Here is a 57,671-nt window from a genome sequence, read left to right as displayed (position 1 = left end):
AGCCGCCGCAGGTACGCGAATCGCTGCGTATCGCCGAGACGCACCTGATCGATAACGAAGACGCGTCGGCAACGGCGTACAAAGGCGTCTACGCTACCGGCGATTACCACATGTATCAGCCGGGCGAGGAAGACGAGTCGCTGGACGACTGAGCACCCCGCGCCCATCAGGCTTCAGGTCGCTCACGCGGCTTGCCTGCGACGGTCAGCGCCGAAGTTAACGCCTAAGCAGCGCCAAAGCACCAAAGGGCGCCGGATTAGATCCGGCGCCCTTTGCGCTTGGTGCGGGCAATGCTGCCATCGCGGGCATCACCCGCGATGTCCTGTCCGCTTATTTATAGCCAGCCCGGTCGAGAATGCGCTGCGCTTCCGGCAGATTTTTGGCGACGGCACCAATGGAGACGTCCTCTGCCTTGAATTCGCCGAGCGAAGCCAGCGCCGGGTTATCGACCTTGATCGTCGTCACGGCCGGCCATTCGTTGTTGCCGTTGGCGAAGTACTGTTGCGCTTCGTCGCTTGCCAGGTACTCCAGGAATTTCACGGCATTGGCGTGGTTCGGCGCATGCTTGGCGATACCGGCACCGGCTACGTTCACGTGCGTGCCCTTGCCTGCCTGATCCGGCCAGATGAAACCGACTTTCGACATCAGCGCCTTGTCTTCCGGCTTGTCCGAACGCGCCATGCGCACGTAATAGTACGAGTTCGCCAGCGCCACGCCGCACTCGCCCGTCGCCACGGCTTTGATCTGGTCGGTATCGCCACCGCGCGGCGCACGCGCGAAGTTCGTCACCATGCCCTCGGCCCATTTCTGCGTCGCCTGGGCGCCGTCACGTGCGATGAGCGCCCCGACCAACGACAACATGTACGGATGCGACCCCGAGCGCGTACAGACCTGCCCCTTGTGCGCCGGATCGGCGAGTGAAGCGTACGTCTGCACGGTCTTCGGGTCGACCTTGTCCTTGTTGTAGACGATCACACGAGCGCGCGTCGAGAAGCCATACCAGTCCGTGCCCACCTTCGTGTTTGCGGCGTGCAGCTTGGCCGGAATACGCGCATCGAGCGTGGCCGACTTCGTCGGTTGGAATAGCCCCGCCTCATCGCCCTTGGCCAGACGTGCCGCATCGACCATCAGGATGACGTCGGCCGGGCTCTTCGCCCCTTCGCTCTTCAGACGCTCCAGCAATGCTGCGTCATCGGCTTCGATGCGGTTGATCTTGATACCCGTCTGCTTGGTGAAGGTGCCGTAAAGCTGCTCATCGGTCTGATAATGACGCGCCGAGTACAGATTCAGCACACCGTTGTCCGCCTGCGCGGCGAATGCCGCCGCCATTGTCGTGCCGAGCACCGTCAGTCGCGCCAGCTTGCCGATCGTCTTCGCCTTCATTAGCCATTCCCCTTGCCGTTGTGGTTTTGCAGAGAGGAACAGGATAATGAAAAATTTCAATCAACACAAACGATTCCCATTCTCATTGGTTCAGATGTTCATTATCGAGAACAGGAAGTGGCGTGGGGAGATGGGGGAGACAACCGAATGCGCCCCAAAGGCGGGATGCCTCGGACAGGCGCCGGGCAGCGGAGTGGCAGGTCACACACGCAGACTTCACACATTGCGTGCGTTGCGGCAAATGAGACGTTCCGCCTCCGGAAAGGTTCCGTGTCAGGTCGCCGCACACTGATGACACCCTCGAAAAGTGAACTGATTTGTGCCTTCACCGCTCCAATCGCCGTAAAATTGCGCGTCGACGCTCGCCGGCCTTCCCATTCCAACGATCTATGGTGCCGCGAGCGTTTGTCCTGCCCTGCCGGAGTTTTCCCTTGTTGTCGTTGATTCGAATCCTGCGTCGCGCTGTCACCCTGACGGCCGCCGATGCCCCCATTGTGTCCGCCACCTCCCCGTCCGCTGCCTCGACGCGCGGCAGCGTGACACGCCGACTCACCTCGTCGCGCACGGCGTTTGCCGCGCTTGGCATGGCCGCCGTGCTCGCAGGTTGTGCGAGCGCCCCGCCGACGAGTCAGACCGCCACGTCGACCACGGCGCAGCCACCCGTCGCACAAACGCCCGTCACGCCGGCGACACCCCTTACGCCGCTTGTGCCGCCCAAGGTCGTCCGCCCGCTGAAGATCGGTCTCGCCCTCGGTGGCGGTGCCGCGCGCGGCTTCGCCCATGTGGGCGTGATCAAGGCACTGGAAGCCCGTGGCATCCACGCGGACATCGTCGTCGGCACGAGTGCAGGCAGCGTCGTCGGCGCGATGTATGCGTCCGGCCTGAACGGCTTCCAGCTCAATCGCCTGGCGTCGACGATGGACGAAGCGTCGATCAGCGACTGGACGATGCCGTTCCGCTCACGCGGCATGTTGCGCGGCGAAGCGCTCCAGTCGTACGTCAACAAGATCCTCAAGGACCGTACGATCGAGCAGATGCCGCGTCAGTTGGGCATCGTCGCCACGGATCTGCAAAGCGGCGCCCCGATTCTGTTCCGCCGCGGCAATACCGGACAGGCCGTACGCGCATCGAGCAGCGTGCCGGGCGTGTTCGAGCCGGTCCATATCGGCAATCGCGATTATGTCGACGGCGGGCTCGTCGCCCCTGTGCCGGCGGAATATGCCCGTCAGATGGGCGCGGACTTCGTGATTGCGGTCGACATCTCCGCCAACCCGACCGCGCAGGCGACACAAGGCCAGTTCGACATCCTCATGCAGACGTTCACGATCATGGGGCAATCGATCAAGCAATACGAGTTGGAGAAGAACGCCGACGTCGTCGTTCGTCCGTCGCTCGCCAAGATGGGCGCCTCGGACTTTCAGGGACGTAACCGCGCGATTCTGGCGGGCGAGGAAGCCGTCGCCAAGATGTGGCCGGAGATTCAGCGCAAACTCGCGGAGGCGCAGTCGGAAGCCACGCGCGGCATGCCACAGGCAGCGCGCTAAGGCGCTCAAGCCAACGATCCCGTCGCACCAAACAAAAATGCCGCCCATCGGGCGGCATTTTCATTGGCACGGAAGCTCGCAACCTTCGCGAGCTTCGGCAACTTACATCGGGTGATCGTTCTTGAAGAGTTGTTCGACGCGCGTGAGTTCTGCGCTGGCCTTGAGCGTCTCGACACGGCGAGCGCCGTTGTAACGCGCCGACCAGTACGATTCGCGCAGGTCTTCCACGCGGATCTTGCCGCCCGTCGCCGGGGCATGCACGAACTTGTCGCCGCCAATATAGATACCGACGTGCGAGAAGCTGCGGCGCATGGTGTTGAAGAACACCAGATCGCCCGGCTTCAGATCGGTCTTGGCGATGCGCTCACCCACCTGGCTCATCTCTTCCGAGCGGCGCGGGAGCATGAAGTTGAGTGTGTCCTGGAACACATAGCGCACGAAGCCGCTGCAATCCAGACCGCTGTCCGGCGTATTGCCACCGTACTTATAGCGAACGCCAATGTAGTTCAGCGCGCCAAGTACGACGTCCGATGCCTTGTCCGTCACGTTCGAGAGCAGCTTCTGTGCACGTTGCACACGCGACTCTTCGACGACCGGCTGTGCGGCATCGGCACTGACCGTGGCGGCGCCAGCGGCGCTTTGGGTGTTCTGGGAAGCGTTGCTCGCCTGGATGGCCGCAGCGGCAGCGCGTGCGGCGGCAGTCGGGCCGTTGTTGTAGTCGTCAGCCTTCGCCGTCAACGAAGCGGTGACGAGGCCAGCGGCAGTGAACGCGAGAAGGAGAGTCTTGCGGGTGCGCTTAGGTTTCGTCTGCATTGGTCGCCGGGTTAGTTGAGTCGGATGGCCGATGAGTAGCTCGTCAGGGTGCAACAGGATGCTGCCGTGTTGAATCCTTCGAGTCACGCCCGGCAGACCCACCGCCGAACTTGTTTCTGAACTGACTTCGGAACTGTTCCGTTATCTGATCGGTTAACTCGTTGAATAATCAACTTAATTGGTACGCGATAGTAATGTGAACGTCACATGATGTCAAAAGGTAATAGAAAAAAACAATCAGTGCAATCGGAAAATTTTCATTAACAATCAAGCCTTTGCGATTTGGGCGACGTTCCGCGACGTTATGTGACGTTTCGCCCCCATGTCACAAACCTACAGCATGGCTGCGGCCACCAGCTCGCGGGTGTAATCGTTTTGCGGATCAAAAAATACTGATTCCGTATCGCCCTGCTCCACCAGCTGGCCGTCCTTGAACACCAGCACCCTGTGCGCCATGGCCCGCATGACCGCCAGATCGTGGCTGATAAAGAGGTAACTCAGGTTGTACTTGATCTGCAATTGCGCGAGCAGATGGAGCACCTGCTGCTGGATCGAGACGTCAAGCGCACTGGTCGGCTCGTCGAGCACGAGGATCTGCGGATCGACGACCAGCGCACGGGCAATCGCAATCCGTTGCCGTTGGCCGCCGGAGAATTCATGCGGATACCGCGACATGGCGCGCGCGTCGATCCCGACCTCGCGCAGCACTTCGGCCACGCGTGTGCGCCGGTCGTCCTCGCTCATCTGCGGACGATGCAACGCCAGCCCCTCGCCCACGATTTCCTCGATGGTCATGCGCGGGGACAGCGAGCCGAACGGATCCTGAAACACGATCTGCATGCGTGAGCGCAGGGTGCGCTGTGCCGCACCGCGATACGACGTGAGCGGCTCGCCCTGAAACTCGATCTGGCCGGCGCTGGCGCGCTGGAGGCCGAGCATCGCCATGGCGAGCGTCGTCTTGCCGGAACCCGATTCGCCCACTACCCCAAGCGTCTCGCCCTGACGCAGCGACAAATCGACCGGATGCACCGCGCGGAAGCGCCCACGCTGGAACCAGCCGCGAACGCCGGGCTGCGCGGTCGCATAGTCCACCGTCACGCCACGCCCTTCAAGCAACACGGGCGCGATGGGCAACACCGGATGAATCTCGCGCTGCGGGCGGCTGTCGATCAGCTTGCGCGTGTACGGATGCTGCGGATTCGTGAACAGCGCCTCGGTCTCGGCGCACTCCACGAGCACGCCCTTTTCCATCACCGCCACACGTTGCGCAAACCGTCGCACGAGATTCAGATCGTGGGTGATGAGCAGTACCGCCATGCCGCGCTTTTCGGCGGCGTCGCGCTGCAATTCGAGGAGCAGCTCGATGATCTGCGCGCGAATGGTGACGTCGAGCGCGGTCGTAGGTTCGTCCGCCAGCAGCAACTTGGGACGGCAGGCCAGCGCCATGGCGATCATGGCGCGTTGACGCTGACCGCCCGACAGTTCGTGCGGGAAGTGCGAGACGCGACGCTCAGGCTCGGGAATGCCAGTGCGTCGCAGCAATTCGATGGCCCGCAACTTGGCGTCCTTCTTCGACAGCCCCTCGTGCAATTCCAGCGCCTCGGCGATCTGCTCGCCGATCGGATACAGCGGATTGAGCGCTGTCATCGGCTCCTGGAAGATCATCGCGATATCGTTACCGCGCAGTCCGCGCATCTCGCGCTCGCTGGCCGATGCCAGATCCTTGCCGTCGAGCAGAATCCGTCCCTGAATCTCGGCGTCCTGCAACAGGCGCAGAATCGCGAGCGCCGTCACACTCTTGCCCGAGCCCGACTCACCGACCAGGGCGACCCGCTCGCCGCGCTCGATGGCGAGGCTCACGTTCTTCACTGCCTCGGTGTCGCCGAAGCGCACCGAAAGATTTTCGATACTGAGCAAAGGAGAGGCCGGCGCGTTCACATCGCCCCCCCGGCCGCAGCCTGCTTGTCCGCGACACGCGTGTCGAGCGCATTACGCAAGGCGTCTCCCATGAACGTCAGCAACAACAGCGTGAGCACGAGCACGACGAAGGTCGCGAGCGAGATCCACCACGCGTCGAGATTCGCCTTGCCCTGATTGAGAAGCTCGCCGAGGCTCGGCGTCGGCGGCGGCACACCGAGCCCGAGAAAGTCGAGACTCGTGAGCGCCAGAATCGCCCCGCTCATGCGAAACGGCAGGAACGTGATGACCGGCGTCATGCTGTTGGGCAACACGTGACGACGAATGATCTGCCAGTTCGACAGCCCCATCGCCCGCGCCGCGCGCACGTAATCCAGTTGCCGGTTGCGCAGAAACTCGGCACGCACATAGTCGGACAAGCCGATCCAGCCGAATAACGACAGCAGTACGAAGAGCAGCCACAGATGCGGCTCGAAGATCGACGCGAAGATGATCAGCAGATACAGCTCCGGTAACGATCCCCAGATTTCGATGAGACGTTGCAACGTCAGGTCGATCCGTCCGCCGTAGAAGCCCTGTATCGCCCCCGCGAGCACGCCGAGCAACGTGCCGGAGACCGTGAGCGCCAGCGCAAAGATCACAGACAGCCGAAAGCCGTAGAGCAATCGCGCGAAGACATCGCGGCCGCGATCGTCCGTCCCGAGCCAGTTCTCAGAGGACGGCGGCGCCGGATTCGGCACCTTCGCGAAGTAGTTGATGGTGGCGTAGCTGTAACGCACCGGCGGATAGATCGCGAAATTGTCGCCCGAGCGGATACGGTCTTCGATGAACGGGTCGAGGTAATCCGTGGGCGTCGGGAAGTCGCCGCCGAAGGTCGATTCCGGGTAGGTCTTCACGAGCGGGAAATACCACTGCCCCTCGTAGCGCACGACCCACGGCTTGTCGTTGGCGATGACTTCGGCAAAGAGGCTGACGCCGAACAGCACCACGAACGCAATCAGGCTCCAGTAGCCCAGCCGATGACTACGAAAGCGCCGCCAGACGCGCCAGCGCGGCGAGCGCGCGGGCGAGGCGAAATAAGACGACGGTGAGGACGGGCGTGGCGATGGCGTGGCGGATCGGGTCACGTCAGTGCTCCACTCGATCGAATTGAATACGCGGGTCGACCAGCACGTAGCAGAGGTCGGAGATGAGTTTGGTCACGAGGCCGATGAGCGTGAACAGATACAGCGAGCCGAGCACGACCGGATAATCGCGGCGCTGTACCGATTCGTACGACAACCGCCCCAGACCGTCGAGCGAGAACAGCGTCTCGATCAGCAGACTGCCCGCGAAGAACGCACCGATAAACGCGGCGGGAAAACCGGTAATGAGCGGGATCAGCGCATTGCGAAAGACATGCTTGAACAACACCTTGCGCTCAGACAGCCCCTTCGCGCGCGCCGTCAGCACGTACTGCCGGCGAATCTCGTCGAGGAACGCGTTCTTCGTCAGCATGGTGATGACGGCAAAACTGCCGACCACCGACGCCGTCACCGGCAACGTGATGTGCCACAGATAATCGGTAATTTTGGCCGACCACGACAGATCGCTCCAGTTATCCGACACGAGCTCGCGCAGCGGGAACAACTGCCAGAACGTGCCGCCGCCGAACAGCACCAGCAGCAACACGCCGAGCACGAACCCCGGAATGGCATATCCCACGAGCACGACCAGACTCGTCAGCGTGTCGAAACGCGAGCCGTTGCGCACCGCCTTGGCGATGCCCAGCGGCACCGATATCAGGTAGGTGAGGAAGAACGTCCATAGCCCCAGCGAGATCGACACCGGCAACTTCGAGACGATCAGCGACCAGACACTCTGGTGATGGAAATAGCTCTGCCCGAGATCGAAGCGTGCGAAGCGTTTGAGCATCAGCCAGTAGCGCTCCATCGGGGTCTTGTCGAAGCCGTAGAGCGCCTTGATCTGGGCGAGTTGTTGCGCGTCGATGCCGCGACGTCCGCGATAGTCGCTGCCGCCCCCGCCACCGCTGGCCTCACCGCCGCCACCGCGCCCCTTGAGTTCGAGCATCACCTGCTCGACCGGCCCGCCCGGCACGAACTGGATGACCGCAAAGGTCAGCGTGATCACGCCGAGCAGCGTCGGGATCATGATCAGCAATCGTTTGAGAATGTAGGCCCACATGATTAACGATCGACTCCAGTCGGGGCTGCCACCGGCGACGGTGCATTGCCCGTGCGGTCCGAGCGTGAATCCCACCACATCGAGACCAGCCAGCCTTCTGCGGTGAAGTACAGCGGTAACTTTTCGGGGTAACGCAAACTCTGTTTGTACGCCATGCGATGCGTCGACGAGAACCAGTGCGGCACGATGTAATAGCCGTGCATCAGCACCCGGTCCAGCGCGCGGGCCGCGGCCACCAGATCCTCATAGGTATGGGCACGCACCAGGTTGCCGAGCAGCGAGTCGACGGCCGGGTCCTTCAGACCGATCACGTTGTCCGAGCCTTCAACGCCGGCCGACTGGCTACCGAAACGGTCGAGCAGTTCGGTACCGGGAATCTGCGAATCGGGATAGCGCAGCGAAATCATGTCGAAGTCGAACGTCTCGATACGCTTCTGATACAGCGCAAAATCGCTCGTACGGAAATTCAGCGTGATGCCGAGCTTCGCCAGATTTCGTGCGTATGCGGACGCCACCGGCCCCATCGACCCGCCGTCATCCAGAAACTCGAAGACGAACGGTTCGCCCTTCGCGTTACGCAACGCCCCATCGCGATAAGTCCAGCCCGCCTGCTCCAGCAGTTCACGCGCTTCGCGCAGGTTGTCGCGCAGGCTGGCGGGCGGTGTCGTCGTGGGCTGCACCACCATCGGGCCGAACACCGCCGGGTCCAGCTTCTTTCGCAACGGCTCCAGCAGCTTGAGCTCCGCGTCGCTGGGCATGCCGCGCGCGGCCAGATCGCTGTTGGTGAAGTAACTGTAGATACGCTGGTACTGGTTGTAGAACAGTTGGCGATTGAGCCACTGATAATCGAGCGCGAGGTCCAGCGCTTTGCGCACGCGAACATCGCGGAACAGATCGCGGCGCGTATTCAGGATGAAGCCCTGCATGCCTGCCGCGTTGTGATGCGCAAATTCGCGCTTGATCAGTTCGCCGTCCTTGAATCGCTTACCGACGTAGCTGCGCACCCAACTACGCGCGCGGTATTCGGTGATGGCATCGAACTCGCCAGCCTTGAAGCCTTCCAGGCGCACGATGTCGTCGGAGTACAGCTTGTAGACGATGCGCTCGAAGTTGTACGTGCCGCGTCGCACCGGCAGGTCGTTGCCCCAGTACTTCGGGTCACGCTGGAAAGTGATGCGACGCCCGCCGTCGTAGGACTCGATCCGATAGGGGCCGCTCGCCACGGGCGGCTCGAATGTCAGTGCGTCGAACGCTTTGCGCTTGCCGTCTGCCCCCACGGCCCACTTGGGCGAGAACACGGGCACCGACGACACCAGTAGCGGCAGATCGGGGCTCACTCGCCGGAAATCGAAGCGCACGCGAGACTTGTCGATCACCGTAACGCCCTTCACGTCAGCCAGCATCACCTTGAAGCCGGGTGCCGACTGCGGGCTCATGAGCGTGTCGAACGAATATTTGACGTCTTGCGCCGTGACCGGATCGCCGTTGTTGAAGCGAGCCGCCGGGTTGATGTGGAACGTGACCGAGGCCCCGTCGGGCGCGACGGCGATGTCGTCCGCCAGCAAGCCGTAGACAGTGGCCGGTTCATCGGCACTGCCAATGCCGAGCGTCTCGAACATCAGCCCCGACACGCCCGGCGCAGAGGTGCCCCGCAAGGTGAACGGATTGAATTTGTCGAAGCTGGTGCGACGGTCGGGGTTCGCTAGCGTCAACGTGCCGCCGCGAGGCGCATCGGGATTGACGTAGTCGAAGTGCGTGAACCCCTGGGGATATTTCGGCTCGCCGTACTGGGCGATGGCGTACTTGGCGTGCGCCGCCGGTGCCGGGAGCATGCCGGCCGCCAGCAGCGTGGCGACGGGCGCCATGCCGGCGAGCGTCAGCACTCGTGAAATGCGACGAAAGCCGAAGCGGACCGCGCGGACGGAGGAGACGGCGAGATCGGCGCGCGGTGCCGGGATGGCCGATGACGCCAGCGAGGTCACAAAAGTGCGAATAGTGCCTCTGGCCGTGTGTGGATGCCCTGATGTGCGCGCGTTCATGCGTCTCCTGTGTTGGTCGGCGAGCGCCAGCCTGCTCGGGGTCCGGACGCATCCAGCCCCACCCCTTCGATCCGTACGAAACATCTCGTAACCCATCGCTCACGCACATTTCCCGCATGAGACTTGGCGGCGCGGCCGGACCGCGCGACAATTGTACCCAAAAGCCCGGCGTTCACCGCACTGAAAGACACATCCCCGCCGGCCCGGTTCCCCCATCCCACCCTGGAGGCCGACGTTGAGTGCTACACGATCGCCCGCGCAGAACCCTAACCGTACCCTGCCCCGCTGGCTCGCCAGATTTTTCTTTCAGTGTGTGGAAGCGGCGCAACGCAGCATCGCGCGTCACTCATTGGTCGGCGACAAGCCCATCTTCGATAACGCCCAGTTCCCCTGGGTCGAAGCCATCGAAGCACAGGCGCCAGCCATCGCGAAAGAACTCGAAGCGGTGCTGGCAACCCCGGGACGCCTGCCGGCATTCCACGAGATCTCGCCCGACGTCGCCACCATCACGCAGGACCACCAGTGGCAGACGTTCGTCTTCCTCGGCTATGGCATGCGTGCACAGCGCAATCTCGCGCGCTGCCCGGCCACGGCCAAAGCACTCGACGACATTCCCGGTCTGCGCACGGCGTTCTTCTCCATCCTCTCTCCGGGCAAGAAGATCCCACTGCATCGCGGCCCGTATAACGGGGTATTACGCCTGCACCTTGCGTTGAAGGTGCCGCGTGAGCGCGAAAAATGCTGGATCGAGGTCGATGGTCAGCGTTATGTCTGGCAAGCCAATCGCGTGGTGATCTTCGACGACGCTTACGAACATCAGGTGCACAACGATACCGACGAGACGCGCGTGGTGCTGTTCGTCGACTTCGAGCGTCCGTGCAGAGCGCCCGTCTCGTGGCTCAACAAGCTGCTGCTGGCGTTTGCGCCGCTCACGCCGGAATTGCAGCAGGCCAAAGCCAATCACGAGAAGTGGGAACGCGATTACTACGCGAGCCCCGAACCGTCGGCACCGGCGGCGGCATCGGCAACATCAACGACATCGGCAGCACCGTCAGCCCCCGGCGCGGCGCATCCCGGCACCGCAGCGAGCAGCTCACCTGTCGCGCAAGCTGAAACGGTCGGCGACGAGCGCGCCCACGGCTGATCCGTCGCGCATAAAAAAACGCCAGCGAATGGTGTTCGCTGGCGTTTTTTATTTCACCGTCTTCCCTTGCCGATGTTGCAGGCAAGATCGACCGGTCTGCGTTCGACTGGCGTTCGACTTATGCGCGTCGACCGGTCTGCGATAGCGCATCCTGCGCGGGCGGCGGCACAAAGTTCGCCGCGAGTACGGCGACAAGCGCTGCGGCCAGCATCGCACCGATACCGAGCGCCGCGTCGCCGAAGTGCAGATAGGCGAACTTCATCGCTTCGATCACGGCGACGGCGACCACGATGGTGATCATGCTCAGCATGCCCGCCACCGTCGCCCGGTTGGGACTGTCGACGGCAAAGAGCGACTGGCGGTACACCACACCGTAGCTCATGCCCATGCCGAACGCGTGCAGCGTCGTGCCGATGAGCAGCGCCGGGTAGCCGGGGGCAAGAATCGCCGTACCGACGAGCGACACGGCCGCACCAACCAGCATGGCGGCGACGCCCGTCGCCAGCAACCGGCCATTCGACCAGCGCCCGACCTGACGCGCGAGCAGCACGTTGCCGAGAATCAGCGCCGCGAAAACCGGCACCTGCAACATGGCGTACTGCATCTGCGACAGCCCCGCGCGCTCGATCAGGAACACCGGCCCGAGTGCAATCCACGTGAGCAGCGGCGTGACGGCCAGGCCCGTGAGCACAGCGCCGCGCCAGAAGCAGCCACTCGAGAGCGGGAGCTTGTAGCCCTGCCACAACTGGCTGGCATTTAACGCATTGCGGTCGTGCCGTGAAAGTTCCGGCATCGTTCGGTACAGCCCGACAAATGAAAACACAGCGACGATGGCGATGAGCCAGAAGATGCTGCGCCACGGCCAGAACGACACCACAGCGGCCCCGGCGAGCGGCCCGAACAGCGGCGAGAGCAGCGAGACATTCGCCATAAGCGCCATGACGCGCACAGCCGTCTTCTCCTCGAAGGCCTCATGCACCGTCGGATAGCCGACCGTCAGCACAAAACAGCAGCCCATCCCTTGCAGGAAGCGCAGGAGGATGAACTGCGGCATCGACTGCACATAGTGCACGGCCAGACAGGCGACGATGAACATCGCGAGGCCTGAGAGCAGCACACGACGGCGACCGAAGCGATCGGCGAGCGGGCCGAGCAGCCATTGCAGGCTCGCGTTGCCGAGCATCGCGGCGGTCAGTGCCAGCGTTGTCGCTTCCGCGCTCGCGCCAAACTCGCGCGTCACCAGCGGCATGCCGGGCATGATCATGTCGTTCGAGATATAGACCGCGAACTCGAAGAGCACCAGCGAAAAGGGAAACCAGAATCTGGAAACAGACGTTACTGAGTGAGACACCTCGTAAAGGCTCCTTTGTATCACCGGCGCTCGTGACGCCGGCACACATGAATTTGAAACGTCGAAAAGACAACACCCCCGGTGCCTGCGAGGCACCGGGGGTGTCTGTTGCTTCGACCGTGCCGCTAAGTGTGTGACTTGCGGCGTTCGATGCTTCAGACGTCCAACAGATCGACCTCGAAGACCAGGGTGGCGTTCGGCGGAATCACGCCGCCTGCACCGCGTGCACCGTAGCCCAGTTCGGCCGGAATAATGAGCTTGCGCTTGCCGCCGACCTTCATGCCCTGAACGCCTTCGTCCCAGCCACGAATGACCATGCCGCCACCAAGAACGAAGTCGAACGGCTGATTACGATCCTTGCTGGAATCGAATTTCTTGCCGTCGGTGAGCCAGCCCGTGTAGTGAACGGAGACGCTCTTGCCTGCGACAGCTTCTGCGCCATCGCCCACTTGCAGGTCTTCGTATTGCAGGCCGGAATCGGTAGTAATGGTCGACATGATTGTCCTCGCTCGAAATTCGACGGAAAGATGACGGGGGTGCTACTTTACCTTATTCACGCACGGCTGCGTACCTACGCCGCACAAGAACAGTGGGGATAGCCAAAAAAGAAAAAGCCCCGCGAGTCCTCGAACTCACGGGGCTTTGTCACCGCTTTTGGCGGAGACGGAGGGATTCGAACCCTCGATCCAGGTTTTGGCCCAGATGCTCCCTTAGCAGGGGAGTGCCTTCGACCTCTCGGCCACGTCTCCCAAACTTGCGTTGCACCAGGGAGGTGATGCAACGAAGCCGTGATACTACCTACTGTTCTCGATGCCGTCAAACATTATCCGCATCGAAATCCAACTTTTTTTGCGTACGTGTCATGCGCTCGACACGTTCCGAGGAAATTTCCCGCATCTACGCGCGAATTTTCCGCGACGCGCCGCATGCATCCCACTCGCATGCGGCGCGTTTTCCCGCAAATTTCTACTGCCAGCTCAACAACTTCCGAAGCGCTTCGACGGCTTACGCCTGATCGAGTTCGAAAGCTTTGTGCAATGCGCGCACGGCGAGTTCCATGTACTTCTCGTCGATCAGCACCGAGATCTTGATTTCCGACGTCGAGATCAACTGGATGTTGATGCCCTCTTCCGACAGCGTGCGGAACGCCTTGCTGGCGATACCCACGTGCGAGCGCATGCCCACGCCGACGATCGACACCTTCGAGACCTTCGGATCGCCCAGCACTTCAGCGGCGCCGATATGGCCCTGCACATCGTTTTGCAGCAGCGTCATCGCGCGCTGATAGTCGCCGCGCGGCACGGTGAACGTGAAGTCCGTCTTCCCATCGACGCTCAGGTTCTGGATGATCATGTCGACATCGATATTCGCGTCGGCGATCGGGCCGAGGATCTGGTAAGCGATGCCCGGACGATCCGGCACGCCGCGCACGGTGATCTTGGCCTCGTCGCGCTGGAATGCGATACCCGAGATGATGGCCTTTTCCATTTGTTCGTCTTCCTCAAAAGTAATCAGCGTGCCCGAGCGCGCTTCTTCGTCGAGCGCGATCATCGGGTCGGTCAGGCTCGACAGCACGCGAGTCTTGACCTGGTACTTGCCGGCGAATTCCACCGAACGGATTTGCAGCACCTTCGAGCCGAGGCTGGCCATTTCCAGCATCTCTTCGAAGGTGACCTTATCGAGACGACGTGCTTCGTCGACCACACGCGGGTCCGTCGTGTACACGCCATCGACGTCGGTGTAGATCAGGCATTCGTCGGCCTTGAGTGCCGCGGCAACTGCCACTGCCGACGTATCCGAGCCACCGCGACCGAGCGTGGTCACGTTGCCGTTCGGGTCGATGCCCTGGAAGCCGGTGATCACCACCACGCGACCGGCGTCGAGATCGGCCATCACGCGCTTGTCGTCGATTTCCGAAATGCGAGCCTTGGTGAAAGCGCTGTCGGTCTTGATCGGTACTTGCCAGCCGGCGTAGCTCACGGCATCGACGCCAGCCTCTTTGAGGGCCATTGCCAGCAGGCCGACGCTCACTTGCTCGCCCGTGGCGGCAATTGCGTCGAGTTCGCGCGGATCCGGGTTGGCCGAAATTTCCTTGGCCAGGCCCAGCAGACGATTGGTTTCGCCGGACATTGCCGACGGCACCACCACCATCTTGTGACCGGCCTTATGCCATTTGGCCACGCGCTTGGCGACATTCTTGATGCGCTCCACCGAGCCCATCGACGTGCCGCCGTATTTGTGTACGATCAGAGCCATAACATTGCTAACACATTGATTTAAAACCGTTTATGAATCCTGCGCGGATACCTTCGGAAGGGTATCGGAGACGTTTCGATTCGCGGAACTTTTGATTATCGCACGAATGTATCGTGGCGGCTTCGGTTTGACGCACAACGCGCTGTTCCGCCCCGCTCCGACCGCGAGTTGCAGCAGATTATGCCGCCAGCGACGGATTCGCTTGGCGACCATGCCGCACGGAATATGCGCACATATCCGATTCAGCAGAATGTATAGAGAGGGACGAGGACGGTTGAGGGAGGCTCCGCATCTGTCGAAGGGATCAGGCGTTTGATGGAGGCTTCGGAGAGGTGACGGAGAGACGCGGGCGTTTGGGAGAGGCTCCGGACATCTGTCGGAGGGATTCGGGCGTTTGATGGGCGGGGATTGGGGGCACTCAGACGTAGCGACTTTAAGTTGGAGCCTAGTCGAGTGCCTCCAATCCCCGCTGCCCGGAGGGTTGCCAAGGATGAGGAGGTTTGAAGCACAGAGGTTAGAGGCACAGAAACACAGAAGCGCAAAAGCAAGGAGTGAGAGCGCACGACAGAAGAGAGAAGATCGCGCGCCCCAAGCGCATCACGCAGAAGCGCCATCAAGCCTCATCACGCCAGGTCAAGTGCCATCGTGCGCCGCCCTGCGTGAGTTGGGCGCCGCCGTCCACACCGAGACGGGGAACAAAAACGATCTCCGTTCCTTGCCAGACGATCGGCACATTGCGCAGCCACGCGGCTACGCCCCGACTCTGATACCAGTGTTTCAGCGACCGCGAGTGTCCGTCGGCGCGTTCGCGCCATCGCTCGCCGCCTGCTCTGGCCTTCGCGACCAGCGGCTTCGCTCGCAACACGCTCTCGTCCACGCTGCCGTCGTCAGACGCCCCATCTTCAACCAGCGTGAAGACGATGGTCCCTTTCCATTGCGGCAAGGCCCATTCGCGCTCGCCCGACCAGCGCAGCACCGCCTCGTCGACGACATCGTCCGGGTCGGCGACGTCGTACACCGCCGTCCATTGCAGTTCATCTCGATACAAGCGCAAGACGGCTGTACCGTGCGGCAACGCCACCGACGCCTCCGGTTGCGCATCACGAATCTGCCGCACCCATTCGTCGAGCCGCGCTTCCGGTGGCGTCGACAATCCGCGACGCACCACCCAGTAGCGCAACAGATTCGCGAGACGCGCCGCATCCAGCGCTTGCAGACGACTGCGTTGCAGGCACTCGGCGGCGTCCGCGCGGACCACTCGCGCTGCGTCGAAGTCGAGCTGCGCGAGTTGATCGAGCAGCGTTTGCGCTTGCGCAGCGTGCCGCGCAAATCGCGCCAACGTCTCGCGATACGCGGGAACGTGTGCCGCGATCGCAGGCATCACGTCGTGACGCAATGCATTTCGCAGGTAATGCCGATCGTCGTTGGACGGATCTTCGACCCACGTGAGCGAACGCGCCTGAGCATAGGCGCGCATCGTCTCCCGCGAAACATCGAGCAACGGCCGCAGCAATCGCGTGCGCCCCGCCTGCTCGCTAACGCCGGGCATATCCCCTTCCACGGCCATCGCTGCGACGCCGGGCAACCCCGCACCGCGCAGCATCTGCAACAGCACCGTTTCGGCCTGATCGTTCGCGTGGTGCGCGCTGAGCAACCAGTCGATGCCGTGCGTCCGGCAGCTCGACGCCAACGCGGCGTAGCGGGCCGTTCGCGCCGCGCCCTCGATCCCTTGCCGGGCATCGCTCGGCACGTTCACCCGAATTGCCTCGAAGGCAAATCCGCGCAAACGCGCCTCACGCTCGCACACGACAAGCCAGTCGTCGGCACGCGGGGAGAGTCCGTGATGGATGTGAATGGCGAGGGGTTGCGCGACGGCATTGCCGGCTTCGCGGCGCTTGTGCACCCAATACGCGAGGGCGTCGAGCAGCACCATAGAGTCGAGCCCGCCACTCAGCGCAAGGGCGAGACGCGGCTCGGAAGATGACGGAGAACCGTGCTGCGAAACGAGGTTCGCAGGGACATGCTCGGGAGCATGCGCAATGACGTGCGCCGACAGCGCCACACGCAAAGCGACGTCCACATGTGCAACTGCCGCGTCGCATCGGGCAGATGCGAACGCGGCAGAAGAAGCATTGAGATGCGGCATCGGATTCGGCGTCATCGTCACGACGGACGACAACGCATTGGCAGGCGCCTTACTTCGCGCCGGCTTCCTTGAACTTGCCATAGCTCATCAGACGCTCGAAGCGACGCTCCAGCAATTCCTTGTGGCTGATGCCCTGGAACTGACGCAGCGAGTCGGCCAGCGCGCGCTTGAGCATGCCAGCCATGCCCAGCGGGTCACGCTGTGCACCGCCCAGCGGCTCGTTGACGATCTTGTCGATCAGGCCCAATGCCTTCAGACGGTGCGCCGTGAGACCCAGCGCTTCGGCAGCTTCAGGCGCCTTGGCAGCACTCTTCCACAGAATCGACGCGCAACCTTCCGGCGAGATCACCGAATAGGTCGAGAACTGCAACATCATGACCGTATCGGCAACCGCCACGGCCAGCGCGCCGCCCGAACCACCCTCACCGATGATCGTGGTGATGATCGGCGTCTTGAGTTCGGCCATCACATAAAGGTTGTGACCGATCGCTTCCGACTGACCGCGCTCTTCGGCATCGATACCCGGATAAGCCCCCGGCGTGTCGACGAACGTGAAGATCGGCAGACCGAACTTCTCGGCCATCTTCATCAGGCGCATCGCCTTGCGATACCCCTCGGGACGCGGCATACCGAAGTTACGCATCGCGCGCTCCTTCGTATCGCGGCCCTTCTGGTGACCAATGACCATACAGGCCTGACCGTTGAAACGGGCCATGCCACCCACGATAGCGTGATCGTCCGAGAAAGCGCGATCGCCATGCAGTTCGTGGAAGTCAGTGAAGATGTCGCGCACATAGTCGAGCGTGTAAGGACGCTGCGGGTGACGCGAGATTTGCGAAACCTGCCACGGCGACAGGTTTGTGTAGATGTCTTTGGTGAGCTGCTGGCTCTTCTTGGAGAGGCGCTCGATCTCTTCGGAAATGTCGACGGCGGAATCGTCCTGCACGAAGCGCAACTCTTCAATCTTCGCTTCGAGTTCGGCGATCGGCTGTTCAAAATCCAAAAAGGTGTTCTTCATCAGGTTTCCCCGGAAATGCGGCAGCGTATTGTACCGCCGGTAACGTCTACCCGATCGAGATAGGCAACTTTCATTGCCTCTCGGCTCGCAATAGCCGTCGAAAATGACTGGACGAGACGGGATGGACGCGGATTATACGGCCTCAGGTCTAAAGAAACCGTAAAACGATCAAAAAGCGCCCGATCACCGACCGGCAGTCGGTCAATACTCGACCGGCACCGGTTCGAGGCTTCGCCACATGTACCACGTGGCAACGGAGCGCCAGGGCTCCCAGTTGGCAGCGACTTCCCGCGCTTCGCTGCGCGTGACGGGCTCTCCGCTGAAGTAATTGACGCTGATCGCGTTGATCAGGCCGACGTCGTCGAGCGGCAGGACATCGGGACGCAGCAGGTTGAACATGAGGAACATCTCGGCCGTCCAGCGGCCGATGCCCCGAATACCGGTCAGCTCGGCGATGACGGCCTCGTCGTCCATGCTCGCCCACGCATCGACGTGCAAGGCGCCCGATTTGAAGTGCGTCGCCAGATCGAGAATGTATTCGGCTTTGCGACGCGACAATCCGCAGCCGGCCAGCGCATCGTGTCCGACCTTGATGAACTGCGAGGGGGAAAGCTTCGGGCAAATCGCCACCACGCGATCCCACACGGCCTGCGCCGCCTTCACGGAGATCTGCTGACCGACGATGGAGCGCGCCAGCGTGACGAACGGCTCGCCGCGTCCCGTCAGATGCGCGGGACCGAACTGAGGAATCAGCTTCTTGAGAATGCGGTCACGCTTCATGAGGTCGGCGCATGCCTGATCCCAGAAGTCGGGACGCGATGCCCCCGGCGCGACCGGCAACGGCACAACACCCGTGACGGCCTGCTCGACGACATCTTTCTCGATACGCTCGATCTCGGGCGTGACGATACGCGTCTCGCCGTCACGCTTGGCAATGACACGAAGCGTGCTCGCCGCCGAGGACGCGTCCGCTTTGGCAGATGTCCCGGTAGACGTCTTGCGCGGCGCCTTCGCCCCCGCCTTCGATGCCGCCGGCTTGACGGCCTTCGGCAGCGGCTTGGCAGCCTTTTCCATCTTTTCTGTCTTGTCCGCGACCTTCCGGCTCGCGGCCTTGCGGGCCGTGCCGGTGCCGGACGTCTTCACGGGCGCCCTGCCCGCCGACGTCTTGCCAGCCGGTTTGGCCGACACCACACCGGTCGCCGCGGCAGCCTTGCGCGGCGCGCGACGCACGCCGTCGCCGGCCGTCGCTGCGGATCGGGCCGGCTTCGCCACGCCCGCCACGCTCGCCGCCCCTGCCACGCGCTTTGCCGCACGCTTGGCCGTCGTGGTCTTGGTCGCAACCTTTGCGGCTGCGGATTTACGAGTCACCATGAGTTTTTTGCCTCGATGCGTCGCGCTCAGGCACGACGCCATTCGGTGGCGCCTCCGGGACGGTCTTCGAGCACGATGCCCTCGGCCAGCAATTCGGCACGGATGCGGTCAGCCTCGGCGAAATTACGATCGCGCTTGGCCTGCGCACGCGCTTCGATACGCGCTTCGACCGACGCACGCAGCGCATCGACATCTCCCGCACCTTCGTCGCCCGTCGCCCCCTGGAGGAACGATTGCGGATCGCGCCCGAGCAAGCCGAGCGTGCCGGCCAGCCCTTGCAACTGACGCACCAGCACAGGATCACGCTGCTTGTTGATTTCACCGGCCAGTTCGAACAGCACGGAGATGGCGACCGGCGTATTGAAATCGTCGTTCATGGCGGCAGCGAAGCGCTGCGCGAACGGCTCGTTCCAGTCGAGCGGCGCGCCATCGCCCACGGCGTCCTTCAACGCGGTATACAGACGCGTCAGACCGCCTCGTGCGTCGTCCAGATGGGCATCGCTGTAGTTGAGCGGGCTGCGATACTGGGCGCGCAGAATGAAAAAGCGCACGACTTCCGCATCGAACTTCGCCAACACTTCGCGGATGGTGAAGAAGTTGCCGAGCGACTTGGACATCTTCTCGTTGTCCACGCGCACGAAGCCGTTGTGCATCCAGTAATTGACGAACGTCTCGCCCGTGGCGCCTTCGCTTTGCGCGATTTCGTTCTCATGGTGCGGGAATTGCAGATCCGCACCACCGCCGTGAATGTCGAAATGGTTGCCGAGCAACTGGCAGCTCATGGCCGAGCACTCGATGTGCCAGCCAGGACGACCTGCCCCCCACGGCGACGCCCACTTCGACTCGTCCGGCTCGGTCTCCTTCGCGCGCTTCCACAGCACGAAGTCGAGCGGATCCTGCTTCGCCGCGTTGGCCGCCACACGCTCACCCGCGCGCAGGTCTTCGATCGACTTGCCCGAGAGCTGGCCGTAGCTGGCAAACTTGCGCACGGCGTAGTTCACGTCGCCATCGTCGGCCTGATAGGCATAGCCGTTACGTTGCAGCGTGCCGATCATGTCGACCATCTGCGGAATGAAGTCGGTCGCACGCGGCTCGTGATCGGGACGTTGAACGCCAAGTGCGTCGGCATCTTCGTGCATGGCGGCGATGAAACGCGTCGTGAGCTCGCGCATCGTCTCGCCGTTCTCGACCGCGCGCTTGATGATCTTGTCGTCGATATCCGTGATGTTCCGCACATACGTCACGCGATAGCCGAGCGTGCGCAACCAGCGCTGCACCATGTCGAACACCACCATCACGCGCGCATGACCGATGTGACAGTAGTCGTACACCGTCATCCCGCAGACATACATGCGGACTTCGCCAGCGACGAGGGGAACGAACGACTGTTTATCTCGCGCGAGCGAGTTGTAGACACGGAGTGAATCCATAGATATGCGCTTGACCGGGCGGCAACAGCGCCGGACGCTGCGACGATATCCTCACGTAAAACCGGAGCAATATCGCGAGGCGGGCTGCGCGCCGTGCGGTAGAAAAAACGAACCTGCGAACCGCCTCCACCGCCACATCGAGAAATGGCGCGGGCCGGGCGCAGGTGTTTTGTTAGAATGCGGCCGAGTATAGCATCTCTTGCGCACCTCTCAGGTATCCCAAGCACCCACTATGACGCAACGAAGCCGGTCACTTTTGCACTCGTCCACGCGCATTCCTTCGCGCCTTGCCATCGGCATCCGCCCGGTCGCCGCTGCCGCTCGCAGCGCCCGCGCCCTGATGCTCGCAGGCGCCACCCTCGGCCTCGCCGGCGCGCTGTTCGCGCTGCCTGCCGGGGCACAGGCCATCACCGATCCGCCCCCGCCCGCCCCGCTGCAAACGCCGCAACAGGCCAGCGAATCGGCCATCAACAAGCTGGTCGACGCGGGGAATTTCAATGCGGCCCTGACGAAGATCGACGAGCACCTGAAGCAATACCCGCGCGACGCGCAGGTGCGCTTCACGCGCGGTCGCGTGCTGATGGAAATGGGACGAAATGCGGAAGCCATCGACGCCTTCACGGCGCTCACGCAAGACTTCCCCGAACTGCCCGAGCCGTTCAACAATCTTGCCGCGCTCTATGCCCAGGCGGGCGAGTACGACAAGGCCCGCGCCGCACTCGAGAGCGCGATTCGCAACAACCCGAACTTCGCCGTCGCCTATGCGAACCTCGGCGACATCTACGCCAAGCTCGCGCAACAGGCTTATCAGAAATCCCTGAAGCTCGCGCCGACGGCCCGTGTGTCGAATCGCGAAAAGCTGCTCTCGAACATGCTGACGCCGCAACGCGCCGCGCCGGTGAGCCAAACCCCTGCCCCCGCGAAAGCGAGCGACGATGCCGCGTTGAAAAACGTCGGCAAGTCGGGCAACTAAGCGCATCGCTTCGACTCGAAGCGATTCCCCTCACGTCATGGAGACACGCATGTCCTTTCCGAATCGTCTGCGTCGCGCCGTGCTCGGCGGTGTCGGCAGCGTTATCGCCGCAGCCGCGCTGAGCGGCGCGAGCCTGCCCGCCTTCGCCCAGAACGCGCAACCGCAGGTGCAGTTCAAGACGTCGCTCGGCAACTTCGTGGTCGAAGTCAACCCGAAGGCGGCGCCCAAGACGGTCGAGAACTTCCTGCAATATGTCAACGACGGCTTCTACAACGGCACGATCTTCCATCGCGTCATCAACGGCTTCATGATTCAGGGCGGCGGCTTTACCGCGAACATGGATCAGAAGCCCACGCGCGCCGCGATTCCGAGCGAATCGAAGAATGGTCTGAAAAATACGATCGGCACCATTGCGATGGCCCGCACGTCGGACCCGAACTCGGCGACCGCGCAATTCTTCATCAATGTGAAGGATAATGCGTCACTGGATTACCCCAACCCGGACGGCTTCGGCTATACGGTATTCGGCAAGGTGGTGTCCGGCATGGACACCGTCGAGAAGATCAAGGGTGTGGCCACGACCCGCAAGGGCATGTATTCCGATGTGCCCGCCACCACGGTCGTGATCGAATCGGCCAGCGTCGTCAAGCGCTGATAATCCTCCGGCCCATCAGGACCATTTCATCAGAAGGAAAGCATCATGGTTGAACTGCACACCAATCACGGCGTCATTCGTATCGAACTCGACGAAGCCAAGGCCCCCAAGACGGTCGCGAACTTCCTGAACTACGTCAAGAACGGTTTCTATGACGGCACGGTGTTCCACCGCGTCATCAACGGCTTCATGGTTCAGGGCGGCGGTTTCGAAGCCGGCATGAAGCAGAAGTCGACCGAAACGCCGATCGAGAACGAGGCCAACAACGGCCTGAAGAACGACAAGTACACGCTGGCCATGGCGCGCACGAACGATCCGCACTCGGCCACGGCCCAGTTCTTCATCAACGTGAACGACAACGACTTCCTGAACCACAGCGCACCGACGCCGCAAGGCTGGGGCTACGCCGTGTTCGGCAAGGTCGTCGAAGGCCAGGAAGTGGTCGACGCGATCAAGGGTGTGAAGACCGGCTCGAAGGGCTTCCATCAGGACGTGCCGGTCGACGACGTCGTCATCGAAAAGGCCGTGATCGTCGCGTAAGCGCACGCTCTGCGAACTGCGACACTCGATGCCAGTATCGACTGCGCGGTGCCCGCAATGCCCCGTGACACCACGGGGCGACGGGCCCGCGCTTTTCATTTCCGATCTTCACCTCTCGCCGGCCCTGCCGCGTACGGTGCAAGTCTTCGAAGACTTCCTGCGCGGCCCCGCGCGTGAAGCGTCCATCCTTTTCATCCTCGGCGATCTGTTCGAATACTGGATCGGCGACGACATGCTCGATGCCGACCGGGCTCACGACGCCCGTGCCGAGGGCTGCGCAGAACCGCTCGGTGTCTTCGCGCGTCGTATGACGGCGGCCATGGCCGCACTGTCGGCCAGCGGCGTGCCGATTGCGGTCATGCGCGGCAATCGCGACTTCCTGCTCGGCCGTCGCTTTGCGCAGGCCGCCGGTGCGGTCATGCTCGACGATCCGTGTGTCTTCTCGTTTCTCGGTCAGGCGCTCGTGCTCAGTCACGGCGACCAGTTGTGCACGGACGACGTGGGCTATCAGCGCTTTCGCCGGATCGCGCATTCGCCGCTTGGCAAAGCCTTTTTCCTGACGCTGCCACTGCGTTTGCGCATGGGCATCGCAGATCGTATCCGGCGACGCAGCGCCGCCAAGGGCGCGCATCGCATGGCGTATGCCGATGCCAACGCGAACGCCATCGCCGCCCTGCTCGACGCCGCCGGAGAGCGCACACTCGTGCACGGGCACACGCATCGCCCTGCACGACATGCGGACGGCCGTCGCGTGCGCTGGGTGCTGCCCGACTGGGAGTTCGACATCGATCCGCCGCGCGGCGGTTACCTGCAATGGGACGCCCACGGGTTGCGGGCCATCGATCTCGCACCGTCGACCGGCGCTCCCGACTGATCCACGCCCAAGGCAATCGGCGTCATGCGCCACCGCCAACGAAACGGCCCGCTCGAAAGCGGGCCGTCTTCACATTCGTGCGCAGGATAATGCCCATCGCGCCCATCGTCACGCGTCACATGTCCTGAATTTCCTTACCGAGCTTGCGCAGCTCCGCAGTATCGATCTTGCTCGCGCCGAGCGCTTCTAGATGTGCGCCAAGCTGATTCAGCGCCGCCACCATCACATCGATCTTGTGCGACTGATCGGTCGCATTCTCGATGAGGCCGTGGATCGCCAGCGAGACGGGATCGTCCGCGTTCGGCGTGATGCCATAGGCGGAGAATTCCGTCTTGCGTGCATGGCTGCCCGCGCCACTCGATCCACCCGCCTGCGCATCGCCGCCCTGGCGCGGCGTGTCCGATCGCGTCTCTGCACGCACGATGCGAGCCGGATTGCCGACGGCAGTCCCCCCGGCGGGCACAGGCTTCACGACGACCGCATTCGACCCGATCTTCGCACCCTCGCCGACCGTGAAGCCGCCGAGCACCTTCGCGCCCGCACCGACGATCACCCCCGGCTCCAGCGTCGGATGCCGCTTGGCACCGCGCGCGAGCGATGTGCCGCCGAGCGTCACGCCCTGATAGATCGTGCAGTCGTCGCCGATCACCGCCGTCTCGCCGATCACGACCCCCATGCCGTGATCGATGAAGACCCGGCGTCCGAGCGTCGCCCCCGGATGGATTTCGATGCCAGTAAGAAAGCGGGCGTACTGCGAGACGTAACGCCCGAGCCATTTGAAGCCGGACGTCCAGCACTGATGGGCGACGCGATGCAACATCACGGCATGCAGCCCGGGATAGCAGGTGAAGACCTCCCAGTTGCTGCGGGCGGCGGGATCCTTCTGACGGATGGCGGCGATATCTTCGCGAAGACGAGTGAACATAAGCCTGATGACGGTCCTGTCATGCGACGTCCGGCCGTCTTGGGGCGGATCGACGCGAGTTTGCAGTGGCACGAAAACGCAACGCGTGCCGGTCGTGACCGGCGGCGAACGGCGCGGAATGTGCAGCGAGGTGCAGGGGGGATGGCGCGCGCAGAAAGGCGACGCGTCACATCAGTTGGCGCAGGGCCAACAACAGTGAACGTGATAAGGCAGAGAGGCGGCGCAACGCTGGCGCAAACGGGTCATATCCGCGAGAGGCTGATAAGCTTGTGACTGAAGATTGTATGGGATTTTTCCTCAGCCCGCTTTCTCCTCGCTTTTTCGCCGTCAACGGCGAACCTTGCGCTCCAGAATGTGCTTCGCAATGCCCCGCAGAATGTTGACCTCCTCGCGCTCCAGATGACTCTTGGCGAAGAGACGGCGCAGGCGCGTCATGAGCTTCTTGGGATTGTCCGGATCGAGGAAATCGAGATCGACCAGCGCGCGCTCCAGATGCGTGAGCATGCCTTCGACGTCGTCGCGCGTGGCGAGCGCTTCGGTGGTCGCTGCCGAAGGCGATGGTGTCGCTGCCTCGGCGACGCTCGCGACGTCGCCGCGCTCAAGTGCCAGGCACGCCATGCGCATCTCCCACGCGATGAGTTGCACCGCTTGCGAGAGATTGAGCGAGCTGTAGACGGGATTCGCCGGAATATGCACGAGCGCATTGCAACGCTCCACATCGGCGTTAGACAGACCGGTGCGCTCGCTGCCAAAAACGAACGCGACGGCGTCGCCCTGCCCCGCGTGTTGCACAGCGATGGCCGCACTCTCACGCGGCTCGGCATTGGGCGGACCGTACTCACGCGAGCGCGCGGACAGCGCCACCGCCCAGCTCACGCCCTGCAATGCGGCCGCAAGATCCGGCACGACGAGCGCGTTCGCGAGCACGTCGTCTGCCCCGCTTGCCAGCGCCACCGCCTCAGGGTCACGCAGGACTTCGGCCCCTGCACGCGGCGCGGCGAGCACCAGTCGTCCGAAGCCCATCGTCTTGATCGCCCGCGCCGCCGAGCCGACGTTACCGGGATGGCTCGTCTCGTTGAGCACGAAACGCACTTGATCGAACACGGACGACGGGGAAGCAGCAGCAGACTGGGACATGAGACGACGGTGGTGTAAAGCCTAGCGTGGAAAGAGAGATGATAACGCGGCGCATCGAAACGCAGCGATACTGCCTTGCGCAACATGCGCAACATAAAAAGGGTCAGAAAGCACAGTTTCCAGAGCGCGCCGCCCGCGTTTTTGCTAAAATACGCGTTTTCGCCCTGCAATCGAGCCGCCACCCTCCGTGCGCGGCGCTTGCCGGGCATCGCTCTTGCTCAATTCGTTCGCTTTGTCTGCCTTGCTCGACGACCGGCCCAATGGGGGCTGTACGTATCGTCGGCGATGGCCTTAACAGGAATCTGTCATGCAGCATCCCATGCTCAATATCGCGGTGAAGGCCGCGCGCCGCGCCGGCAACATCATCAGCCGAGCCTCCCTCGATATCGATACCGTCAAGGTCAGCAAGAAGCAGCACAACGACTTCGTGACGGAAGTGGACAAAGCGGCTGAGCAAGCGATCATCGAAGTCCTCTTGTTTGCCTATCCCGACCACGCCATCCTCGCCGAAGAATCGGGCGAAGAGCATGGCAATTCCGGCTCGGAATACCAGTGGATCATCGATCCGCTGGACGGCACCACCAACTTCATTCACGGCCTGCCCTACTACTGCACGTCGATTGCCCTCGCGCACAAGGGCATCGTCTCGCAAGCCGTGGTCTACGACCCGACCCGCAACGAACTCTTCACCGCCTCGCGTGGCCGTGGTGCGTTCCTCGACGGCAAGCGTATCCGTGTCTCGCGTCGCGATCGTCTGGCAGACGGCCTGATCGGCACGGGCTTCCCGTTCCGCGATCTGCAAGGCGTAGATAACTATCTGAAGATGTTTGGCACGATGACGGAACACTGCGCAGGCATTCGTCGCCCGGGCGCCGCAGCGCTGGATCTGGCGAACGTGGCCGCCGGCCGCATGGACGGCTTCTTCGAGCAAGGCCTGAATCCGTGGGACATGGCCGCAGGCAGCCTGCTGATCACCGAAGCCGGCGGTCTGGTCGGCAACTACACGGGCGAATCGAACTTCCTGTTCGAGGGCGAAATCCTCGCGGGCAACCCGAAGATCTACGCATCCATGGTAAAACTGCTCGACGCCTATTCGCTCACCAAGCGCGCGGCGCCGTCGGCCAAATCCGGCAAGACCCTTTCGCTGAACGCCGAAGCCGATCCGCAGGCGTAAGCGCACACACGGGGGGCAGCGCTTGCTGCGCCCCACGCAAAAAACCCCGGCGATGCACAAGCATCCCGGGGTTTTTTCGTTCCTGACGCCACCGTTGGCAGCGCCGGAAATTCCAGCGGTTCAGGCTGACGCGATCAGGCGCCCAAACGCGCCAGCACCGTATCGCGGCCAAGCAGTTCGAGCACGGCGTCGATCGCCGGGGTGTGGGTCGTGCCGACCACGAGCAGGCGCACCGGCATCGCGAGTTGCGGCATCTTCATACCGTGCTGCGCGAGCGTGGCCTTGAACGCCGGCGAGATGGCTTCCTTCTTCCACTCGGGCAGTGCCGCAAGGGCGGTGGCCAGATCCTTCACCGCCGCACGGGCCGCATCGGTCAGATGCTGTGCCACATCTTCGGCCGACGGCGCCGGCTGACGATAGAACATCTCGGCGCTCGCGGCGATGTCCTTGACCGTGTTCGCACGATCCTTGAACAGGCCGACGACACCCGCGAGCGACGGGCCACCATCGATCGACACACCGGCCTTCTGCAGGAACGGCTCGGTCAGCCCGGCCAGACGGTCATTGTCGGCCTGCTTCAGATACTGGTTGTTCAGCCACAGCAGCTTTTCCGGATTGTGCTGTGCCGGCGACTTGCCCAGATGCTCCAGATCGAACCACGTCACGAACTGCTCGCGCGAGAACACTTCCGCGTCGCCGTGGGACCAGCCCAGACGCGCCAGATAGTTCACCACGGCTTCCGGCAGATAACCTTCTTCGCGATACTGCACCACGCTCATCGCGCCGTTACGCTTGGACATCTTCTCGCCCTGGTCATTGAGCACCGTGGGCAAGTGCGCGTACACCGGCGGCTGCTTGCCGAGCGCTTCGAAGATGTTGATCTGACGCGGCGTGTTGTTCACGTGATCGTCGCCGCGAATCACGTGCGTGATGTCCATGTCGATGTCGTCGACGACCACGCAGAAGTTATACGTCGGCGTGCCGTCCGGGCGCGCGATCACGAGATCGTCGAGCTCTTCGTTCGAAATCTCGATACGGCCCTTCACCGCGTCTTCCCACACCACGCTGCCCGTGAGCGGGTTCTTGAAACGCAGCACCGGTTGCACACCCGCCGGCGGCTCGGGCAGCACCTTGCCCGGCTCCGGACGCCAGCGGCCGTCGTAGCGCGGCTTCTCGCCACGCTCGCGCTGCTGCTCGCGCAGGGCATCGAGTTCTTCCACGCTCATGTAGCACGGATAGACGTGACCGCCCGCCTTCAGTTGCTCGAGCACCTCGCGATAGCGATCCATGCGCTGCATCTGATAGAACGGACCTTCGTCGTAGTCGAGGCCAAGCCATTCCATGCCTTCCAGAATGACCTCCACGGCTTCCTGCGACGAGCGTTCGAGATCGGTGTCCTCGATGCGCAGAACGAACGCGCCGTGGTTGTGACGCGCGAAGGCCCACGGATAGAGAGCGGAACGGATGTTGCCCAGATGGATGAAACCGGTCGGGCTAGGCGCAAAGCGGGTGCGGACAGTGGTCATGGTTTGGCTTCGGTGCATCGCGTCGGCGACAAACAAAAACGCCCGCAGCGGAGGGTCTCGCGCAGGCGGGTCGCCAACATTCGGAAGCCGTCATTATATCAGCCGAGTGCGTGCATTCGCGGCACAGTCCTAGACGGGACTCGGAATTTCCTGCTACCTGCATCGGACGATCGCCCCCGCGCGCATCCGATGCAGGCGTCCAGCTCAGGAAAATGGGGCGCTGACACGGGGCCAGCGACGTGACAGACGGCGAGCTTAGAGCTTGGCAAGCGAGACTTCCGTGGCCTTGACCAGGGCCACGACTTCGGAGCCGACATCGAGACGCAGCTCGTCGATCGAGCGCGTGGTGATGACCGACGTCACGATACCGCTCGGCGTCTCGACATCGACTTCGGACAGCACGGGACCGCGCAGGATTTCGCGAATACGGCCCTTGAACTGGTTGCGGACGTTGATAGCAGTGATACCCATGGTGAACTCCTGTGTTCGTAAGATCGGTTCGAAAATGCGCAATGGCGCTGAATAGCGACGGAAAACGTTTGGAAAAGCCGGTGACGCGCCCCCTCGGGCCAGATGAGGATCAGATGGCCCAGCGTACGGTCGCCGCCGGCCACAACGGCTCGGCAGGGGTCGTATGCGAGGACGGCGCCACCTCGGTTTGCAGTACACGAGCGAGCACCTGCGCTTCGAGGCCGGCGAATTCGACACTGCCGCGTGCACGCGGACGCGCCAGCGACACCGCCTGATCCAACCCCAGTTGCCCCTGCTCGATGAGCACCACGCGATCGGCCAGCGCGACGGCTTCCTGCACATCGTGCGTGACGAGCAACGCGGTGAACCCATGTGCGCGCCAAAGGCGTTCGATCAGCGCGTGCATTTCGATGCGCGTAAGCGCGTCGAGCGCACCGAGCGGTTCGTCGAGCAGCAACAGATCCGGCTGGTGCACCAACGCGCGGGCCAGTGCCACCCGTTGACGCTGGCCGCCCGACAGGCGGCTCGGCCAATCGTTGGCGCGCTCGGCGAGGCCCACTTCGCGCAGCACTTCCAGCGCTTTGGCGTGCGATGACTTCGGCAAGCCAATGGCCACGTTCTCGATGACCGTGCGCCACGGCAGCAGACGTGCGTCCTGGAACATGATGCGCGTCGTGATGGGCGCCGCGGCCTTGCCCGATGCGCCGGCGAGCGCATGACCGTCGAGCGCGATGCGTCCCGCATCCGGCGACTCCAGACCGGCGATCAGGCGAAGCAGCGTCGACTTGCCGCAACCGCTACGCCCCACGATGGCGGCAAAGCCACCGCGTGGAATCGTCAGCGAGAAGTCCGACAGCACCGAACGCTCGCCATAACGCTTGCCGACCGACTCGATACGCAGGCCGTCCGACGCCGTTGCAGAACTTGCCGCACTTGCACCACTCGCGTCACTCACCGGACGCACCACTTTAAGATTCGTCCCCGCTGCCGTACGCGGCGCGCCGGCAGGGATCCCCACAGGCAGTTGCGTGCCGAACGGATCGGCCTGCGGATCGAGCGCCAGCTTGCCGGGGCTTGCCGTGGCACGCTGCTCGGCGGTCCATTCGGCTTCGATGTCGGCGCCCGCGACCGGGGCCAGTTGTTGTGCGCTCATGCGGCGGCTCCTCGTTGAAAGGCCGGATGCCAACGCAACCAGCGAAATTCCAGTTCCTTGGCCAGCACGTCGGCCAGCTTGCCCAGCAGCGCGTAGAGCAAGATCCCCACGAGCACGATGTCGGTTTGCAGGAACTCGCGAGCGTTCATCGTCAGATAGCCGATCCCTGATTGCGCCGAAATGGTTTCTGCGACGATCAGCGTCACCCACATCAGCCCCAGCGAGAAGCGCACGCCGACGAGAATCGACGGCAACGCCCCGGGCAGAATCACATCACGGTAAAGTGCCCAGCCGCGCAAGCCGTAGCTGCGCGCCATTTCGACCAGCGCCGGATCGACGGCGCGAATGCCGGCATACGTATTGAGATACATCGGGAAGAACACCCCGATGGAGACGAGGAACAGCTTGGCCTTTTCGTCGATGCCAAACCACAGGATCACGAGCGGGATCAGCGCCAGATGCGGAATGTTGCGCAGCATCTGGAACGACGAATCGAGCGCCGTTTCGGCCACACGCGACAGGCCGGTGAGCATGCCGAGCAGCAATCCGAGCCCGCCACCGATAATGAAGCCGATCACAGCGCGTCCGGTCGACACGCCGATGTCGCGCCAGATCTGGCCAGTGATGGCGAGTTGCCAGGCCGCTTCCACGACCGCGGACGGCGCGGGCAATACACGCGTGGACAGCCAGCCTTGCTCGGCAGCCAGTTGCCAGAGCGCGACGAGCACGATGGGCACGGCCCACGGCGCGAGACGGCGGGTCAACGTGCGCCAGTAACGTGGCAACGCGCCGGGCGGGCGTGTGGCGCGTGTGGCAACCGAAGCCACATCGGTCAGGGTCGTTGTCGTAGGTTGGGTCATGCGAATTTCCCCCGGGGCGCTACGGCCCCGTTTGCGTTCCAGTCAAAGTGAAGTCAATGCGTTGCGATGCCGGGGCATCCGATGCGGCTGTCGACATCGGACATGAGATCGGCGCGAAACCGGCTTGAGGCTGAACACGAGCATTCAGATCCCTCAGCTCTGCGATGCCCGCGGCACGATGTTGTTGGCCATGACTTCGCCGATGGGGCCTGACAGCGCGACATTGCCAAGCTTCGCGCGCACCCGGTCCGGCAGATGCGGGAACACCAGTTCGGCGAAGCGATAGGCCTCTTCGAGATGCGGATAACCCGACAGAATGAAGGTATCGATGCCCAGATCGGCATACTCGCGTAGCCGTTCGGCCACGGTCGGGCCATCGCCTACGAGCGCCGTGCCCGCTCCGCCGCGCACCAGCCCCACGCCGGCCCACAGGTTCGGTGCGATCACGAGCTTGTCGCGACGTCCGCCATGCAGCGCCGCCATGCGTCGCTGCCCTTCCGAATCCATCTTCGCGAACTGCGTCTGCACACGTGCAATGGTCTCGTCGTCGAGCTTGCTGATGAGCGAATCAGCGGCTCGCCATGCTTCGTCCTCGGTCTCGCGAACGATCACGTGCAAACGCAAACCGAAGCGCAGCGTTCGGCCCAGCTTCGCAGCACGTGCGCGCACGTCGGCGATCTTTTCTGCCACGTCGGCCAGCGGTTCGCCCCACGTCAGATAGACGTCGAGTTGCTCGGCAGCGATCTGACGCGCGACTTCCGAGGAGCCGCCGAAATACAGCGGCGGATGCGGCGCCTGCACCGGCGGGAAGAACAGCTTGGCGCCCTTGGCCTTGAGATGTTCGCCTTCGAAATCGACGCTTTCCCCGGTGTGCGATTTCTCGAAGATGCCGCGCCAGATGCGCAAGAACTCGTCGGTCACCGCGTAGCGTTCGGCATGATCGGCAAAGAAGCCGTCACCTTCGAGTTCGCCCGCGTCGCCCCCTGTCACGACGTTGATCAACAGCCTGCCCCCCGACAGGCGATCGAACGTCGAAGCCATGCGCGCCGTCAGCGCAGGCGAAGCAATCCCGGGGCGAATCGCGACGAGAAACTTCAGGTTGCGCGTCGCGCCGATCAGGCTCGACGCCGTCACCCAGGCGTCTTCGCACGAACGTCCCGTGGGCAGCAACACCCCTTCGTAACCGAGCGAATCGACCGCGCTCGCGATCTGCCGCGCGTAATCGAAATCGAACACGCGCCCGCCGTCGGACGTGCCGAGATAACGGGTGTCGCCATGCGTCGGAATGAACCAGAACACTTGCATACGAACGGACTCCGGCGATCAGGCAGCGAGCGTGGCGCGCACGGCACGATGGCCCTGGGCCACCCGGGCCGGCCACTGACGAATGACTTCGCGCTCGTGCAGCCACTGCGAAAGCTGATCGACGCTCGCCTCCAGACGCTCGGCAATCGCGGCATCCAGCGTGGCGCCCTCTTCCTTCGGCACCTGCTGGTCGACGGCGAACACGCCGCGCAGAATATGTTGCGCACCCAACGCGGAGAGCACGGGCTTGAGCGCGTAGTCGAGTGCGAGCAGGTGCGCCGGACTGCCGCCGGTGGCGAACGGCGCAATGAGCTTGTCGGCCAGGCCGTCTTGCGGCAGCACGTCGAGAAAGGCCTTCAGCAGGCCGCTGTAAGCCGCCTTGTACACGGGCGTCGCAACCACCACCGCTTGTGCGCCGGCCACTTGGGCGAGCGCGTAGCGCAGGTCGTCGTGCGACGTATCGGCGGCGAGCAGCGCGGCCGGCGACAATGCCCGAATGTCGATGCGGCGGACTTCGATGCCGGACGCAGTCAGTTCGGATTCGACGAAACGCAGCAACCGGGCGCTGCGCGAGGCGGCCGACGGGCTGCCCGAGATCGTAACGGCGTATGTCATACTTCCCTGCCAAAGACGGGCCGCTGGCCCTGTGGAATCGAAGCGCATCGCGTAGTCGCCGGGCCTCACAGCCCCCACCTTCGCGGTGCCGGCCGGGAACACTCCGGCCACTGGAGACCCAGTGTAGCGATCCGTTCTGCGCGGCCGAACCAATCAATCCGGGATAGCTTTGCGCGTTTTTTCATAACCTGAAGTCATGCACCTTGGCGGCCTTATGCTCCGGAAGCACCGAAACGGTGATGAAGGTGAGCGCGGTCCGCCACCCAGCGTTTTCATCTGTCATGTCCACCGCCGCCACGCGCCTCGAGCTGCGCGAGTACCGTCCGACCGATAGCACCGACACACACGACTTTCATCAGGTCGTGATCGGGCTATCAGGACGCATGTCGCTCTCGCTCGACGGCGATGCCACGACCTATGGGCGTGTCGGTGCGCGTAACGGCGTGGTGATTCCCGCCGGCGTGCGTCACGACTACCGGGGCGACGGGCCGAACCGGCAGGTCGTGCTCGACGTGCCCGCGACCATCGCTCGGGAGACGGGCACGGCGCGCGCATTCGCCCATGAAGCCTTCTTTGCACTCGATGCGACGCTGCTCGCGTTGGCCAACCGGGTCAGCGACAGCGTCAAAGCCGGGCGCGCGCTCGACGCCGACGATCCTGTGGTACGCGAATGGCTGGAAGCGCTGGCCGCGCGGCTGACCCCGGTGCGCCATGCGTCGCGAACGCTCCGACTGGATCTGACGCAGGTCGACGCGAGACTGCAAGCCGATCTGGCCACACCGCTGGATACGGCAACGCTCGCCCGGGAGGCCGGCATGAGCGTGCGGCACTTTCACGACTGCTTCGTCGCGATGACCGGCGAAACCCCTCACCGGCACCTGATGCGTTTGCGGCTCGCCCGCGCCGCCTCGATACTGCTGACGGACGACACCCCGCTTGCCGACATCGCGCTCGACGTCGGCTTCAACGACCAGAGCGCCCTCACCCACGCGTTTCGCCAGCATTACGGACTGACGCCTGCGGCGTGGCGCCGGGTGCGAACCGCTCGGGGCGGGCACGACTGACACCGCCGCGCCATTGCCGCCTGCCGCCTGCCGTATGCTCTCTGCTGTCTGCCGTATTTCACAAGCCTGTGCGCTTCGTGGTGGGTTACGCTCGCCGCTAAATCATTGATCGGCAAGGCAAGGGAGCAAGACATGACGGATTTCAGCGACAAGACAGACGCGGCAACCCCTATCGAATGGCAAGACTTCGAGAAGATCGAGTTGCGCGTGGGCACGATCGTCGCGGCCCGCGTCAACGAAAAGGCAAAAAAGCCCGCTTACGTGCTGGAAGTGGATCTCGGGGAACTCGGGGTGAAAACGTCGAGCGCGCAGATCACGGTGCACTACACACCGGAGAGCCTCGTCGGCCGACAAGTGCTGTGCGTGTGCAACTTCGCGCCGAAGCGCATTGCGGGCGTCGTCTCGGAAGTCCTGGTGACGGGGTTCGCGGACGCCTCCGGGGCCATCGTGCTGGCCGGCGTGGAGCGCACGGTGCCCAATGGCGCCCGGCTGCATTGACGGCCAACGCCACGGGTTCCTAAGAAATCACTGAATACCGACTGCCGTTCGTCCCAAAATTTAGGCAGTCGCGACACCAATCTCCCAATCTCTGGTCGAATCGCATCGATCGAGCGATGTGCGATAGCCACCGCCCGACAGCAATTATCGACAGGCATGCCTCGACGTGCCAGCAGCATTGGGGGATCTCCACCTTGAAATCACTTCTTTACCGCCTGTGCCTAGGGCTGGGCGGGCTCGCCGCGTTCTGGGCGCTGGGCATGATCAGTGCGAGCGAGTACGGCAAGAGCGCGGCGATCATGGCGACCGCACTGCCCGGCCTCGCCGGGTTGTGTCTGTTGCTCGGCGCGCGTCCCGCCTGGCTGAGCGCGACGACGCTCGGCGTGATCGCCGTCTTCTTCCTTGACGCGGCCACCAAAGGGTTCCTTCGCGACTACTTCGGTCTGCGTCCCAACCACCTGCTGGTGTTGCAGGCGGTGTTCAACACGAATGCGTCGGAGACCGGCGAATTCTTCCGCCACAACTGGCGCGACGTGGCCGAGGCCAGCGCGGTATTTGCCGTCCTCATGGCGGGTGTCGTGGCGCTTGAGCGCCGACTGACACGCCGAGAAGCGACGCAGCCGTCTGCACCGCTGCGCCGCCGCAGCAAAGTCGCCGTGGCCACCCTCTTCACCGGTTTTCTCGCGTTGCATCTGAATCCGACGATGGCGAAGGAAAACCCGCTGCTTTACTGGCCGATTCGCTACTTCGATTACAAGGGACAACTCGCGCATGCCGACGAATTGCAACGCACGCTTGAGCACAGCATGGCGAAGCCGGACGAATGGCAAGTGCAGTACCGCGGGCCGGCGCGCAAAACGGTCGTCTGGGTCATCGGCGAGAGCCTGAACCGCAACAACATGTCGATCTACGGTTACCCGCGCAACACCACGCCGATGCTCGGCTCGTTGCGCGACGATCTGACGGTGTTCCACGACGTGGTGTCGTCCGAGCCGGCGACGATGGCCTCGCTCATGAAGATGCTCACCCCCGCCAGCCTGGACGATCCCGATGCCTGGACACGTCAGCCCGACCTTGTCATGCTGGCCAAGGCTGCGGGGTATCGTACGTACTGGATCTCGAATCAGGTGCCCAACGACGGCTGGCTGGGGCTGGTGGCCAACCGGGCCGATGAGCGGGTGTTCATCAACAAGGGAGCCGGTCGCGGCGAGAACAATCTGGACGGCAACCTGCTGCCGGACTTTGAGGCCGCACTGGCAGGCGATGCGCAACGCAAGCTGATCATCGTGCATCTGCTCGGCGCGCATCCGACCTACGACATGCGGTACCCAGACGAATTTGCCCGCTTCGACAATACCGACGACAGCGTGATGGCGAACCTCGAAGCGCAGGGACGCTCGCTCTGGGTGCGTCATGCACGCAACGACTACGACAATGCCATCGCGTACAACGATTACGTGGTCTCCAATCTGATTCGCAAGACCATGGCGACATCGCCGCAATCCGATGCCAGCCTGCTGTTCAGTTCGGACCATGCGCAGGAAGTCGGTCACACCCGCAATCATGCCGGGCAATCGGTATCCGACGCGTCCGGCTACGAGATCCCGATGCTTGTGTGGCAACGCGATACGCCCCGTGCGCAGACGCGCACCGCATGGGAAGCGCGTCCGTATCAGACCGACCGCATGGAACACACGATGCTCGGATTGCTCGATATCGAAACGCCGTATTACGACGCGTCGCAAGACCTGCTGAGCGAGGCGTTCGTTCCTGTACCGCGACGCATTAATGGCCGCCCGTATCTGCCATCGGTATCGGCGTCGGCATCATTGAACAAGGGCTGATGCGACCGTCCGGCAGGTCACTTCGCGTGAGCGGCCACGGCTCGCGAATTCAATAGCAAGAAACGGAGCGCCGCCGCATCACGCCTGCCCTAGACTCCCTTCGAAATAACGTTCCCGAAGGGAGTCCCATGTCGATCACATCCGTCATCACGTCGCTATCGCGGGCGAATCTCGCGGCACAATTCAGCGAGCAGATGACGCTGGCCGTGATTCCGATTATTGCCGTCATCGCGCTGAACGCCTCGGCGGAACAGACCGCATCGCTGCAAGCCGCCACGACATTACCGTTCCTCCTCCTTTCACTGCCGGCGGGAGTGCTTGCCGACCGCTACCGGCGCAAACCGCTCATGATCGCGACGGAGTTGCTGCGTGCCATGGCGTTGCTGATGCTCTTTGCGTTGCTGCAAGCGCATTGGTTGACGCTGACGGCGCTGGGTGCAATGGGCTTCGCAATGGCAACCGGGACGGTCGTCTTCGGTGCCGCCGCGCCGTCGCTCGTCGCGACGCTGGTCGGCCCCTCGCATTTGCTCGCCGCGAACCGACGGCTGGAAACCGCGCGCAGCATCGCGTTCACCGCGGGCCCGGCGATCGGCGGTGTGCTCGCCGGCGTGGCGTCGGGCAAGGTCGCATTTGCCACCGCCTTCGCGTTGTCGCTGGGTAGCGCGTTCTGGTTATCACGCTTGCCGAAGGAAGCGCCACGGGCGGCGTCGCGCCGCCATTTCATCCACGAACTCGGCGAAGGCATTCGCTTCATCGTGAGCCATACCCATCTGCGCTCGATCGTGACGACCGCTTTCGTGTTCAACACATCCTGGTATCTGCTGCTGTCGGTCTTCGCCTTTTACGCGATCGACACGCTGGCCTTCTCGGCACGCGGCGTTGGTGCCGCGCTCGGCGTGTACGGCTTTGGCATGGTGTGCGGTGCGGTGGGTTACGCGCGCATTGCGCAGCGCTTGCGCTTCGGTCGGCAGATCCTGCTCGGCCCGGCCTGCGCCGCGCTCGCGGCAGTGCTGATGGCATCGACGACCGCATTTGCGCGAACCGGCACGGCAAGCTTCGCGTTATATGCCGTTGTGTTCGCCGCCTTCTTCCTCTTCGGTTTCGGCCCGATCGTCTGGACGATCTCCACGACATCGCTACGCCAGATCGTCACGCCCGGCGAGTTGATCGCACGCGTGTCGGCCGTCACGATGACAGCCACGTTCGGGGCGCGCCCGCTCGGCGCCTTCGTCGGCGCGTGGATCGCGGCCGCGTTCGGCGTGAAGGCGTGCCTGTTCGCAATGACGGCAGGTTTCGCACTGCAACTGGCGATCATCGCCCGCTCACGTTCGACAACGTTGACGTCACTCGACATGGCACACGGGCACTGATCGCCACACTGGCGGGTGTTACGCGACATGCCGGGCCGCGCTCTCGTCGCGAGGCATATATACCGACGAGGGCAACGGGGGCCGGTGCAATGTTACGCACCGGTCCCGGCCCCGCACCGCCCGCCGGCAGCGCACCCCCACCCCCTATCGTCCTGCTCGCGCGCCCCTTCCGGCGGCTCTTTGCTTTTTCCCCATTACCTGCGCGCCACCTTCTCATGTACCGCCTGATCGTCATCGCTGTAGGAAAACTGGGCGCGACCTCCCTTCGCCGCCGGCAATGCAATGCGAACGATCGGGATGGCCTGCGCATAAAGATCGAAGTACTTCTGCTGATCCGCGCGGGCACCGGCGAGCCCATCCGCATTGCCATCGCCATAGAAGAACGCGATGATCGGCAGGTCCTTGCCAACGCCCTGCGCCCACGTGGCGAGACGCAGTTCGTTCCACTGCCCCCAAAACCGATCCGGAATCATGTGCTTCGCCAGGATCACCTGCACGAACCGGTCTGCCTGATCTCTGGCACTTTCCCGAAGATTGAAGCCGCACACCTGCGACATCTTGTCGAACGCGGCATCCCACTTAGCAAACCATTGCGCCGCGGTCGTCACCCCCACGATGTCGCATGGACGACTCTCCACCGGATACACCTCCGACTCGCCACATCCCTGCTCATCCCGGTAAGACGTCAGCCCATCCATCGAAAACCCGCAGAGCACTTCGATGTTGCCGATCTTGTCCGTCGGTGTACGCATCCTGGGATAGAAGATGAAGCCGTTGGTGCGACTAATCGGAATCAGCGAGAAGTTCGCGTCCTGACGCAGCCAGGAGAACGACGTCCCCCCGCTCTCGATCGACGACGCGCTCGGCTCCCAGGGCGTGCCATCGGGCACGTTCTGCGTGGCGCGAATCGGCACGCCGCTGCATAGCACGGCCGGCAGCTGAGGACCACCGCAATCCATCACGGTCGAGTTGTAATAGACGTAAAGCTCGACGATCGTCTCCAGCCCCCGCGTGTGCAGGCTCTTGATATCGCGTGGTGCAGATACGCCCGGCGATTGACCGCCTACCGTTCGCGTAGGCACAGACATGCAGGCGCTCAGCAAGCACACAAACAACACGACGCTACATTGGTTCACCAGAGAACGCCTCATGATGAGATCCCCCATTTCGTGCGGTTTCGCTGAGAAGGAAGGCGAACTTCACCTCACAGGGGGGATTTTTGCAGCGGGATTTACGGGCGACAACTGACAAGGTTGACAGTTGTCGCGCATCACACGTTTCGCGATCCTGCCCGCATGGCCTACGACGCAACGTCGTCGGACGGGCCATTCACAAGGAGCGCAATGATGACGCCATCACATCGCAACGGGCAGCCCGACGCCGGATTCGGCACGCAAGGGCACGTCGACATTCCCATGGCCAGCGGCGTCTCGCAGTTGCTGCCCGACGGCAAGATCATCAGCTTCGGCACCGAGGAGCGACATCGCAACGGCGTGTTTGCCTATCGCCATCTTCCGAACGGTGAGATCGATAGCGCCTTCGGTACCAACGGGCGCCTTTACATCACATTCGGTGACACGACTGGAGAAACCATCTATCCCGAGACGGCGGCTCTCACCAACGACGGCAAGATTGTCCTCGCCAACCTGATCGTCGCTCGCCCGTTCGCCGGCTTCCGTTTGCTGCAAGTCTGCCGCATCGATCAGAACGGGACACTGGACACGACATTTGGCCTGGAGGGCAAATACGTCATCCATATCCCACCTGGCCTTCACGCCTCGTTCGTCGGCATGCACCTGCTGGGCAACGGCAAGATCATCATCCTCGGCAATTCGTCCCAATCCACCATCGCGCCCCCGGCGACAACGTTTGCGCGGCTCACCGCCAACGGCCTTCCGGACAGCAGTTTCGGAAACAACGGCCTCGTACCTTTTCCTGCCGCGTCCGGCGTGGCATCGGCGTTTGCAGCCCTGCCCGACGGCAGGATGTACACCGGCGACAGATCGGGCATCTCCTGCTTCGATGCCGCTGCGAATCTGGATCCCTCTTTCGGCACAGGCGGTCATGTGCCACTCGATTTTTCGAGTGACTACCCGGCACTACGGCACTGGAACGTCAGCCAGATCGTCGTCCAGGCCGACGGGAAACTCGTACTCGCGGGCACCGTCGGCGACACCCAGGCGGAGCCAGGCAAGAGCGCAGTCATGTGGACTTTCCGCCTGTTGGCCAATGGCAGCCTCGACAGCACCTTCAACGGTGGCGTGCCGGTCATTTCACGTTTAGGCGATGGCAGTAGTTACGCCCCGTTCTCGCTCGCCATGCAGGCAGACGGAAAGATCGTGGTGGCAGGTGCGCTCTACGGCACGTCCGGGGCAGTGCTCGAGCGGTTGAACCCAAGCGGCAGTCGCGATACGACATTCGGGAACGACGGCATCATCGTCGAACCACCGCCCGCAGGCGACCTGTTGGTCATGATGCGAAGCCTCGCGATTCAACCCGATGGAAAGCTACTGACGACCGCCCGGTCGTTCGGTGTCGAACCGGCACTCACACGACTGAGTCGATACCTGCCCTGAGCGGCAAGACTTGCGCCTGCCAACTGACAAGGTAGACAGTCGTTGCCGAATTCTGCCGGCACGCGACTACCTGGATGCATTCCATGATGAAGATTCTCAACGCTTCAAGGTGATGATCATGACCCAACCCTCACGCGCCGGCACGCTTGACCCGACATTCGGCAACGGCGGATACGTAGACTTCCCATTGGCCAATGGCGTAACGCGCGTTCAGTCCAACGGCAACCTGCTGAGCGCGGGCAGGTGGTTCGACGGCGTTGGCGTCACCTTGGTGCGTCACCTCCCCGACGGCGCCCCCGATCCGGCGTTTGGCGAGGCCGGTCGCGTCATCGTGCCGTTCTACACACATCCCGACCACGGCCCCGTCGGCAACTTCAAGCCCGCAGATGTTGTCGTCCAGCCCGACGGGAAAATCGTCGTTGGGGGCCACCTTGCATTCACGGACTTCGAAGGCATCGTGATGTTCGCTCGCATCACCTCGGACGGACGGCTCGACACCACCTTCGGCAACGCCGGGTTCACGCTGGTCAATATGACGGGCGGCAACAAAGATGAGACTCACCAGATGTCAGTGCGACCGGATGGGCGAATCCTTGCCACAGCATTTTCCGGAAACGTGACAGCCGGTGGCCTGAGCATGCTGTGCCAGTTGGCGGCAGACGGCACGATGGATTTCGGCTTCGGCCACGGGGGACTGGCCAACGCGTACCCGTTAAGCTCGATGCAATTCGTCCTCAGGCTGCGTGCCGACGGCAAGTTCTACACGTCAGGGTTCGGCCTCACACGCTATGACGAACGGGGCACTGCCGACCGTACCTTCGGAAACAACGGACATGTGCCCTTCGGCTTCTTCGATGATGGGCGTATGGCGCAAGCCACCGGGATGGTCATCATGCCCGACGGCCGAATCGTCTGCGTAGGCAACAGCGTGACAACAGGTGACGACCAAGATCCGACGATCGCATGGTGTTGGCGAACGCAAGCCAATGGCTCACCTGACGCGACGTTCAACAATGGGATTCCGGTGTTGTCGTCTATCAGCGAATCCCGGCACGCGAATCTCGCACTCGCTGTTCAACCGGACGGAAAAATGGTGTGTGCCGGTTCGACTTACGGTGCGGCGCGTGCCACGCTCGAGCGCCTGAACCTGGATGGAACCCGGGATGCGACATTCGGAGACGGTGGAATCGTCATCGCCGATCCGCCGACGGGCGGCATTGCGATATCCGAATCGGTCCATGTGCTGCCGGACGGCAAGCTGCTGACGTCTGCCTTACTGCTCGGCACAGGCGTTGCGTCGCAACGCTTGAGCCGCTACCTTGGTTAGGCGACGGCGCGCCCGGCGGCCTCGGACCAACGGTGCGCGCCCGCGGAAATGACCTGCTGTGCGGCGTGGCGAATTCACGTCACTCCGCACGGAGGGAGCACTCAGGCCTTGTGCTGCGCGATGCGAGTCAGGTCGCCCCAAGCAATGCGCTCAGCGCATCGGAGAGTGCCACGCATTCCGCTTCCGTTCCCACCGTAACCCGCAGGAACTGCGCGATGCGCGCATGCTTGAAGTGACGCACGATGATCGAGCGCTCGCGCAGCGCAGCGGCCAGTTGCGCCGCGTCGTGTGCCGGATGACGCACGAACACGAAGTTCGCTTTCGACGGCAGCACTTCGAAACCGAGCGCCGTCAGTCGCGACGTCAAGGCCTCACGGCTTTCGATGACCGCATGACGCGTTTCGTCGAAATACGCTTCGTCCTCGATGGCCGCCACGCCCGCCGCCTGTGCAAGACGGTCGAGTGGGTACGAGTTGAAGCTGTTCTTCACCCGCTCCAGCGCTTCGATCAGATCCTTGTGGCCGATCGCAAACCCTAGACGAAGACCGGCCAGCGAGCGCGATTTCGACAGCGTCTGCACGACCAGCAGGTTCGGGTACTTCGCGATCAGACCGGCCGCCGTTTCGCCACCGAAGTCGATATACGCCTCGTCGATGACGACCACCGAACCCGGATTGCCCGCGAGCAGACGCTCGATCTCGCCAGACGCCAGCACGCGTCCCGTCGGGGCATTCGGATTCGGGAAGATGATGCCGCCGTTAGGCTTGAGGTAATCGTCGACGGCGATCTCGAACGTGTCCGTGAGCGGCACGGTTTCGAACGCCACCCCATACAGCCCGCAATACACGGGATAGAAACTGTAGGTGATGTCCGGGTACAGAATCGGCTTGTCGTGCTTCAACAAACCCTGGAACACATTCGCCAGCACTTCGTCCGAGCCGTTGCCCACGTGCACGTTGGCGACGTCGAGGCCGAAGCGCGTGGCAATCGCCTGCTTGAAACGGCGGGCATCGGGATCGGGGTACAGCTTGAGCGCATCGGCATCGGCACCGAGCGCCTCGCGAATGGCAGCGACGACGCGCGGCGACGGACCGTACGGATTCTCGTTGGTGTTGAGCTTGATGAGGCGCTGCATCTGCGGCTGCTCACCGGGGACATAGGGCGTCAGATCGGCGACGCCGGCACTCCAGAATTGGCTCATGACTTGAAACCGCGTGCCAGATCGGCCTGAATGTCGGCCGGCGATTCCAGACCGACCGCCAGACGGATCAGCCCTTCGGTAATGCCCGCCGCAGCGCGCGCTTCCGGCGTGATGCGACCGTGTGTGGTGCTCGCCGGGTGCGTGATGGTCGTGCGCGTATCGCCGAGGTTGCCCGTGATCGAGCACACACGCGTGCTGTCGATCACGCGCCAGGCGTTCTCGCGTTGCTCGGCAGGCGTCGCGCCCTTGAGTTCGAAGGCGACGATAGCGCCGCCCGACTTTTGCTGACGCTTCGCCAGTTCATACTGCGGGTGCGACGGCAGGCCCGGATAAAACACGCGACCAACCTGCGGCTGCTGCTCCAGCCACTGCGCCAGTTCGAGCGCATTGGCCGATTGCTTCTCCACGCGCAACGACAACGTCTCCAGCCCCTTGAGCAACACCCAGGCGTTGAACGCCGAGAGCGTCGGGCCGGCACTGCGCACGAACGTGAAGATCTTGCCCATGATGAAGTCCTTCTTGCCGACGATGGCGCCGCCCAGCACACGACCCTGACCGTCGAGGTACTTCGTGGCCGAGTGCACCACCACGTCCGCACCGTACTCGATCGGACGCTGCAACACCGGCGTACAGAAACAGTTGTCGACGACGAACAGTGCGCCCGCTTCCTTCGCGATCTTGCCGATCGCTTCGATGTCGGCAATGTCGGTGAGCGGGTTGGACGGCGTCTCGAGGAAGAACATCTTCGTGTTCGGACGGATCGCGGCACGCCATGCGTCGAGATCGGTCGGATCGACGAACGTCGTCTCGACACCGAAGCGGCTGAAGATCGTCGAGAAGACGTTCAGCGTCGAGCCGAAAATGCTTTGCGAACTGACGAGGTGATCGCCCGCCGAGAGCGCGGTCATCACGACGGAGACGATGGCGCTCATGCCCGAGGCCGTCGCCATGCACGCCTCACCGCCTTCGAGCGCCGCCAGGCGATCCTGGAACATCGATACGGTCGGGTTGGTGAACCGCGAGTACGTGAAGCCCTCTTCCGAATGCGCGAAGCGCTCGGCAGCCTCGGCCGCGCTCTTGAAAACGAAGCTCGAGGTCAGGTACAGCGCCTCGGAGTGTTCACCAAACTCGGAGCGTTGCGTGCCCGCGCGCACCGCCAGGGTATCGAAGTCGAAGGAATCCATCGTGTGTCTCGTCATTGGGTCGGCGCGCTCGCCGGCCAAAAAAAGAAAAGCCCGTTTCGCTTGTCAGCAAAACGGGCTCGAAATCCATCTGTCTAGGCCTCGCTTTAGCTGTTTCGGGGATATTCCCCCACGTCCGCAAGCTGAAATCAAATCGACGTGAGAAGCAGTGTAGCACGTTGCGGGCGAGGATGGAAAAACGCCGCCGCCCCACCCGGCAGCCCCGATCCGTGGGGGCTTCCGGTCATCATTGCACCGGCTGCACCAGGCTCAGAGGCCCAGTTGCGCGCCGCGCGGTTCGTTTTCATCGCCTTCGCTGGACTCCACGACCGGCGCCTTCGGCGCCTTGCGTTGCTGCTCCAGACGATTGAGGTACTCCGGCGTGACGTCGCCCGTGATGTAGTTGCCGTCGAAGCACGAAGCATCGAAGTCGGAGAGTGCCGGGTTGATGTCGCGCACGGCAGCCTTCATGTCTTCGACGTCCTGATAGATCAGTTCGTCGGCGCCGATGATGCGCGCGACTTCCTCATCGCTGCGATCGTGCGCGACCAGTTCGCTGCGCGTGGGCATGTCGATGCCGTACACGTTCGGGAACTTCACGGGCGGTGCCGCCGAGGCGAAGATCACCTTGCGGGCGCCGGCGTCGCGCGCCATCTGCACGATTTCCTGGCTGGTCGTGCCGCGCACGATCGAGTCGTCGACGATCAGCACGTTCTTGTCCTTGAACTCCACGCGCATGGCGTTGAGCTTCTGGCGCACCGACTTCTTGCGCATCGCCTGACCGGGCATGATGAAGGTACGGCCGACGTAACGGTTCTTGAAGAAGCCTTCGCGATAGTTCAGACCGAGACGCTTGGCGACCTGCATGGCGGCCGGACGGCTGGAGTCCGGAATCGGCATGACGACGTCGATGTCCTTGTAGTCGATTTCGCGACGAATCTTCTCGGCGAGGTAGTCGCCCATGCGCAGACGCGCGTCGTAGACCGGCACGCCATCGAGCACCGAGTCCGGACGCGCCAGATACACGAGCTCGAAAATGCACGGATGCATCGACGACGATGCCGAGCATTGCTTCGACGTCAGTTCGCCGTCGTTGCTGATGAAGATCGCCTCGCCCGGCTTGACGTCACGCTCGAACGCGAAGCCCATGCCTTCGAGTGCCACCGACTCCGACGCCACCATCCACTCCGTGCCGTTCGGGCCATCCGAGCGGCCGATACACAGCGGACGGATACCGTTCGGATCGCGGAACGCGAGCAGGCCGAAGCCGGAGATGATGGAGACGATGGCGTACGAGCCGCGCAGACGGTTGTGCACCTTGCTCACGGCCTGGAACAGCGACTCGACGGACAAGCCGTCGCGCGAGCTTTCCTGCAACTCGTGCGCGAGCACGTTGAGCAGGACTTCCGAGTCGGAGGTGGTGTTGATGTGACGACGGTCGACGCGGAACATCTCGTCCTTGAGCTGTTCCCAGTTCGTCAGGTTGCCGTTGTGAGCGAGCACGATGCCGTACGGCGCGTTCACGTAGAACGGCTGGGCCTGTGCGGCGCTCGACGAGCCTGCCGTCGGGTAGCGCACCTGGCCGATACCGACCGTGCCCGGCAAATCGCGCATGTTGCGCGTGCGGAACACGTCGCGCACCATGCCGTTGCCCTTGTGCATGTAGAAGGACTGGCCATCCGTCGTTGCGATACCGGCGGCGTCCTGGCCGCGGTGCTGCAGCAGCAGCAAGCTATCGTAAATGAACTGGTTGACCGGGGATTTGGAGACTACACCGACGATGCCACACATGGCATGAATCCTTCAAAAAACATCGAAATCTGCGTCAAACGGACAGTATTATCCGTCATTCGGAAACCTTGTGCAGGCCGGTCGACGGCGTGGGCGTTCCGCCGGGGGCTGCCGAGCCGCCCGATCCCCCTACGCCACCGCTGCGCATGCCCCAGCCCTGCTGGGCGTTGGCCGCGTCCCCCGTCCCCTGGGCATTCAGCCCTGCACCGGACAGCGCCGTACCGCTGGTGTCGCGAAGCGCGCCACCCATGAGGTTCGACAACCGCGTCGAAACGGCTTTCGCCGCGCCGTTCTTCACTTCGTTCGTCACGTCGTTTGCAACGTCATTGACGATACCGCTCACCGCACCGCTCTGACCGCCAGAGGGGCGCTGCGCACCGCTGCCCGACTGCCCGCCCTCGCCGCCCTGACCATTCTGGCCGCCGCGATAGGGTTCCAATTGTGGCAAGGGAATCGTCGTTCCCATCGGATTGACGCTCGGCACGACCGTCTCGGGTTTGCGCAAGTAATGCTGCACAGCCTCCGGCAGGTACGGCATCAGCCGATCCAGCCCCGCCTCGACCCATGGCCGCGTCAGCGACTGTTGCCAGACCGGTTGTTGCGGCAATGCCGTTAACTTGGCGGCGACCATCAACAACATCAAGAGCAGAATGCCGCGAACGATGCCGAACAACATGCCCAGCCCGCGATCGGCCGGACGCAGGCCGATCATATCGGTCATACGCCCCACCAGCGCGCTGACGATTCCGGCGCCGAACACCACGGCCACCAGCACCAGCAGGAAGCCCAGCGCACCTTGCGTCAGTTCGCCGCCGGGAAGGTCGGCAGGCAGCCAGTGCGCCACGGTCGGGCCGAAGGCGCGCGCCACGAAGAACGCCACGACCCAGCCCACCAGATTGAACAACTCGCGAACCAGGCCGCGCAACATGCCCAGCAACATCGAACCGAGCAAAATGGCGATGGCCGCGTAATCCACCACGGTCAACAGACCGCTATGCACCGTATCGCCCAAATCAGCCCGCCTCGGCGACCTGCGCCGTCAGTCCGGCGTCGCGAATCTTCTTGCCGGCCGCTTCCGCCGCCGTACGATCCGGGAACGGGCCTGCCCGCAACAGATACAGCTCGCGGCCATCAACGGTGCTCTTGACCATGTAGCTCGGCACGTTCACCAGCTTGAGCTTGACGAGCCAGGCCTGTGCCCGGTCCTGCGTCGAGAAGGCTCCGATGCGGACCAGATACTTGCCATTCGAGGCCGGTTTCTGGGCGGTATCGTGCGTGTCCGGCTTGGCGGCGGGTTTGGCCGTGGCATTGTTCTGCGCGAACTGCGCAATCGGATCCGCCACGTTGTTGTTCGGCTGCTGCGGCTTGGCCGGTGTCTTGGCCGCGTCGTGCGACTCCGGTTTGGCTGCCGGCTTGGCGTCGGCGTGCTGCTCCGGCTTCTTGACCTCGGGCTTGGCTTCCGGCTTGATTTCCGGCTTCACCTCGGGCTTCGCTTGCGCGACTTTCGGCTCAGGCACGGCGCTCGGCGCGGGGGACGGCGTCGGGGCGACACTGGCCGACGGCGGCACGGCCGTCGGTGCAGGCGCGGGCTTGGACGACGCCGCGAGCGTGCTGCTGTCGACGGCTTCCTCACCCTTGTCGAGTGACGCATCCGATGGTGCAGTCGCCGCAGCCTGAGGCTTCACGCGCACAGGCGGCGAATTGGCGTCCTTACCGGGGATCTGGATGGCGATGTCGTCAGCCGTCGGTTTGGGCTCGGGCGCCAGCACCATCGGCAAAATGATGACGGCCGCAAGCACAAGCGCAAGCGCGCCGACCAGACGGCGGCGCGCGCGTTGCTTTTCGGGCAGCAGCGGGTCGAGTTGCTCGTGCTCGCTGTACTCGCCCCCTCCTCCCGCCGTACGGGTGCCGGTGCGGCCGCTCCTGCGGCTACCGCGCTTCGGGGGAACGGCTTCGGCGTCTTTCTTGCGGAAGGAAAACAATCCCATAGGCCCTTGGCTCAGGTCGAAACTTGCGTCGTTGGATTGATCATCGCGCATCTTGTGCGTGCTGCGCATGACATTTCTCGTAAGCAAATGTCACGACATACGCGTCGACACACCTCAGTGGCGCTGCAATTTGCGGTGCGACATCACGCCCGCCACCGTAAAGAACGATCCAAAAACCACAATTCTATCATTCTCGCCGCACTGCTCGAGCGCGGCGGCGTAAGCTTTCTCAGGGGATTCGAAGGTTTCGATCGAATGATCGGCATCTTCGACGAATCCGACGGCACGCAGCTTCTCTTCGAGCAGCGCCGGACTCGCGGCACGCTCGGTCGGCAGCGCGCACAGGCGCCAGTGATCGACCTTGTCGACGAGATGACGCAGCACGCCTTCGATGTCCTTGTCGGCCATCGCGCCGAACACGGCGTACGTGTACGGGAAGAAGCCCATCCCGTCGAGATTGTGGCCGAGCGCGGCCGCGGCATGCGGATTGTGCGCCACGTCGAGCACCACGGCGGGGCGCCCCGGCAGCACCTGAAAACGCCCCGGCAACTCAACGGACGCCAATCCCAGACGGATATCCTGCGCCGACACCGGCAGCACGTCGCGCATCGATTCGAGTGCGGCGAGCGCCGCCGAGGCGTTGAGCAACTGGTTGGCGCCACGCAGCGCCGGGTATGCGAGTGCCGGACGACGCATCTGACGCCCGCCATAGCTCCACTGCTGCTTGTCGCCCTGATAGTTGAAGTCACGCCCGAACAGCCACAGGTCGGCGCCGATACGTTCGGCTTCCGAGATCAACGTGGCCGGCGGCATCGGATCGCCGCAAACCGCAGGCTTGCCCGGACGGAAGATGCCCGCCTTCTCGGTGGCGATCGCCTCGCGTGTATCGCCGAGATACTGCTGGTGATCGATGTCGATGCTCGTGATGACGGCGCAATCCGCATCGACGATGTTCACGGCATCCAGACGCCCGCCCAGCCCCACTTCGAGAATCACGGCATCGAGCCCCGCCGTGGCGAACATATGCATGATCGCGAGCGTGGTGAATTCGAAATACGTGAGGGAGACCGGTTCGTCGAAGCTCGTGCGGGCTTTCTCAACCGCTTCGAAATGCGGCAGCAGCGTGGCATCGTCAACGATTTCGCCGTTGATGCGCGCACGTTCGTTGAACGAGATCAGATGCGGCGACGTATGGCAGCCCACGCGATAACCGGCGGACAGCAGAATCGCCTCGATGATGGCGCAGGTCGAGCCCTTGCCGTTCGTGCCGCCGACCGTGAAGACGGGGCACGGGAATGTCAGACCGAGGGCGTCTTTCACGCGGCCAATGCGCGCGAGACCCATATCGATGCCCACAGGGTGAGCGGTTTCCAGATGGGCGAGCCAGGCGTCGAGGGTGGAGTATGTCGGCATGGTATGCGGGCAGAAAAACAAAAACGCGGACGTCTCTAACGTCCGCGCTTTCTATTGCGTTCGATGCGTTGGATCCGCTCGACTTACGCGACGGCGTCTGCCGGCTGACACTGCATCAGGGCGATCAGGCGGGCGATTTCTTCACGCAGCTTGCGACGGTCGACGATCATGTCGATCGCGCCCTTCTGCAACAGGAACTCCGAACGCTGGAAGCCTTCCGGCAGTTTCTCGCGCACGGTCTGTTCGATCACGCGCGGGCCGGCGAAGCCGATCAGCGCCTTCGGTTCCGCAATCACCACGTCGCCGAGGAACGCGAAGCTGGCCGACACACCGCCCATCGTCGGGTCGGTCAGCACGGAGATGAACGGCAGCTTGGCGTTAGCCAGCTTGGTGAGCATGGCCGTGGTCTTTGCCATCTGCATGAGCGAGAGCAGGCTTTCCTGCATACGCGCACCGCCCGAAGCGGTCACACAGATGAACGGCACGCCCTGCTCCAGCGCATTCTGCGCGCCGCGCACGAAACGCTCGCCGACCACCGAACCCATCGAGCCGCCCATGAACGAGAACTCGAAGCAGGCCACCACGACCGGCAGCGTGTGGATCGCACCGCCCATCACCACCATCGCGTCGGTTTCGCCGGTGTCGTCCATCGCTTCTTTGATGCGATCCGGGTACTTGCGGCTGTCCTTGAACTTCAGCGCGTCGACGGGGACGATTTCCTGACCGAGTTCATAACGACCTTCCGAGTCGAGCAGCGAGTCCAGACGCGCACGCGCACCGATGCGCATGTGATGGTCACACTTCGGGCAGACGTGCAGATTCGCCTCCACGTCGGCGCGATACAGCACGGCCTCGCACGACGGGCACTTGATCCACAGCCCTTCCGGGATGCTCTTGTTGCGCTGCGTCGGATCGGTTTGCTTGATCTTGGGGGGCAGCAGCTTATCGAGCCAGCTCATAGTTACTCCTTGCGAAACGCCCGCTACGTTGCGGCAGCGGGCGCTTTCGGGGGTTCACGGCGACCGTGTAATACGATCGTTTCAATTCAGCGTTTTATCGGGCGGTAAAGCGGACAATCCAGCGGATCCCACTGCGGGCGGCACCGACACCCCGTCGACACCTCCCCGCCTCCCGGCAAATTTCTGCCGCGAATTTACGCCGTTTTGGCGCCCGAGTCGAGCGCCTGACGGATACCGCCGATAAATTCAGCCAGCGATTTTACCGCGTTCTGGCCCTCCAGATCACGCGGCGTGTTTTCCAGCAACTGGACGATGGCGCTGCCGATCACCACGGCATCGGCCACATTCGCCACCGCGCGGGCCGTTTCGGCGTCGCGAATGCCGAAACCCACGCCCACCGGCAGGTCTGCCTCGGCCTTGATCTGGGGGATCTTCGCAGCCACGCTGGCCGTATCCAGACTGGCGGCGCCCGTCACCCCCTTCAGGGAGACGTAATACAGATAGCCGCTCGCCTGACGCGCCACCGCCGCAATCCGGGCGTCGGTCGACGTGGGCGCGAGCAGGAAGATCGGATCGATGGCGTGCGCGCGCACGGCGCCGGCAAAGGCTTCGGCCTCTTCAGGCGGGTAATCGACGACGAGCACGCCGTCCACGCCGGCTTTGGCGGCACGCTCGGCGAACGCGTCGAGCCCCATCGCCTCGATCGGGTTGGCATAGCCCATCAGCACGACCGGCGTACGGTCATTGGTCTGACGGAACGCGGCCACGTAGCCGAGCACTTCGGCGAGGCTCACGCCGCGGGCGAGCGCGCGCTCGGAGGCACGCTGGATGACGGGCCCGTCGGCCATCGGGTCGGAGAACGGCACGCCGAGTTCGATGACGTCGGCGCCGTTGTCGGCCAGCGCGTGCATGAGCTTCACCGTCCAGCCCGGCTCGGGATCGCCGGCGGTGATAAACGGGATGAGGCCTTTTTTACCCTGCGCTTGCAAGGCTTGGAACGTCGCTTGAATGCGGGACATGATCGGAAAGTCTCTGAAGTCGTTGGTTGGCGAGCGAGTGGTAGTGCGCGTTCAGCTCATAGCCGACGAAACGCCGGCCGTGCAGCGCGCAAGCCACGGCAGTCGTGCCGCTGCCCATGAAAGGGTCGAGCACGAGACCGCCGGGCGGGCAACTGGCCAGCACCATGCGCTCAATGATATGCAGCGGTTTTTGCGTCGGATGGTCGACCCGTTCGGGGTCTTGCCGGTGCAATCGCGAAATCGACCACAGATCCTTGGGGTTGTACCCCAGCTCCAGCCATTTACTGCCTTCGAAGATACGGCGCGAGCGCGCCTTCTTCGTAGCGGCGTCGTATGGCACGCGCACGGCATCGAGGTCGAAGTAATAGTCCTTCGAAACCGCGAAAAAGCCGATGTTGTCGTGCACGGACGAGAACCGCCGCGTACTGCCGCCCATGCTGGGCACGCGGCGATCCCAGATGATCTCGTTGATCATCAGCATGCGCTGCTTCAGAAAGACGAACAGTTCCGGGGCGTACTGCCACGTGCAGAACAGGTAGAGCGAGCCGCGCGGCGCGAGCTTCGGAATCGCCGCTTCGAGCCACCCGTACGTCCAGCCGAGAAAATCCTCGCCGGAACGCTTGTCGGAGTCGTTGCCATAATCCTTGCCGAGCCCATAGGGCGGGTCGGCAAGGATCAGGTCGACGCTACCGTCTTCCAGTTCGTGCAAATGGTGCAGAAAGTCCGCATGACGTAACGTGATGTCGCCCGGCGCCCATCGCGCGCGCAACTCGCCGGCCGCTTCCAGGGCCTCGAGACGCGCGGCGGCGGCTTCGGTGGCATCCACGGGACGCTCGGTCCCGGGGACGTCGCGGCGCGCCTTGCGATCAGTCAGATCGGTCATGCTGGTTCTGTTGTCCTTCACCACTTAGGTGCTTGGTCGGGTGCTTGGGATCGGTGGTCGTCGACGAATGCGACTTATGCGCCTTCCGGTGCCGGCTTCGCCAGCGCCATCACGGTGTGCATGTCCTTGTCGCCGCGCCCCGAAAGATTGACCAGAACGATCTGATCCTTCGGCAGCGTCGGTGCAAGCTTGCACGCATAAGCGAGCGCATGGCTCGACTCCAGCGCCGGGATGATGCCCTCGATCCGGCAGCAGTCGTGGAAGGCACGCAGGGCTTCCTTATCGGTAATGCCCACGTACTCGGCGCGCTTGATGTCATGCAACCACGCATGCTCAGGTCCGACCCCCGGGTAGTCCAGACCTGCCGAGATCGAATGCGTCTCGGTGATCTGCCCGTTGGCGTCCTGAAGCAAGTACGTTCGGTTGCCGTGCAGCACGCCGGGCGTGCCACCGATGATCGACGCCGCGTGACGGCCCGTCTCGATGCCGTCGCCCGCCGCTTCCACGCCGATGAGCTTCACGTCCGGCACATCGATGTACGGATAGAAAATGCCCATCGCGTTCGAACCGCCGCCCACGCAGGCCAGCACGTAATCCGGCTGACGGCCGGCCAGTTCCGGCATCTGCACCTTGCACTCTTCCCCGATCACGCTCTGGAAGTCGCGCACGAGCATCGGGTACGGGTGCGGGCCGGCCACGGTGCCGATGATGTAGAACGTGCTTTCGACGTTCGTCACCCAGTCACGCATGGCTTCGTTGAGCGCATCCTTGAGCGTCTTGGAGCCGGATTCCACCGGCACGACGGTCGCGCCGAGCAGTTGCATGCGGTACACGTTGGCGGCCTGACGCTTGACGTCTTCCGAGCCCATGTACACCACGCACTCCATGCCGAAACGCGCAGCGATGGTTGCGGTGGCCACACCGTGCTGACCGGCGCCGGTCTCGGCGATCACACGGCGCTTGCCCATGCGACGCGCGAGCAGCGCCTGACCGATCACGTTGTTCACCTTATGCGCACCCGTGTGGTTCAGGTCTTCGCGCTTGAGGTACACCTGTGCGCCGCCCAGTTCCTGGCTCCAGCGCTTGGCGTGATAGATCGGCGACGGTCGGCCGACGTAGTGCTTCAGTTCGTAATGGAATTCTTCGAGAAAGGCCGGATCCTGCTGATACTTGGCATAAGCCTCACGCAGTTCATCGAGCGCGTGAATCAGCGTCTCGGCCACAAAGACACCGCCGTACTGGCCGAAATGGCCGCGGGCGTCAGGTAAATCGTACATGGTCGTCACTCTTCGCGTTACCGGGTGCGCGGCCCTTGCGGCCGCCCCGGCGGGTTGCATTAGCTTTCGGCGTCGGCAGCCAGAACCGCTTGCACGAACGCCGTCATGCGGGCGTGATCCTTCACGCCCCGCGACGCCTCGACACCGCTCGATACATCGACGGCATAAGGCGTCACCCGACGGATGGCATCAGCAACGTTGTGTGCGTTCAAGCCACCACTCAAAACGGCCCGACGCGCGATGTCTTTTGGAATAAGTGACCAATCGAAAACCTTTCCTCCACCGCCGTAGCCCTCGACCAGAGCGTCGAGCAAGATCCCTTGCGCGGCGGTGTATGCATTGGCGAATTGTAGCAAATCGCCGCTGTCTTTCGTCTCCGGGCCGATACGCATAGCGCGCATATACGGACGGTTCCCTGCTGCGGCCGACAACGCGGCGCACTGCTCAGGGGTTTCGTCCCCATGGAACTGGAGTGTGGTGAGCGGCACGGCGTCCACGGCGCGCGCGATGTCATCGGCGCTGGCGTTGACGAACAGGCCCACGACGCTGACGTACGGCGGCACCCGGCGGGCCAGTTCCGCCGCGCGCGTCAGATCCACGTAGCGCGGGCTCGGCGGATAGAAGACGAGACCGATGGCGTCGACGCCGAGCGCCACCGCATGATCGATGTCGGCGGGCTGCGAAAGGCCGCAAATCTTGATACGCGTACGAGATTTCATGAACTTGCCCACGGCATCGGGAACGGCCAGGCAGCCCAGTTGGGCTCCGGCACCTGGAATGACTCAGGATACCCCACGCGAGCGAGGTAGAGGCCGTCGGGCATGAACGTCGGGGCGGCCTGACGGCGGTCACCGCTGGCGAGCACGTGCGTCATCCAGCTCGCCGGCTGGCGTCCCCGCCCGATCGACACCAGACATCCCATGATGTTGCGCACCATGTGATGCAAAAAGGCACTCGCACGGAAGCGAAAGAGGAAGAAATCGCCCTGCTGCTCGATGTCGATGGCATAGAGGTGTTTCACGGGCGTCCTGGCCTGACACTCGGACGAACGGAATGCCGAAAAGTCATGCTCGCCCACGAGTACCTGACTGGCGGTGCGCATGGCTTCCAGATCGAGCGGCGTGTGAAGCCATCCCGTGCGGCCATGCAGCAGCGGCGAGCGCACCGGATTGGCATAGAGCACGTAGAAGTACGTGCGCTCGTAGGCGGCGAAGCGCGCGTGAAAGTCGTCCGGCATGGCTTGCGCCCATTGCACGGCGACCGTCTTGGGCAGAAACGCGTTGACGCCTCGCACCCACGAGAACATTGCCCGGTCCAGGTCGGTATCGAAATGCACCACCTGACCGATGCCATGCACACCGGTATCGGTGCGGCCCGCTACGGTCGTAGGCAGCGCAACGCCGCCGAATTCGCGCAATGCGGCTTCGAGCGCCTGCTGCACGGTGTTGCCGTGCGGCTGTGATTGCCAGCCGGAGAACGCCGTGCCGTCGTAATGGATGCCCAGTGCGATTCGCATATGAAAAAGAAAAATGGGCGCTCAACCAACGAGCGCCCCAAACTACGGTCAATCAGTTCTGTACAGGCCGTAACGGGTGAACCCGACTCGATTCGTGCGCAGCCGGTGCGCCCATCCGAGGTGAGTCCGATCCGGCGGCTGCGCGGGACACCGCATCGCACGGCGCGATTTCGCGCCGCGAACATCGGCGTCGCGCCGCGTTACTTCCCAAGTTCGGCCAGTCGTGCCCGCGCGACGGATTGCTGCGCCGCATCGCCGCCGGCAATCACCTCTTCTAGCAACTCACGCGCACCCTCGTCGTCGCCGATGGTCTGGTACGCCGTGGCGAGTTCGAGCTTCGTGTGGAACTCGTCCGGCACGCCCGGTTCTGCGGCGCGCGGTTCGATCGGCTGCGCATTCGACGTCGGCGCGGAGGCTACCGGCTCAAATGCCACGGCGTCGGGTGCCACAACCTGCGGTGCCTGCGGCGCTGCCGGCTCCTCGGCATAAGGCGTCTGCGGCACGGAGGCTGCCAGTGCTTCATGCTCGACCAACGCTTCCTCGCCAACCGCTTCGGGCAACGTCGGCGCAGTGACGAATGCCGGTGCAGCCGGGGCTGCCGCCGCTTCATCCCCCTTCAGATCCAGACTGAAATCCGACAGGTCGAACGACAGCGGACGCAGCGACGGTGCTTCATGCGCCGAATCGGTGTAACTGCGCGGCGCTTCCGGCACGCTGGCGGCCTGCTCAGCCTGTTTCATCGCGGCGTCGAAATCGGCGTCGCTCAACTCACCGTCCAGATCGTCGGCCAGATCGGACATATCATCGGCCATATCGCCAGAGTCCGGACCATGCGCCTGTTCGAGACGCGGATCGCCCGGGGGCGCCATCGTGAACTGCACCGAACCGATGCCTTTGCTCAACGACGGCAGCGCATCGCTCGAAATCGTGCCGACGTTCGCCGGCTGGCCCGGAATGCCCAGATCGAGGTCGCCGAGCATGCCCGCCACACCACCCTCCGGCGTCGTGTCCTGGTTGGCCTCCGATGCGGGCGCTTGCGCCGGTTCGGATGGCGACGGCGTTGCTACGGCCACGCCGCCGATGGCAGCCGCAGCACCCAGCGCTTCGAGCGACGAGAGCGTGGCCTGCGCCGGATCGTCCTGCGGCGCAACCTCCACCTCGCCCGCTTGCTCCGCGAAGGCGGCGTCCCAATCGATTTCCGGCTCGCTGGCGGCCTCGGCAGACACATCCTGCGCTGCATGCGACGCCTCATCCATCAGCGGCTCAGCGGGCACATCGAAGGCTTCCGAGGCGATCGGCGACGCGTCGGCTTGCGCGCTGGCAACCAACTCGTCGGTCACGTCATCTTGCGCAGCATCCCATGCATCGAGTTCGTTCGTCGTGGTGTCGGCCGCGGCGGGGACATCGTCCTCCGTCGTGGGCCAGGTCGCCTCGGCTTCCGGGTGCAGGTGTTCGTCGGCTTCCGCCTGATTGGCCGCGTACATCGCCGCAGCCCCTGCTGCGCCAGCCGCTGCAACCCCTGCGGCAGTTGCCACGCCGGACGATACCGGAGCATCCGCTTGCGCGGCCGCCTGCGGTGCGACCGGGTCATCATGGCCACCTTGACCATCATGACCATCACGGCCGTCGTCATACGGTCCCGGCTGCCCAGCCGATGGCTCGGCACGACGACGTCGCATCAGCCACCACAGGCCGAGCAACACCACCAGCGCGCCTGCGCCCGGCAGCACGTAAGGATTCTGCGTCACTGCGCGCCAGTTCATCGCGGCATTCGGTGCCGGCTTCGTATCGGCCTTCGTATCGGCCGCCGGAGCGCTTGCCGCCGTCGCCGCAGAGGCTGCCGCGACCTCGCTGGCCGACGCAGCCGCGGTCGCGGCGGAGGCATTCGCGTCAGCCGACGCCGCCGAAGCCGCATCAGCCGCAGCGGCTTCGGACGCGACAGCCGCGGCAGCACCGCTGGCAGCAACATCGGCAGCTTCGGCCGGTTTGGCATCGGCCGTCGCCGGCTTGTTCGCTACGGCGCCTGCCGGCGCGGTCGTCTTGCTATCGGCGGGTTTCGCCGTCTTCTCTTGCGCAGTCGCCCCGGAAGCGGTGGCGGCCTGCTGCTCCAGATTAGCGACGGCCTGATTCTTCATCGCCAACAGCTTCTGGAGATCTGCTACGTTCTTCTGCAACTCATTCACCCTGCCCTGGGCCTCGGTCTGTGCCTTGCCCTGGGCGATTTGCTCTTCTTCGCTGCCACTGGAACGACCGGCTGAACCGGCCGCCCCACCCTTGCCGGGTCGAGACAGCTTCAATTCATCGCGCGTGGCGGGAGCGGCAGCTTCCGGTGCCTTGCCCGCTTCGATCGCGCCCTGTGCACTGCGGCCACCGGCCGGTGCTGCCTGCTGCGCCGTCGATTCGGCCAGCCGCGCGCGATACGCATCAAACTGTTCCCGCGCCGCCGACACGAACTTGCGTGCCTGCGCGGGAGGAATATTCTGCACCTGCGCATCGGCGGGACGATTCAACGTCGCCCCAAGACGCAGCCGATTGGGATCGTTGCCAATGAATGCCGAGCGATTCGCCTCGAACAACGCGGCCATCATCTGCGCCAGCGTCGTGCCGCCCTCTCCACCCGTGTACTCCCGAGCGATCGACGACAGCGAATCGCCCCGACCGACCTTGTGCGTGTCATCACCCGACGCCGCCGCGCCGCCAGCCGACGCACTGCCCGATTGCGCAGCCGCTGCGGGGGCCGGCGCGGGCGCCGGTGCGGAAGCCGGGGTCGGGGATGCCGCGGACTGGGTCGCCGCGGCAGGCACCACGGCCTGCGGCTGTGCCGCGCTGGCTTCGGGAATCGCCGACAACGTCACGGCGTTGGATTGACGGCCCGTGCGCCATTCGAGCACCAGCAACAAATCGAGGAAGGACGTGCTGACCGGCTCGGCCGAGTCGACGTGCACGAGATACGTGCCGCT

At 63.4% G+C, this 57,671-nt stretch carries 49 protein-coding genes and 1 tRNA gene (2 of these 50 cut by a window edge); 14 read left to right on the top strand and 36 right to left on the bottom strand.

Annotation, left to right across the window (positions count from 1 at the left end):
• On the top strand, positions 1-152 hold the 3' portion of the coding sequence (locus A9762_RS27530) for a lipopolysaccharide assembly protein LapB (RefSeq protein ID WP_069345122.1). The gene continues 862 nt to the left of window position 1, outside the view; the window shows 152 of its 1,014 coding nt (coding positions 863-1,014); its start codon lies off the left edge, out of view; the stop codon is at positions 150-152.
• A 178-nt stretch (positions 153-330) separates the two neighbouring features.
• Here A9762_RS27530 and A9762_RS27525 read toward each other — a convergent pair whose 3' ends face one another.
• On the bottom strand, positions 331-1,383 hold the full coding sequence (locus tag A9762_RS27525; protein WP_069345121.1) for an extracellular solute-binding protein: 1,053 nt from the start codon (positions 1,381-1,383) through the stop codon (positions 331-333).
• Between the two features lie 584 nt (positions 1,384-1,967).
• Between A9762_RS27525 and A9762_RS27520 the strand changes: the two genes are divergently transcribed.
• Positions 1,968-2,927: a patatin-like phospholipase family protein gene (locus A9762_RS27520; RefSeq protein ID WP_069345177.1), complete on the top strand. Its 960-nt coding sequence runs from the start codon at positions 1,968-1,970 to the stop codon at positions 2,925-2,927.
• A 102-nt stretch (positions 2,928-3,029) separates the two neighbouring features.
• On the opposite strand, the gene A9762_RS27515 is transcribed toward A9762_RS27520, so the two are convergent.
• The 5 genes from A9762_RS27515 to A9762_RS27495 form a co-directional block, all read right to left on the bottom strand.
• A complete protein-coding gene (locus A9762_RS27515) occupies positions 3,030-3,740 on the bottom strand; it encodes a C40 family peptidase (protein ID WP_069345120.1) in 711 nt (236 codons plus the stop codon).
• 333 nt (positions 3,741-4,073) lie between these two features.
• Positions 4,074-5,657: an ABC transporter ATP-binding protein gene (locus A9762_RS27510; protein WP_371443509.1), complete on the bottom strand. Its 1,584-nt coding sequence runs from the start codon at positions 5,655-5,657 to the stop codon at positions 4,074-4,076.
• A 17-nt stretch (positions 5,658-5,674) separates the two neighbouring features.
• A complete protein-coding gene (locus tag A9762_RS27505; RefSeq protein WP_069345118.1) occupies positions 5,675-6,784 on the bottom strand; it encodes an ABC transporter permease in 1,110 nt (369 codons plus the stop codon).
• A gap of 1 nt (position 6,785) precedes the next feature.
• Positions 6,786-7,841 (bottom strand): microcin C ABC transporter permease YejB, encoded by a 1,056-nt coding sequence (locus A9762_RS27500; protein WP_069345117.1) that lies wholly within the window; start codon positions 7,839-7,841, stop codon positions 6,786-6,788.
• Between the two features lie 2 nt (positions 7,842-7,843).
• Entirely contained in the window at positions 7,844-9,880 is a 2,037-nt protein-coding gene (locus A9762_RS27495) for an extracellular solute-binding protein (RefSeq protein WP_371443507.1), read from the bottom strand.
• A gap of 235 nt (positions 9,881-10,115) precedes the next feature.
• Between A9762_RS27495 and A9762_RS27490 the strand changes: the two genes are divergently transcribed.
• Positions 10,116-11,024, top strand: a complete 909-nt coding sequence (locus A9762_RS27490) for an aspartyl/asparaginyl beta-hydroxylase domain-containing protein (RefSeq protein ID WP_240493734.1) — start codon at positions 10,116-10,118, stop codon at positions 11,022-11,024.
• Between the two features lie 118 nt (positions 11,025-11,142).
• On the opposite strand, the gene A9762_RS27485 is transcribed toward A9762_RS27490, so the two are convergent.
• The 8 genes from A9762_RS27485 to cysS form a co-directional block, all read right to left on the bottom strand.
• Entirely contained in the window at positions 11,143-12,375 is a 1,233-nt protein-coding gene (locus A9762_RS27485; RefSeq protein ID WP_170836346.1) for an MFS transporter, read from the bottom strand.
• A gap of 155 nt (positions 12,376-12,530) precedes the next feature.
• Positions 12,531-12,872: an FKBP-type peptidyl-prolyl cis-trans isomerase gene (locus A9762_RS27480; protein WP_069345115.1), complete on the bottom strand. Its 342-nt coding sequence runs from the start codon at positions 12,870-12,872 to the stop codon at positions 12,531-12,533.
• 158 nt (positions 12,873-13,030) lie between these two features.
• Positions 13,031-13,124 (bottom strand) — tRNA-Ser (locus A9762_RS27475).
• Positions 13,125-13,380: 256 nt separating this feature from the next.
• Positions 13,381-14,631 carry an aspartate kinase gene (locus tag A9762_RS27470; protein ID WP_069345114.1) on the bottom strand — a complete coding sequence of 417 codons (1,251 nt, stop codon included), beginning with the start codon at positions 14,629-14,631 and terminating at the stop codon, positions 13,381-13,383.
• A gap of 613 nt (positions 14,632-15,244) precedes the next feature.
• On the bottom strand, positions 15,245-16,711 hold the full coding sequence (gene tilS / locus A9762_RS27465) for a tRNA lysidine(34) synthetase TilS (RefSeq protein WP_170836345.1): 1,467 nt from the start codon (positions 16,709-16,711) through the stop codon (positions 15,245-15,247).
• Between the two features lie 115 nt (positions 16,712-16,826).
• Positions 16,827-17,795, bottom strand: a complete 969-nt coding sequence (locus A9762_RS27460; RefSeq protein ID WP_069345112.1) for an acetyl-CoA carboxylase carboxyltransferase subunit alpha — start codon at positions 17,793-17,795, stop codon at positions 16,827-16,829.
• A 201-nt stretch (positions 17,796-17,996) separates the two neighbouring features.
• Positions 17,997-19,166 carry an endonuclease III domain-containing protein gene (locus A9762_RS27455; RefSeq protein WP_069345175.1) on the bottom strand — a complete coding sequence of 390 codons (1,170 nt, stop codon included), beginning with the start codon at positions 19,164-19,166 and terminating at the stop codon, positions 17,997-17,999.
• A 26-nt stretch (positions 19,167-19,192) separates the two neighbouring features.
• Entirely contained in the window at positions 19,193-20,596 is a 1,404-nt protein-coding gene (gene cysS / locus A9762_RS27450; protein ID WP_069345111.1) for a cysteine--tRNA ligase, read from the bottom strand.
• 232 nt (positions 20,597-20,828) lie between these two features.
• Between cysS and A9762_RS27445 the strand changes: the two genes are divergently transcribed.
• From A9762_RS27445 to A9762_RS27430, 4 genes are all read left to right on the top strand, one after another.
• Positions 20,829-21,569, top strand: a complete 741-nt coding sequence (locus A9762_RS27445; RefSeq protein WP_139133433.1) for a tetratricopeptide repeat protein — start codon at positions 20,829-20,831, stop codon at positions 21,567-21,569.
• A 49-nt stretch (positions 21,570-21,618) separates the two neighbouring features.
• Positions 21,619-22,224 carry a peptidylprolyl isomerase gene (locus A9762_RS27440; RefSeq protein ID WP_139133432.1) on the top strand — a complete coding sequence of 202 codons (606 nt, stop codon included), beginning with the start codon at positions 21,619-21,621 and terminating at the stop codon, positions 22,222-22,224.
• Positions 22,225-22,269: 45 nt separating this feature from the next.
• Positions 22,270-22,764 carry a peptidylprolyl isomerase gene (locus A9762_RS27435; RefSeq protein ID WP_069345109.1) on the top strand — a complete coding sequence of 165 codons (495 nt, stop codon included), beginning with the start codon at positions 22,270-22,272 and terminating at the stop codon, positions 22,762-22,764.
• Positions 22,765-22,828: 64 nt separating this feature from the next.
• Complete coding sequence (locus tag A9762_RS27430; RefSeq protein WP_069345108.1) at positions 22,829-23,638, top strand: UDP-2,3-diacylglucosamine diphosphatase; 810 nt, start codon at positions 22,829-22,831, stop codon at positions 23,636-23,638.
• Positions 23,639-23,753: 115 nt separating this feature from the next.
• On the opposite strand, the gene cysE is transcribed toward A9762_RS27430, so the two are convergent.
• Entirely contained in the window at positions 23,754-24,563 is an 810-nt protein-coding gene (cysE, locus tag A9762_RS27425; protein WP_069345107.1) for a serine O-acetyltransferase, read from the bottom strand.
• A 327-nt stretch (positions 24,564-24,890) separates the two neighbouring features.
• On the bottom strand, positions 24,891-25,700 hold the full coding sequence (locus tag A9762_RS27420) for an RNA methyltransferase (RefSeq protein ID WP_069345106.1): 810 nt from the start codon (positions 25,698-25,700) through the stop codon (positions 24,891-24,893).
• Between the two features lie 307 nt (positions 25,701-26,007).
• Here A9762_RS27420 and A9762_RS27415 point away from each other — a divergent pair, with 307 nt between their 5' ends.
• Positions 26,008-26,874 (top strand): inositol monophosphatase family protein, encoded by an 867-nt coding sequence (locus tag A9762_RS27415; RefSeq protein WP_069345105.1) that lies wholly within the window; start codon positions 26,008-26,010, stop codon positions 26,872-26,874.
• Between the two features lie 134 nt (positions 26,875-27,008).
• On the opposite strand, the gene gltX is transcribed toward A9762_RS27415, so the two are convergent.
• From gltX to ssuE, 6 genes are all read right to left on the bottom strand, one after another.
• A complete protein-coding gene (gene gltX / locus A9762_RS27410; RefSeq protein WP_069345104.1) occupies positions 27,009-28,400 on the bottom strand; it encodes a glutamate--tRNA ligase in 1,392 nt (463 codons plus the stop codon).
• Between the two features lie 255 nt (positions 28,401-28,655).
• The gene (locus tag A9762_RS27405; RefSeq protein WP_010807342.1) at positions 28,656-28,871 is read right to left on the bottom strand and encodes a molybdopterin-binding protein; all 216 of its coding nucleotides are present in this window, start codon (positions 28,869-28,871) and stop codon (positions 28,656-28,658) included.
• Between the two features lie 109 nt (positions 28,872-28,980).
• On the bottom strand, positions 28,981-30,024 hold the full coding sequence (locus tag A9762_RS27400) for an ATP-binding cassette domain-containing protein (protein ID WP_083254339.1): 1,044 nt from the start codon (positions 30,022-30,024) through the stop codon (positions 28,981-28,983).
• Entirely contained in the window at positions 30,021-30,884 is an 864-nt protein-coding gene (gene ssuC / locus A9762_RS27395; RefSeq protein WP_083254338.1) for an aliphatic sulfonate ABC transporter permease SsuC, read from the bottom strand. The genes A9762_RS27400 and ssuC overlap by 4 nt, the downstream gene beginning before the upstream one ends.
• A gap of 153 nt (positions 30,885-31,037) precedes the next feature.
• Entirely contained in the window at positions 31,038-32,189 is a 1,152-nt protein-coding gene (gene ssuD, locus A9762_RS27390; RefSeq protein WP_069345103.1) for an FMNH2-dependent alkanesulfonate monooxygenase, read from the bottom strand.
• Between the two features lie 18 nt (positions 32,190-32,207).
• Complete coding sequence (ssuE, locus tag A9762_RS27385; RefSeq protein ID WP_069345102.1) at positions 32,208-32,804, bottom strand: NADPH-dependent FMN reductase; 597 nt, start codon at positions 32,802-32,804, stop codon at positions 32,208-32,210.
• Between the two features lie 281 nt (positions 32,805-33,085).
• On the opposite strand from ssuE, the gene A9762_RS27380 reads away from it, so the two are divergent.
• The 4 genes from A9762_RS27380 (at position 33,086) to A9762_RS27365 (ending at position 37,580) form a co-directional block, all read left to right on the top strand.
• Positions 33,086-33,868 carry an AraC family transcriptional regulator gene (locus A9762_RS27380; protein WP_069345101.1) on the top strand — a complete coding sequence of 261 codons (783 nt, stop codon included), beginning with the start codon at positions 33,086-33,088 and terminating at the stop codon, positions 33,866-33,868.
• 132 nt (positions 33,869-34,000) lie between these two features.
• Positions 34,001-34,366, top strand: a complete 366-nt coding sequence (locus A9762_RS27375) for a tRNA-binding protein (RefSeq protein WP_069345100.1) — start codon at positions 34,001-34,003, stop codon at positions 34,364-34,366.
• 194 nt (positions 34,367-34,560) lie between these two features.
• A complete protein-coding gene (locus tag A9762_RS27370; protein WP_069345099.1) occupies positions 34,561-36,210 on the top strand; it encodes a phosphoethanolamine transferase in 1,650 nt (549 codons plus the stop codon).
• Between the two features lie 128 nt (positions 36,211-36,338).
• On the top strand, positions 36,339-37,580 hold the full coding sequence (locus A9762_RS27365; protein WP_069345098.1) for an MFS transporter: 1,242 nt from the start codon (positions 36,339-36,341) through the stop codon (positions 37,578-37,580).
• A gap of 194 nt (positions 37,581-37,774) precedes the next feature.
• On the opposite strand, the gene A9762_RS27360 is transcribed toward A9762_RS27365, so the two are convergent.
• The gene (locus tag A9762_RS27360) at positions 37,775-38,668 is read right to left on the bottom strand and encodes a hypothetical protein (RefSeq protein WP_139133431.1); all 894 of its coding nucleotides are present in this window, start codon (positions 38,666-38,668) and stop codon (positions 37,775-37,777) included.
• Positions 38,669-38,875: 207 nt separating this feature from the next.
• Between A9762_RS27360 and A9762_RS27355 the strand changes: the two genes are divergently transcribed.
• Together A9762_RS27355 and A9762_RS27350 are read left to right on the top strand one after the other, a co-directional pair.
• Positions 38,876-40,156 (top strand): hypothetical protein, encoded by a 1,281-nt coding sequence (locus A9762_RS27355; RefSeq protein WP_083254335.1) that lies wholly within the window; start codon positions 38,876-38,878, stop codon positions 40,154-40,156.
• Positions 40,157-40,166: 10 nt separating this feature from the next.
• A complete protein-coding gene (locus tag A9762_RS27350) occupies positions 40,167-41,483 on the top strand; it encodes a hypothetical protein (RefSeq protein ID WP_139133430.1) in 1,317 nt (438 codons plus the stop codon).
• A gap of 127 nt (positions 41,484-41,610) precedes the next feature.
• Here the strand turns inward: A9762_RS27350 and hisC are convergent, their stop codons facing one another.
• From hisC to A9762_RS27285, 13 genes are all read right to left on the bottom strand, one after another.
• Positions 41,611-42,684, bottom strand: coding sequence for a histidinol-phosphate transaminase (gene hisC, locus A9762_RS27345; protein WP_069345094.1), 1,074 nt, complete (start codon positions 42,682-42,684; stop codon positions 41,611-41,613).
• Positions 42,681-43,868: an O-succinylhomoserine sulfhydrylase gene (locus A9762_RS27340; protein WP_069345093.1), complete on the bottom strand. Its 1,188-nt coding sequence runs from the start codon at positions 43,866-43,868 to the stop codon at positions 42,681-42,683. The genes hisC and A9762_RS27340 overlap by 4 nt, the downstream gene beginning before the upstream one ends.
• Before the next feature lie 267 nt (positions 43,869-44,135).
• Complete coding sequence (gene purF, locus A9762_RS27335; protein WP_069345092.1) at positions 44,136-45,656, bottom strand: amidophosphoribosyltransferase; 1,521 nt, start codon at positions 45,654-45,656, stop codon at positions 44,136-44,138.
• Positions 45,657-45,711: 55 nt separating this feature from the next.
• Positions 45,712-46,668, bottom strand: a complete 957-nt coding sequence (locus A9762_RS27330) for a CvpA family protein (RefSeq protein WP_069345091.1) — start codon at positions 46,666-46,668, stop codon at positions 45,712-45,714.
• Between the two features lies 1 nt (position 46,669).
• Positions 46,670-47,713: an SPOR domain-containing protein gene (locus A9762_RS27325; protein WP_083254334.1), complete on the bottom strand. Its 1,044-nt coding sequence runs from the start codon at positions 47,711-47,713 to the stop codon at positions 46,670-46,672.
• Between the two features lie 45 nt (positions 47,714-47,758).
• On the bottom strand, positions 47,759-49,057 hold the full coding sequence (gene folC, locus A9762_RS27320) for a bifunctional tetrahydrofolate synthase/dihydrofolate synthase (protein WP_069345090.1): 1,299 nt from the start codon (positions 49,055-49,057) through the stop codon (positions 47,759-47,761).
• An 83-nt stretch (positions 49,058-49,140) separates the two neighbouring features.
• Entirely contained in the window at positions 49,141-50,016 is an 876-nt protein-coding gene (gene accD, locus A9762_RS27315) for an acetyl-CoA carboxylase, carboxyltransferase subunit beta (RefSeq protein WP_069345089.1), read from the bottom strand.
• Between the two features lie 194 nt (positions 50,017-50,210).
• On the bottom strand, positions 50,211-51,035 hold the full coding sequence (gene trpA / locus A9762_RS27310) for a tryptophan synthase subunit alpha (protein ID WP_069345088.1): 825 nt from the start codon (positions 51,033-51,035) through the stop codon (positions 50,211-50,213).
• The gene (locus A9762_RS27305) at positions 50,989-51,918 is read right to left on the bottom strand and encodes a site-specific DNA-methyltransferase (protein WP_240493732.1); all 930 of its coding nucleotides are present in this window, start codon (positions 51,916-51,918) and stop codon (positions 50,989-50,991) included. Before A9762_RS27305 ends, trpA begins: the two co-directional genes overlap by 47 nt.
• 74 nt (positions 51,919-51,992) lie before the next feature.
• Positions 51,993-53,195, bottom strand: coding sequence for a tryptophan synthase subunit beta (gene trpB, locus A9762_RS27300; protein ID WP_069345087.1), 1,203 nt, complete (start codon positions 53,193-53,195; stop codon positions 51,993-51,995).
• A 59-nt stretch (positions 53,196-53,254) separates the two neighbouring features.
• Complete coding sequence (locus A9762_RS27295; RefSeq protein WP_069345169.1) at positions 53,255-53,914, bottom strand: phosphoribosylanthranilate isomerase; 660 nt, start codon at positions 53,912-53,914, stop codon at positions 53,255-53,257.
• Positions 53,911-54,711 carry a tRNA pseudouridine(38-40) synthase TruA gene (gene truA, locus A9762_RS27290; RefSeq protein ID WP_069345086.1) on the bottom strand — a complete coding sequence of 267 codons (801 nt, stop codon included), beginning with the start codon at positions 54,709-54,711 and terminating at the stop codon, positions 53,911-53,913. Before truA ends, A9762_RS27295 begins: the two co-directional genes overlap by 4 nt.
• Before the next feature lie 200 nt (positions 54,712-54,911).
• Positions 54,912-57,671, bottom strand: the 3' portion of a protein-coding gene (locus A9762_RS27285; protein WP_139133429.1) for a FimV/HubP family polar landmark protein. Its footprint extends 267 nt past the window's final position; 2,760 of the gene's 3,027 nt are visible here — the last part of the coding sequence; its start codon lies beyond the right edge, outside the window; the stop codon is at positions 54,912-54,914.

This window comes from Pandoraea sp. ISTKB, assembly GCF_001721285.1.
GTDB lineage: Bacteria > Pseudomonadota > Gammaproteobacteria > Burkholderiales > Burkholderiaceae > Pandoraea > Pandoraea capi.
This window is presented reverse-complemented; position numbering and strand designations above follow the sequence as displayed.

What these genes read in the sequence shown, in the direction of transcription:
- trpA (WP_069345088.1), bottom strand. Translation starts at nt 51,035, where the DNA reads ATGTCCCGCATTCAAGCGACGTTCCAAGCCTTGCAAGCGCAGGGTAAA.
- A9762_RS27325 (WP_083254334.1), bottom strand. Translation starts at nt 47,713, where the DNA reads ATGCGCAGCACGCACAAGATGCGCGATGATCAATCCAACGACGCAAGT.
- gltX (WP_069345104.1), bottom strand. Translation starts at nt 28,400, where the DNA reads ATGACCACTGTCCGCACCCGCTTTGCGCCTAGCCCGACCGGTTTCATC.
- A9762_RS27525 (WP_069345121.1), bottom strand. Translation starts at nt 1,383, where the DNA reads ATGAAGGCGAAGACGATCGGCAAGCTGGCGCGACTGACGGTGCTCGGC.
- folC (WP_069345090.1), bottom strand. Translation starts at nt 49,057, where the DNA reads ATGCCGACATACTCCACCCTCGACGCCTGGCTCGCCCATCTGGAAACC.
- A9762_RS27435 (WP_069345109.1), top strand. Translation starts at nt 22,270, where the DNA reads ATGGTTGAACTGCACACCAATCACGGCGTCATTCGTATCGAACTCGAC.
- A9762_RS27355 (WP_083254335.1), top strand. Translation starts at nt 38,876, where the DNA reads ATGGCCTACGACGCAACGTCGTCGGACGGGCCATTCACAAGGAGCGCA.
- A9762_RS27445 (WP_139133433.1), top strand. Translation starts at nt 20,829, where the DNA reads ATGACGCAACGAAGCCGGTCACTTTTGCACTCGTCCACGCGCATTCCT.
- cysE (WP_069345107.1), bottom strand. Translation starts at nt 24,563, where the DNA reads ATGTTCACTCGTCTTCGCGAAGATATCGCCGCCATCCGTCAGAAGGAT.
- A9762_RS27520 (WP_069345177.1), top strand. Translation starts at nt 1,968, where the DNA reads ATGGCCGCCGTGCTCGCAGGTTGTGCGAGCGCCCCGCCGACGAGTCAG.
- A9762_RS27360 (WP_139133431.1), bottom strand. Translation starts at nt 38,668, where the DNA reads ATGTCTGTGCCTACGCGAACGGTAGGCGGTCAATCGCCGGGCGTATCT.
- A9762_RS27455 (WP_069345175.1), bottom strand. Translation starts at nt 19,166, where the DNA reads ATGGTGACTCGTAAATCCGCAGCCGCAAAGGTTGCGACCAAGACCACG.
- purF (WP_069345092.1), bottom strand. Translation starts at nt 45,656, where the DNA reads ATGTGTGGCATCGTCGGTGTAGTCTCCAAATCCCCGGTCAACCAGTTC.
- hisC (WP_069345094.1), bottom strand. Translation starts at nt 42,684, where the DNA reads ATGAGCCAATTCTGGAGTGCCGGCGTCGCCGATCTGACGCCCTATGTC.
- A9762_RS27400 (WP_083254339.1), bottom strand. Translation starts at nt 30,024, where the DNA reads ATGAGCGCACAACAACTGGCCCCGGTCGCGGGCGCCGACATCGAAGCC.
- trpB (WP_069345087.1), bottom strand. Translation starts at nt 53,195, where the DNA reads ATGTACGATTTACCTGACGCCCGCGGCCATTTCGGCCAGTACGGCGGT.
- A9762_RS27375 (WP_069345100.1), top strand. Translation starts at nt 34,001, where the DNA reads ATGACGGATTTCAGCGACAAGACAGACGCGGCAACCCCTATCGAATGG.
- A9762_RS27305 (WP_240493732.1), bottom strand. Translation starts at nt 51,918, where the DNA reads ATGACCGATCTGACTGATCGCAAGGCGCGCCGCGACGTCCCCGGGACC.
- A9762_RS27415 (WP_069345105.1), top strand. Translation starts at nt 26,008, where the DNA reads ATGCAGCATCCCATGCTCAATATCGCGGTGAAGGCCGCGCGCCGCGCC.
- accD (WP_069345089.1), bottom strand. Translation starts at nt 50,016, where the DNA reads ATGAGCTGGCTCGATAAGCTGCTGCCCCCCAAGATCAAGCAAACCGAT.
- A9762_RS27420 (WP_069345106.1), bottom strand. Translation starts at nt 25,700, where the DNA reads ATGTCCCAGTCTGCTGCTGCTTCCCCGTCGTCCGTGTTCGATCAAGTG.
- A9762_RS27495 (WP_371443507.1), bottom strand. Translation starts at nt 9,880, where the DNA reads ATGAACGCGCGCACATCAGGGCATCCACACACGGCCAGAGGCACTATT.
- ssuC (WP_083254338.1), bottom strand. Translation starts at nt 30,884, where the DNA reads ATGACCCAACCTACGACAACGACCCTGACCGATGTGGCTTCGGTTGCC.
- truA (WP_069345086.1), bottom strand. Translation starts at nt 54,711, where the DNA reads ATGCGAATCGCACTGGGCATCCATTACGACGGCACGGCGTTCTCCGGC.
- A9762_RS27515 (WP_069345120.1), bottom strand. Translation starts at nt 3,740, where the DNA reads ATGCAGACGAAACCTAAGCGCACCCGCAAGACTCTCCTTCTCGCGTTC.
- A9762_RS27295 (WP_069345169.1), bottom strand. Translation starts at nt 53,914, where the DNA reads ATGAAATCTCGTACGCGTATCAAGATTTGCGGCCTTTCGCAGCCCGCC.
- ssuD (WP_069345103.1), bottom strand. Translation starts at nt 32,189, where the DNA reads ATGCAAGTGTTCTGGTTCATTCCGACGCATGGCGACACCCGTTATCTC.
- A9762_RS27500 (WP_069345117.1), bottom strand. Translation starts at nt 7,841, where the DNA reads ATGTGGGCCTACATTCTCAAACGATTGCTGATCATGATCCCGACGCTG.
- A9762_RS27405 (WP_010807342.1), bottom strand. Translation starts at nt 28,871, where the DNA reads ATGGGTATCACTGCTATCAACGTCCGCAACCAGTTCAAGGGCCGTATT.
- ssuE (WP_069345102.1), bottom strand. Translation starts at nt 32,804, where the DNA reads ATGACATACGCCGTTACGATCTCGGGCAGCCCGTCGGCCGCCTCGCGC.
- A9762_RS27380 (WP_069345101.1), top strand. Translation starts at nt 33,086, where the DNA reads ATGTCCACCGCCGCCACGCGCCTCGAGCTGCGCGAGTACCGTCCGACC.
- A9762_RS27340 (WP_069345093.1), bottom strand. Translation starts at nt 43,868, where the DNA reads ATGGATTCCTTCGACTTCGATACCCTGGCGGTGCGCGCGGGCACGCAA.
- A9762_RS27440 (WP_139133432.1), top strand. Translation starts at nt 21,619, where the DNA reads ATGTCCTTTCCGAATCGTCTGCGTCGCGCCGTGCTCGGCGGTGTCGGC.
- A9762_RS27480 (WP_069345115.1), bottom strand. Translation starts at nt 12,872, where the DNA reads ATGTCGACCATTACTACCGATTCCGGCCTGCAATACGAAGACCTGCAA.
- cysS (WP_069345111.1), bottom strand. Translation starts at nt 20,596, where the DNA reads ATGGATTCACTCCGTGTCTACAACTCGCTCGCGCGAGATAAACAGTCG.
- A9762_RS27460 (WP_069345112.1), bottom strand. Translation starts at nt 17,795, where the DNA reads ATGAAGAACACCTTTTTGGATTTTGAACAGCCGATCGCCGAACTCGAA.
- A9762_RS27365 (WP_069345098.1), top strand. Translation starts at nt 36,339, where the DNA reads ATGTCGATCACATCCGTCATCACGTCGCTATCGCGGGCGAATCTCGCG.
- A9762_RS27470 (WP_069345114.1), bottom strand. Translation starts at nt 14,631, where the DNA reads ATGGCTCTGATCGTACACAAATACGGCGGCACGTCGATGGGCTCGGTG.